The following is a 56424-nucleotide window of genomic DNA, read 5'->3' as shown; positions in this document are numbered from 1 at the left end:
CACCTGCGTGAGCGAGCTCATTTCCTCGACCGAGCCGCAGCTGACCAGCGCCACGTCGGCGATCTCGGTGCGGGCCAGCACGTCGGTCAGCTCGTCGATGAGCAGCAGCGCGTCGCGCGCATCGCGCGAGGCGCAGTAGATCGGCGCTGTCAGGTAGTGGCATTCGACCCCGAGCGTCTGCGCCGCCTCGGTCGCCACGTCGAAGGAATTCGACCCCGTCGCGCGGGTGATGCCGCCGATCAGACCGACCACCCAGCTGCCGTCGTTGGGCCGCGCCGTCATCCGCCGCACGACGCTCGACAGCGTCCGCCCCGAGCCGATCCCGATACCGAGGTCGAGCCCCTTGATCAGCGGGTTCACCATGTGGCCGGCGGCCTCGCCGATCATCTGCTTCTGCTGCAGGAAATCGTCGAGATCGGGCACCACGACCACCTCGTCGAGCCCGTATTTCACCGCCACCTTCTCGGCCGCCTCGCGGCACGAGATCAGCGGCATCTCGAGCTCGATGCGGACGCGGCCCTCGCTGCGCAGTTGCCCGATGATCCGGTTGACCTTGAGACGGGTGATCTGCAGCCGGTCGGCGATGTCCTTCTGGGTGAGCCCCGCCACGAAGTAGTACCAGCCCACGCGGGCGCGTTCGTCCTCGATCTCGAATTCGTCGCTGCGCATCTCGCTCCACCGTGCCGGGCGGGCGGCATGATGTCATGGCCCCACCCGCTCCTACAATGGCGCAAGCCATGGTTGCGGTGAAGCGGACAATGCCAGACCCTTCGTGTCGGCAAGGCCTAACATCTTCGCGCGCGGAAAACATGGCCAATCGCGCCGCCGGCTGACGGCGGGAGGGGCGCCGTTGCGTCGCAAAACCGCCGCGCGCCGCGCTCAGGCGGTCCGGTCGCGTCCAAGGATGAAGTCGGCGCCACGCTCGGCCAGCATGAAGACGGCGGCCTGCGCGTTGCCGGAAACCTGCGTCGGCATCACCGAGGCATCCACCACCCGCAGCCCCGCGACCCCGCGCAGCCGCAACTGCGGATCGACCACCGCGTCTGGGTCGCCGCCCATCCGGCAGGTGCCGGCGGCGTGGTAGATCGTCTGGCCGTTGCGCCGCGCGAACGACAGCCAGTCCGCGCGCGCGGTGCACTCCGGGCCCGGCGACATCTCGTGGTCGCGCCAGTCGTCCATCGGTGCCGCCTCGACGATGCGGCGGCCCGCGATCATGCCGTCGATCATCGCACGGCAGTCCTCCTCGGTGGCAAGGAAGTTCGGACGGATCGCCGGCTGGTCGTCGATCCGAGGCGAGACCGCGTGGATGCTGCCCCGGCTCTCGGGGCGCAGCTGCGTCACCCCGAGCGTCATGCCCGGCGCGCGTTCGAGCTTGCGCTCGGCGGCGTTGGCATAGCTCGCGTGCATGAAGAAGAACTGCACGTCGGGGCCGGCCAGCCCCGCGCGGGTGCGGATGAACCCGTGCGCGAGACCGGTGCCATAGGTCAGGATGCCCCGCCGCGACAGCGCGTAGCGCAGCACCTCGCGGACGAGGCGCGGCCCCCGGCTCAGTTCGTTGAGGGTATCGGGGCGGCGCACCCGCCAGTTCAGCCGCGTGCAGAAGTGGTCGGAATAGTTCTCGCCCACCTCGGGCGCCTCGACGCGGACCTCGATGCCGAGGTCGCGCAACCGCTCCGGGTCGCCGATGCCCGACAGCTCCAGCAGCTGCGGCGTCTGCACCGCGCCGGCGGCGAGGATCACCTCGCGGTCGGCGGCGATCACCGCATCCCCGCCCGGCCCCGCGACACGCACGCCGGTCGCCCGGCCCTCGGCGATCTCGACGCGGGTGACGCGCTGGCCGGTGCGGATCTCGAGGTTCTTCCGCCCCTGTACCGGCGCAAGATAGGCGGCGTAGGCGCTCGCGCGGCGGCCATTCTTCTGGTTGACCTGATACCAGCCGACGCCATCCTGCGCGCGGCCGTTGTAATCGGGGTTGCGCGGGTGGCCGGCGGCCTCGGCGGCGGCAAGGAAGGCCTCGCCGATGGCGGGGCGCTCCTGCACCTCGCAGAGATCGAGCGGGCCGTCGTGGCCGCGCAGCCCGTCGGGGTCGGGACCGGCGTAGCGTTCGAGGCGCCGGAACACCGGCTCGACGCGGTCCCAGCCCCAGCCGGTGCAGCCGCCCTGGGCCCAGCCGTCGTAATCCTGCGGCTGGCCGCGCACGTAGATCATGCCGTTGATGAGCGTCGAGCCGCCCAGCCCCTTGCCGCGCGGAATGGCGATCTCGCGGTTGCCGGTCGCGGGCTCGGGGTCCGAGGTGAAGCGCCAGTTGAAGCGCGGGTTGGTCAGCAGCTTGTAGAAACCCGCCGGGATCTGCACCCAAGGGCTGCGCGGGCGCGGCCCGGCCTCGAGCAGCAGCACCCGGGTCGACGGGTCCTCCGACAGCCGGCTCGCCAGCACGCAGCCGGCGGTGCCGCCGCCGACGATGATGTAGTCGAAACGCTCGGCCATGGCTCAGCCCCCCGGACCGGGGGCCGGCGCCGCCGCGCCGATGGCCCCCATGTGCCGCGCCATCAGCTCGATCTGGCAGCGCAGCATCGGCAGGCCCGGGTGGCAGCGCGCCCCGCGTGCCGCCGCGGCGGCGAGAAGCGGCGTCTCTTCCGGGTCCATGATCGCCTCGGCGACGACCTGGCCCGCGTGCAGCGCCTCGACCGGCAGCGGCAGCGGATCGCCCGCGCGCAGTCCCAGCGAGGTCGCGTTGACCACGATGTCGTAGCCGCCCACGTCCGCCGCATCACCCCGGCCCTCGGCCGCGCAGGACGGGTAGGCCTGCGCCACCCGCGCGGCGAGATCCTCGGCCTTTGCCGCCGTCCGGTTGAGGATGGTGAGCGCGCCCGCGCCGGCCTCGGCGAGCGCGAAGGCGATGGCCGAGGCCGCCCCGCCCGCACCCGCCAGCAGCACCCGTGCGCCGCCGGGATCGATGCCCGCCTGCCGCAGTCCCGCGACGAAGCCGATGCCGTCGAGCATCGCGCCGATCATCCGCCCGTCGTCGTCGCGGCGCACGCAGTTCACCGCGCCGATGCGCGCCGCGTCGCCCTCGACCGCGTCGCAGAGCCCCAGCATCGCGGGCTTGTGCGGCACGGTGGCGATGAAGCCGCCGAAATTGCGCATCATGCGCAGCCCGTCGAGCGCCTGCCGCAGCCCGTCGGGGGCGACATGCATGGGCACGAGCACCCCGTCGACGCCGTGGCGCGCGAAGACCTCGGCCATGACCTGCGGCGTCTTCACGTGGGCGATGGGGTCGGCGAGGATGCCGAATAGGCGGGTGTGTCCGGTGATCTGGGGCATGTCTCTCGGGAGTCGTGTTCGGGTGGGGACCGGGCGTGCGCCGCCCGGCGTCAGGTCATGCAGAGGCCGCCGGCCACGTCGATGGTCTGGCCGGTGACGAAGCTCGACTCGGGGCTGGTGAGCCAGAGCGCGGTGTCGGCTACCTCCGCCGGCTCGCCGAGGCGTCCGAGCGGGGTGCGGGCGACCTCGGCTTCGTTGAGCTCGGGCGCGACGCCGGCGACCATGGGGGTGGCGATGCGACCCGGCGCCAGCGCGTTGACACGGATACCGTGGGGGCCGAGCTCGCCCGCGATATGCTTGGTGAAGCCGATGATCGCCGATTTCGTGGCGGCGTAATGGCTGGCGACGATGGGAAAGAAGGTCTTGCCCGCCACCGACGAGGTGTTGACGATCCAGCCCTCGCCCGCCTCGACCATGGCCGGGCTCAGTGCCCGGATGCAGTTGAAGCTGCCGGTGAGGTTCACGTCGACCACGCGGCGCCATTCATCGGGGTCCATCTCCCAGACCTTCTGCGCCCGGCCCGCGTGCTTGGGCGAGATGCCGGCGTTGTTGACGAGCGTGTCGAAGGCGCCGCCCATCTCGGCCTCGGCGGCGGCGACGGCGGCGGTGAGACTGGCGTAGTCGCTCACGTCGCCGGTCATCGCGACGCCCCGGCCCGGCAGCCCCGAGACCGCGGCGGCGACCTCGCCCGCGTCGATGTCGAAGACGCCGACGATGGCGCCCCGGCGGGCAAAGGCCTCGGCCATGGCCAGCCCGATGCCCTTGGCCGCGCCGGTGACGAGCACCCGTCGGCCGGCGTGACTGTCGCGCGTGGCGTGGCGCTCGGCGGTGATTTCGCGTGTGGTCATGCTCAGATCCCCAGGTAGGCCTGCCGGACGTGGTCGTTCTGCAGCAGCGTCTCGGCGTCGTCGCTCAGCACCATGCGGCCGTTCTCAAGCACGTAGCCCCGGTCGGCGGCCTTGAGCGTGTGAAAGACGTTCTGCTCGACGATCAGCACCGTGGTGCCGGTGGCCGCCACCTGCGCGATGACCTCGAACACCTGCGAGACGATGATCGGCGCCAGCCCCAGCGAGGGCTCGTCGAACATCAGCAGCTTCGGCCGTGCCATCATGCCGCGCGCGATGGCGACCATCTGCTGCTCGCCGCCCGACAGCGACGAGGCGTGCTGGTCGAGCCGTTCGCGCAGCCGCGGGAACAGCTCGAGCACCTCGTGCAGCGTGTCGTCCTGGTAGTCGCGGGCGTGGCGGCTGTAGGCGCCCATCAGCAGGTTGTCGCGGACGGTCATGTCCGGGAACAGCTGCCGCCCCTCGGGGATCAGGGTCACGCCCCTGTCCACCGTCTCGTGGGCGGCGAGCTTGGTGATGTCGCGGCCCTCGAAGGTGATCGCCCCGGTGCGCGGCGTGACCAGCCCCGAGATCGTGCGCAGGAGGGTGGTCTTGCCGGCGCCGTTGGCGCCGACGATGGTGACCACCTCGCCCGGTTCGACGTGCAGCGACACGTCCTGCAGGATCACCGTCGAGCCGTAGCCCGCATCGACGTTGCTGACCTCAAGCATGGGTGAAATCCTTTCCCAGGTAGGCCTCGATCACGCGCTCGTCGCGCACCACCTCGTGCGGGTCGCCCTGCGCGATGATCTGGCCGGAGTTGATGACGATGACGCGGTCCGACAGCGACATGACCGCCTGCATCACGTGCTCGATGGCGATGATGCTGACGCCGGTGTCGCGGATCGACAGCATCAGGTCGACGGCGCGGCGCACGTCGGTCTGGTTGATGCCGGCCATGACCTCGTCGAGCAGCAGCACGCGCGGCTCCATCGCCATGACGCGGGCGACCTCGAGCCGCTTGAGCCCGCCGATGGTGAGGCTCGCGGCCTCGGCATCGAGGTAGGGGCCAAGGCCCATCCGGTGGGCGGTCTCGCGCGCCGCCTCGCGGGCGTCGCCCACGTGCGGGTGGCGGTGGAAGGCGCCGACCATGATGTTCTCTTCCACGGTCATCGCCGCGAAGGGTTGCACGATCTGGAAGGTCCGCCCGACGCCGAGGCTGGCGAAGTCGCCCGGCGTCACCGGCTCCTGCCATTCGCCCGAGGGCGACAGCACCGAGACCCGGCCCTGGTCGGGCTTGAGGAAGCCCGAGAGCATGTTGAAGACGGTGGTCTTGCCCGCGCCGTTCGGCCCGATCACGCCGAGGATCTCGCCCTCGCGCAGGGTGAAGCCCACGTCGTTGGTGACATGCAGCCCGCCGAAGTGCTTCTGCAGTCCCTCGACCCGCATCACCTCGCGGCCCGGCTCGTGCGGCACCGCCGAGCGCGGCGCGGCCGAGACGGGCGCCGCCTGTTCGCCCTCGGTCCGGCCGGAGCCGGCGGTGAAGCGGTGGACCACCCCCATGATGCCGTTCGGCAGGAACAGCACCACCAGCATCAGCACCACGCCGTAGACGAAGCCGTGCAGTCCGATGGCCTCGGAGCCAAGCGCGCCGCGGGCGAACTCGGTGATCGGCACGAGCAGCATGGCGCCCAGCAGCGGGCCCCAGACGGTGCCGATGCCGCCGATCAGCGCGAACATGGCGATCTGGATCGAGAACTGCAGCGAGAACATCGATTCCGGCTCGATGAAGGTCAGATACATCGCGTGGAAGGTGCCGACCATCGCCGACAGCGCCGCCGAGACCGATACCGCCATCAGCCGCACCTTGACGGTGCCGACGCCGGCGGCCTTGGCCGCGCTCTCGCGCTCGCGGGTGGCGACGAGGTAGAAGCCCAGCCGGTGCGAGCGGATCGCCCAGGCCACCGCGAGGCAGACCAGCAGCATCCCGAAGGCGATGAGCAGCGCCGGCAGGCGTTCGCGGAACACCATCCACTCCCAGCCGATCTTGAGCGGGATCATCAGGCCGGTGGCACCGCCGGTGAGCTCGCGGAAGTGCAGCGCGAGCACGCGGAACACCTCGAGGAAGGCGATGGTGGCCAGCGCGAAGAACGGCCCGTGCAGCCGGAAGCAGGGCCACGAGACGACGATGGCGGCGACCACCGCCACGGCGGCGCCGGCGAACATGCCGATCCAGGGCGAGACCCCGAGGTTCACGAGGATCACCCCGGCATAGCCGCCGATGCCGTAGAAGATGGCGTGCCCGAGCGAGAGCTGCCCGGCGTAGCCGCCGACGATGTTCCACGCGGTCGAGAGCGCCGCGAAGATGCAGATGGTGATGAAGATGTGGTAGACGAACTCGTCCCCGACGGCGACGGGCACCGCGATCAGCGCAGCCAGCAGCACCGCCACGGCGATCAGGCCCGTTTTCGGCGCGGTAAGCACGCCCGGGGTCTGGCGGGTCATGGTTGTCTCGGTCATGGCGATACGTGGCTCAGGTTCATGCGGGTGCCGAACAGGCCCGACGGTTTCAGGATGAGGATCAGCAGGAAGATCGTGAACACCACGGCCTCGCGCAGGTCCGAGCCGATGTAGAAGCCCGACAGCGCATCCACGAGCCCGATGACCAGCGCCCCGAAGAAGGCGCCGGGGATCGAGCCCAGCCCCCCGAGCACGACGCAGACGAAGGCGATCAGCACGAAGTAGGTGCCGATGGTCGGCGACGTCGGGTAGAGCGGCGCGATCAGCGACGAGCCGAGACCGACGCAGGCGGCGCCGAGCCCGAAGGTCAGGATGTAGATGAACTTGTCGTTGATCCCCATGAGACGCGCGGCGGCGCGGTTCTGCGCGGTGGCGCGGATGGCGCGGCCGGTGCGGGTCTTCTTCATGAAGAGCTGAAGGCCGATCACCAGCACGATGGCGGCGACGAAGACCCAGAGCTGCCCGGTCAGGATCCGCACCTCGCCGAGCATCACCTGGCTGCGCACGCCGTGCGCCGGGGTGTTGGCGATGTCGGCGCCGAAGATCAGCAGCGCGAGGTTCATCAGCGCCGTCGACAGGCCGACCGTGGCGAAGATCTGGACGTGTTCGTCGCGCGCCGTCATCAGCGGCTGGATCAGCAGCCGCTGGGTCAGCGCGCCCAGCACGAAGAGGGCGGGCGCCACGGCGGCGGCGGTCAGGTAGGGGTGCACGTCGAGCCCGGTGCTCAGCAGGAAGGTCAGGTACATGCCGACCATGAGGAACTCGCCGTGGGCGAAGTTGATCACCTTGACGATGCCGAAGATCAGGGTGAGCCCGACCGCCACGATGGCGAAGAGCCCGCCGAGCATCAGCCCGTTGGCGACAATCTGAAGAAAGGTGTCCATGTCTCGCGCGTCTCCGGTAAGGGGTCGCGCCGGGCCGCCCGGCAGGGATGGGGCGGCCCGGCCCGGTGGCGTCAGTCGCCGACCATGAAGTCGGCCACGGCGGCGTCACTGGGGTAGACGGTGACGAGCTTGCCGCCCTGCCACTGCATCCCCATCATCATCGCGCGTTCGTTCTGGTTCTGCTCGCCGAACTTCACGCCGTAACCGGCCGCCGTCTCGCCCGAGGGGATGTCGATCGCCTCGACCGCCGCGACGATCTGGTCGGGCTCGAAGCCCTCGCCCTCGCCGATGCCCTCGAGAATGGCCATGGCACCCACGTAGTTGTTCAGCGAGTGACCCGAGCGCGGATCCTCGCCGTACTTGTCCTGGTAGGCCGACAGGAAGTCCTCGAGACCGGGGGTGAACTCGGTGTTCACGGCGTATTGCGTGAAGTCCACGTCGAGCACGCCCTCCATCTTGTCGCCCACCGCCTCGGCGGTCGCGGTCAGCGAGTAGCCACCGCCGCCGCCGATGATGGCGTCGGGCTCGAAGCCGGCCTCGGCGGACTGGTTGAGGAACAGCACCGAGTCGTTCTGGTAGGAGGTCTGCAGCACCACGTCGACGTCGCGGTCCTTGAGGTCGAGCACGAGCGACGACATGTCCACGGTCGAGCTCGGGTAGCCCTGCACGGTGACGATGTTGAGCCCCTTCTCGGCGCCGTATTCCTCCTGGTGGCCGGCGACCGAAGTGCCATAGGCGCTGTCCTCGTGGATCACGCCGATCTTCAGCTCCGAGGGCTCGACCCCGAGGCCGGGCGCGATCTTGTCGACGATCATGTCGATGGTCATGATGCCCATCGTCTCGGCGGTCGGGTTGGTGCGGTAGAGATACTGCAGGTCGCGGCCAGTGACCTCGTCGGCGACGGCGCCGAGCTCGAAGTAGGGGATGCCCGACAGCTCGGCGACCTGGCTCGCCGCGATCGAGCGCGACGAGGAATAGGTGCCGAGGATCGCCTTGACGCCCTCGCGGCTGATCAGCCGGCGGGCCTCGCCGATGGCCTGGTTGTTGTCGACCGCGTCGCCGCGCACCAGCTCGATCTGCTCGCCCTGGATGCCGCCGGCGGCGTTGATCTCCTCCACCGCCAGCTCGACGCCGCGGAAGCTTTCCTCGCCCAGCAGCGCGAGCCCGCCCGAGAACGGGAACAGCGCGCCGAACTTGACGTCGGCCTGGGCCGCGCCCGCGACAAGCGCGGAGACGGCGGTGGCGGCAAGCAATGCCTTGAGTTTCATGTGGTAGTTCCTCCCTTTTGACGGGCCCTCCAGCCCGGTTGATGCGCTCAGTAGTCGAGCGCCTCCTTGCCTTGGAACGAGGTGATCGGCGGGTGTGCCCGCTCGTCGGTCACCACGTCGATGACGGTGACGTCGTCCTTGCCCATCGCCTCCTCCAGCGCGGGCAGGAACTGCTCCGGGCGCTCGACCCGGACACCGTGGCAGCCCACCGCGCGGGCGATGGCCGCGTGATCGACGGCGGTGAAATGCACCACGTCGGTATGGTCTCCGAAGAGGCTGAGCTCGGCGTGCTTCTGGTAGCCGAGGATCTGGTTGTTGAGCACCACGACCACCACCGGCAGCTTCATCCGCCGCGCGGTCTCGAGTTCGCCCCAGACGTGGCCGAAGCCGCCGTCGCCGGTGAGGCAGACCACCGGCGCATCCGGGCGCGCGGCCTTGGCGCCGATGGCGAAAGGCAGCCCCCAGCCGAGACCGGCAAGCCCGCGCGGCGTCAGGAAGCGCTGGCCGGCGCGGCGGGCCGTGAGCCCGTTGGCGATCCAGATCGAGGCATAGCTCGCGTCGGCCACGGCGATGCCGTCCTCGGGCAGCACGCTGTCGAGGTCGCGCATCAGACGCTCGGGGCGGATCGGCGCGGCCTCCCAGTCGATCAGCGTCTCCATGTCGCGCGCATGCGCCGCGCGGCCCTCGCCGATGCGCGTCTCGAGCGCCGGGCGCCGGGTGTGCATCGCCGACAGGTCGTGCTGGCCGAGCGCGTCCGCAAGCTGGTCGAGCGTCAGCCGGGCGTCGCCCTTGAGCCGCAGCGCCTCGTAGTTGCGCCCGATCTCGCCGCCGTCGATGTCGATATGGATGTAACGCGCGCCCTTGGGATAGAGCGACCAGCTGTCGGTGCCGTTCTGGTTGGTGCGGTTGCCCACCAGCAGCACCACGTCGGCATCGCTCACCAGCTCGCGCTGGTGCGAGGCCATCCCGCCCGGTGCCATGAAGTAGCCCACGACGCCCAGCGACAGCGGATGCGTCTCGGCAACCGCGCCCTTGCCCATCACGGTGGTCGCGACCGGCAGTCCCATCTCCTGCAGGCGCCCCAGCGCCTCGACCGCCTGCGAGCCGTGCACGCCGCCACCGGCGATCACCACCGGCCGCTCGGCCTCTGCCAGCAGCGCCGCGGCCTCGGCGACGCGGGCCGGATCGGCGCCCATGCGGTCGAGCGGCCATTGGCCGAGATCGGCCTGCCGGCGCGGCGCGTCGGGGGAAAGCTCGGGGCGCTCGTCGAGCACGTCGAGCGGCACCAGCAGCACCGCCGGCCCCGGCCGCCCCGAGGCGGCGGCGGTGAAGGCCATGTCGATGTAGTCGTCGATGCGCTCGACGTCGGCCACCCGGCGCACCCATTTCGACACGCCGTCGAACAGCGCGAAATGGTCGAGCTCCTGGAAGGCGTTCTTGTCGGTGAACTTGCGGTGCACGTCCTGCACGATGGCGACGGTCGGCACCGAGGCCTTGTAGGCCTCGGCCAGCCCCGGCACCAGCAGCGTGGCGGCGGGGCCGTTCTGCGCGGTGACGACCGGCACCCGGCCCGACAGCCGGGCATAGGCGTCGGCCATCGCGGCGCCGCCGTTCTCGGTGCGGTAGCCGACCTGCCGGATGCCGTAGTGCGGCGCGGCGAGGATCAGCGCCGAGGGCAGCGACTGGCCGAAGATCTCGGTCACGCCGTGGCGCGCGAGGGCGGCGGCCATGACATGGGCACCGGTGGTGTTGGCGGCGGGGCGGTCCATGACGGTCATGGCTCAGGTCTCCGATTTCATGAGAAGGACGATCTTTCCGACGTGCTCGCCGCCATCCATGCGGGCATGGGCGCTGGCGACATCCTCGAGCGGAAAGGTGGAATCGACCGGCGGCCGCACCTTGCCGCTGGCCAGCAGCGGCACGACGTGCTCGGTCAGCGCGCGGGCGAGCTTCGCCTTCATCTCCACGGGCCGCGCCCGCAGGGTCGAGGCGGTGAGCGTGCCGCGCTTCATCAGCAGCGGCAGGAAGTCGACCTCGGCCTTGCTGCCCTGCTGGAAGGCGATCTGCGAGATCCGCCCGTCAGGCGCCAAGAGGTCGATGTTGCGCTGCATGTAGGGACCGCCGATCATGTCGAGGATGACATCCGGGCCGGTGCCGCCGGTGAGTTCGCGGGCGACTTCGACAAAATCCTGCGTGCGGTAGTTGATGGCGTGATCGGCTCCGAGCTTCAGCGCCGCCTCGCATTTCGCGTCGCTGCCGGCGGTCACGATGACGGTGGAGCCGAGCGCCCTGGCAAGCTGGATCGCGGTGGTGCCGATGCCGGAGGTGCCGCCGTGGATCAGCAGCGTCTCGCCCGGCTGCAGCGCGGCGCGCTCGAAGACGTTCGACCAGACGGTGAAGAAGGTCTCGGGCACCGCGCCGGCCTCGGCCATGCTCAGCCCCTCGGGCACCGGAATGGCGATCGGCGCGTCGAGCACCGCCCAGTCGGCATAGGCGCCGGAATGCACGAGCCCCATCACCCGGTCGCCGATCTCGAAGCCGGTGACATCGGGCCCGAGCGCCGCGACGACGCCTGCCAGCTCCAGCCCGAACACGTCCGAGGCGCCCGGCGGCGGCGGGTAGTTGCCCTGCCGCTGCATCACGTCGGGCCGGTTGACCCCGGCGGCGTGAACCTCGATCAGCAGCTGGCCGGGACCGGGGTCGGGGCGCGCGGTCTCGACCACGCGCAGAACCTCGGGGCCGCCGGCCCCCTCCGCAATCACGGCGCGCGTCGTATCGGTCATGTCGTCTGTCCTTTGGTCTGGTCAGGAAGAAGAAGCACCTTCATCGCCCCGCCGCCGCGGGCGAGGTCGAAGGCCGCCTCGCCCTCGGCGAGCGGCAGGCGATGGGTGATGAGATGCGCGAGCGCGTCGCCGCGCCGCGCCAGCAGCGCGATGGCCTCGGCAAAGGCCCGCGCGGTGGTGTCGTGGACGCCGCGCAGCTGCTTCTTCTCGCGCACCAGCCGCGACAGGTCGAGTTCGCAGGGCTGCGCGTGGATGCCGGCGGCGACGAAGATCCCCTCGGGGCGAAGCACCGACAGCCCCTGCCCGACCGACGCCGCGGCGCCGGTCGCCTCGATCACCCGGTCGCAGCGGCCGCCGAAGGTCTCGCGAACGGCGGCGTCCAGCCCTTGCTCCGACAGGTCGCAGGTCACCGCGATGCCCATGCGCTCGGCGATGCGCAGCCGCGCGCCGTCGTTCAGCCCGACCAGCAGCACCCGCGCGCCGCGCTCCTGCGCGACGAAGGCACACGCGGCGCCGATCGGACCGGGGCCCAGCACCACCACGCGGTCGCCGGCGCCCACCTCGGCCACGTCGACGGCATTGACCGCGATCGACAGCGGCTCGGTCAGCGCGGCACGGTCGAAGGCCAGCGCGTCGGGAATGCGGTGCAGCACGCCCGCCGGCACCCGCACCCGCTCGGCGAAGCCGCCGTCGCGATGCAGCCCGACGATCCGCCGCGCCTCGCAGGCCGACGGCCGGCCGGCCCGGCATCCGTCGCAGTCGCCGCAGGGCACCGTCGGCCAGCAGACCACCCGGTCGCCGACTTCGAGACCCGCCACCCCGCTGCCCGTGGCGGTCACGGCGCCGGCGAACTCGTGGCCGATGGTCAGCGGCAGGAAGGGCTCCATGAAGCCGTAGCTCGGATCCCAGGCCGCGGCGTGCAGGTCGCTGCCGCAGATGCCCGCGGCACGGATCGCGACCTCGACCTCGCCGGGGCCGGGCTCGGGGCCGTCAAAGCCTGTCCGGACGAGGTCCACACCTCTCCCGGCACGTGTCTTGCGCAACGCAAGCATCGTTCGGATTCTCCTCCTCGGGGCCCCGCATTCTCCCGATACGGGGCAACCAGCACGCTGGACTGGATTTCGACTCAGTTATATTTTATTTGTTATAACAGTAAAGGCGGGATTTGTGCTAACCTGTCAAGCATCAGAGGTGGAGCGGATAAAATGTCAGAAATTTCAAACGACTGGGCCAAGCCCATCGAACGCGAAAACCTGAGCGACCGGGCCTACACCACGATTCGAAACGCCCTGATGCGCGGCCAGCTGAAGCCCGGAGAGCGGCTTCGCCTGCGCCCGCTGTCGGAACGCTTCGGCATCTCGCTGACCCCCATGCGCGAGGCGCTGTTGCGGCTGGTGTTCGAACGCGCGATGACCTTCGACGAGCGGGGAACCGTGGTGGTGCCCTCGCTGACGCTGGCCCAGTTGCAGGAAATCCGCAGCATCCGCATGGACCTCGAGGGCAAGGCGGCAGCCTCGGCCGCGGCCCACGTCACCCCCGAGGAGCTGCAGACGCTGCGCGACATCCAGGCGGGCATCGCCGACTGCCACGCCCGCCAGTCCTTTGCCGACGCGGTGCATCTGAACACCGAGTTCCACCTCGGGCTCTGCCGCGCCGGGCGGCTGCCGATCACCTACGACCTGGTCGAGAACCTCTGGGTGCGCTGCGGCCCGATCCTGTCGCATCTCTACGACGCGGGCGTGCCGCCGAACTGGGTGCCGCACCCGCACGAACGCATCCTCGACGCGCTCGAGGCCGGCGACGCCGAGGCCGCCGAGGCCGGCATCCGCTTCGACATCGAGATGGGCGGACAGGGCCTGCTGAAACACGTCTCCGCCGGGGGCTGAGGGCGCGACGGGGCTGGTCAGGACCGCGCGGGCGGCGCACACTGGCCCCGGTCGCGCGCATCGGGAGGGCGCGCGACCGGACCAGAGGAGGAGGACACCATGCTGAACCCCGTGCTGAAACCCGTTCTGACGGCGGCCCTCGTGCTCGCTGCAACCGCCGCCACGGCGGACCCGGTCGGCATCACCCGCGACATGATGAGCGTCACCGTCGACACCCCGCAGGGCCCCGTCGAGATCGCGCGGGTGCAGGACAACGACGCCGTGTTCGAGGGCGATTTCGCCCGCATCGCACGCCCCTGCCCCGATTTCTGCATCCAGCCGATGATCCCCGCCGAGGGCGTGACCCCGGTCGGCGAACTGGAAATGCTGGCGTTCCTGAACGATCCCGAGGTGGTGGTGATCGACGGCCGGGTGCGCCGCGACTTCGCCGGCGGCTCGATTCCCGGCGCGATCAACGTGCCCTACACCGAGGCGTCGGACCGGCTCGGAGAGCTCGGCTGCGAGCCGGATTTCGACGGCTGGATCTGCGACGGAGACGACGTGAAATCCGTGGCGCTCTACTGCAACGGCCCGTGGTGCGGCCAGTCTCCCACCGCCGCCCGCCGGATGATCGCGGCAGGCTTCCCGGCCGGGAAACTCTACTACTATCGCGCCGGCATGCAGGGCTGGCGGATGCTGGGCCTCACGGTCGCGATGCCGGAGTAAACCCCGCGCGCCTCGCCACCGGACACAACAGGATCGCCTCACCCCGGCGCCCACTGCTGCACGTGCCGCACCGCTCGCCTGCGTCGGTCACGGACGCACCGGCCGCAGCCGGAGAATGGCCTCCGCCCTTGATCAGACGCGTCCCCACCCGATCGACAGCCCCCCGACCCGCATCCTCCCGTGGTCCACGCGCCGGCGGCGGCCCGCCCCACGAAGACCCCCGCACGCCAACGGCCCCACCCCACGGCACCCCCGGCTTCTTCTGGCCAGAAATATTCCTGGGGGGAGGCTCGCCAGAGCCGGGGGGCAAAGCCCCCCCTGCCGCCCTCGCCACCCAGAACGCCCTCGGACCCCGAAGCGCCTCAGAGCCAGCCGCGGATCTGCTCGGCGACCTTCTCGACCGACAGGCCGTACATGTCGTGCAGCGTCGGCAGGGCGCCGGCCTCGAGGAACGCGTCCGGCAGGCCGATCATGCGGAACTCCGGCGTCACCCCCGCGCGCAGCAGCGTGCCCGCCACCGCCTCGCCGAGGCCGCCGTTCACCGTGTGGTTCTCGGCGGTGACGACCAGCCGCCCCGACCGGCCCGCCTCGGCGAGGATCGTCCCGGTGTCGAGCGGCTTGATGGTCGGCACGTGCAGCACCGCCACGTCGACGTTGTCGCCGGCGAGCTTCTCCGCCGCGTCGAGTGCCCGCATGGTCATGATCCCCGACGAGATCACCAGCACGTCGTGCCCCTCGCGGATCATCTGGGCGCGACCCAGCTCGAAGCGGTAGTCGGGCTTGTGGCGGGTCAGCACCGTGGGCACCTTGCCGCGCAGCAGGCGGGCGTAGACCGGCCCGTCGTGGGCGATCATCGCGGGCACCATGCCGGCCACGTCGCAGGCGTCGCAGGGGTCGATCAGCACCATGTTCGGCAGGCCACGGAAGATCGCAAGGTCCTCGGTCGCCTGGTGGCTGGGGCCGTAGCCGGTGGTCAGGCCGGGCAGCGCGCAGGCGATCTTGACCGGCAGGTTCTCCTCGGCGATGGCCATGGCAATGAAGTCATAGGCCCGCCGCGCGGCGAAGACCGCGTAGGTGGTGGCGAAGGGGACGAAGCCCTCGCGCGCCATCCCGGCGGCGGCCGACATCAGCAGCTGCTCGGCCATGCCCATCTGGTAGAAGCGGTCGGGCATCGCGTTGGCGAAGACGTGCAGGTCGGTATATTTCGACAGGTCCGCCGACAGCCCCACGATGCGCTCGTCGGCCCTGGCCGCCTCGACCAGCGCGTGCCCGAAGGGCGCGGGGGTGGCGTCATACCCTTCGGCGGCAAGCGAGGCGATCATCGCGGACGTGGCGACGTTGCCGCCCTTCGGCACCTGCCGGGGTTCGTACTTCCGGGCCATGGAATCATGGGTCATTGCGGTTTCCCCTCGTCCAGCTTCGCAAGCGCCTGCGCCCATTCGTCGGCCTCGACGCGGACGAAGTGGTTCGACTCGCGCGCCTCGAGGAAATCGACGCCCTTGCACATGGTGGTGTTGCAGATGATCACCCGCGGCTTCGGCTCCGCGAGGTTGCGCGCGGCATCGAAGGCCGCGACCAGCGCGCCGAGATCGTTGCCGTCGACCTCCTGCGCGTGCCAGCCGAAGGCCTCCCACTTGGGCGCCTCGGGACCGACCGCCAGCGCATCGCGCGACGGGCCGTCGGCCTGCTGGTTGTTGAAGTCGACGATGCAGATCAGGTTGTCGAGCTTCCATTGCACGGCGGACATCACCGCCTCCCAGGTCGAGCCCTCGCCGAGCTCGCCGTCGGACATCAGGTTGTAGACGACGCTGTCGCTGCGCTTGCGCTTGAGTCCCAGCGCCGCGCCCACGGCGATGCCGAGCCCGTGGCCGAGCGAGCCGCCGGTGATCTCCATCCCCGGCGTGTACGAGGCCATGCCCGACATCGGCATCCGGCTGTCATCCATGCCGTAGGTCTCGAGCTCTTCCTCGGGCAGGATGCCCGCCTCCATCAGCGCCGAGTAGAGCGCGATCGCGTAGTGGCCTATGGACAGGTAGAAGCGGTCGCGCCCCTCCCACTCGGGGTCGTCGGGGCGCAGGCGCATCGCGTGGAAATAGGACGTGGCGAGCACGTCGGCGACGCCGAGCGCCTGCCCGATGTAGCCCTGTCCCTGCACCTCGCCCATGCGCAGCGCCTTGCGGCGGATGTTCCAGGCGCGCATCTCGAGCGACATGTTCGAGCCCGCGCCGGGCTGTGGGGTGTCGGTCATGTGGTCCTCCCTCGGGGTGGTCGTTGGCCCCTGCCCGCACCGGCGCCCCCGCAGGTCGGAGGCCGTCATCGGGCGCGCAGCGGGCGGGCCGCGCGTCGCGTGACGCGCGCGGCAAATGGTCTCCGGCGGACCACGGCCCGCCGGAGGTCAGGTCTTCGGCTCAGGCCGACAGCGCCCTGTGCATGGCGACGAGCATCACGTGGGCCGAGGCCGCGCCCGGGTCCACGTGGCCGAGCGAGCGCTGCCCGAGCTTCGCCGAACGGCCCCGGCGGCTCTCGATCTCGGCGGTGTAGTCGCGACCGTTCCGCGCGCCGGCGCAGGCTGCCTCGAGGCAGGCCGACACGTCTCCGCCCGACTGCAGCGCTTCCTTGGCCTTGGCCACGGCGGGCACCCAGGCGTCGATCATCGTCTTGTCGCCGACCTGCGCGCCGCCGCGCGACTGGATGCCGGCGCAGATGCCCTCGACCCAGGCGACCACGGCCCCGGCATCGAGGTTTAGCCGGTCCGACACCGCTTCGCCCGCCTTGCGGAAGGCCGAGGCGTAAAGCGGCCCCGAGGACGCGCCGACGGCGTCGAGAAACGCCTTGGCCATGCGGGTGCTGGTCTGCGTGATGGTCTCGTCGACCGGCGCGGCGAGTTCCTTGCGCACGGCGGACCAGCCGATGTCCATGGTGACGCCGTGGTCGCCGTCGCCGATCACCCCGTCGAGCTCGGAGAGCCAGTCGCGGTTGTCGTGGATCGCCTCGCCCACGGCGAGCATCATCCGGCGGAAGGTCTCGGGCGTGACCGGGCCGTCCTTGGCAAGCGTGCTGCGGTCGACCTCGGCCGCGCCGGCGGTGCCGTCGTGGCTGCGCTTGGTCAGCGTCCCGGCGGGCGCGAGGGTGCCCGCGACCGTGAGCGCCGGGGTGCGGCAGGGCATGTCGAGCAGGGTCTTGAGGTCCGCGTCGAGCTTCAGCAGCGTGATCGAGGCCCCCGCCATCTCGAGCGAGGTGCAGTATTCGCCGACCCAGCTGTAATGGATCTTCACGCCGCGCCCGCCGAGGATCTGCGTCACCCGGCGGTGCAGGATGTAAAGCTCCAGCAGCCCGGTCGCGCCAAGGCCGTTGACCAGCACCGCGACCTCGTCGCCCTGCCCCAGCTCCATGTCGGCGAGGATCGCGTCCATCAGCTCGTCGCTGACCTCGTCGGCGGTCTCGAGCGCGCCGCGCCGCATCCCGGGCTCGCCGTGGATGCCCATGCCGATCTCCATGTCCCGCGCGCCGAGCTCGAAGTTCGGCTTGCCGGTCTGCGGCAGCGAGCAGGCGCTGAGCGCCACGCCCATCGAGCGGCAGTTGGCGTTGGCATGCACCGCCGCCGCGTGGCAGGCGGCAAGGTCGCGGCCCTGCTCGGCCGCCGCACCGGCGATCTTGAACACGAAGAAATCGCCCGCGATGCCGCGCCGCTCGCCTTCGCGCCCCTTGGGGGCCGAGGCGACATCGTCGGTCACCGCGACCGAGCGGGCGGGGATGCCGATGGAGTCGCATTCCTCGGCGGCCATGTCGAAGTTCATCACGTCGCCGGTGTAATTGCCGTAGAGGAACATCACGCCGGCGCCGCCCTCGACGGCGCGGGCCGCGTCCATGATGTGCTCGGGCGAGGGCGAGGCGAAGACGTTGCCCACCGCCGCCGCGTCGGCAAGGCCGCGCCCGACGTAGCCCGCAAAGGCGGGCTCGTGGCCCGAGCCGCCGCCGATCACGATACCCACCTTGCCGTCGCGCGGGCCGTCGCGCGCGATCAGCGCGCGGCGCGTGGCGCCTTCGACCCGCAGCAGGTCGGGATGCGCCGAAAGCATCCCCTCGATCGCCTCGGGGATGATGTCCTCGGGCGCGTTCATCAGTTTCTTGGTGCGGATGTCGTCGGTCATGTCGTCCCCCCTCACTTCACGAATCCCTTCGCCGCCGCCACGGTGCGTTCGATCCACGGCTGTTCCCTGGCAATGGCGTCGTCGAGCGTGCCGCCCTCGATCATCAGCCAGTGCTCGAGGATCACGCTCATGTCGGCCGGGCAGTGCGCGAGCTGCTCCAGCGTCCAGGCGAGCGGCGCACGCCCGTCGCCGAGCGGCACCCCGTGGATGCGGAAGCCGACGCCATACTTGTCCGGCGTGATCTCGTAATCCTTGAGGTGCAGGTTGATCGTGTAGGGCGCGAGCAGCTTGATCGTCTCTTCCGGCCACTCGTTCGCACAGATCGAGTTCGCCACGTCGAGGCAGACGCCGAGATGGTCGTCGTTCACCGCGTCGAGCAGCTCGACCATGCGCGGGCTGGGGTAGTTGAAGTGATTCTCGATGGCGATCTTCATGCCGGCAGCGCGGGCCGCGTCGACACGCGGGCGCAGCTGTTCGGCGAGCTCGGCAACCGGGATGTGACCGTCGGCCTCGTCGAGCGCGACGCGCAGGATCTTCGCGTGCAGACGCTTGCCGATCTCGATGTAGCGGTCGACCTCGTCGGCGTCGAAGCACTGGGTGCCAAGCTCGAGCACCAGCCCCTTTTCCTGCGCGGTCTCGTAGAGCCGATGGTGGTCGGCCTCGTCGAGACGGTCGAGCGGCATGTTGTCGGCGTATTGCACGACCTCGAGCCCGAGCGCCTCGGCGCGATCCAGAAGATCGAATGCGGTCAAGGGCCTGGCGGGCACCTGGTCCTTGATGCCGATGGACCAGCGATAGGCGTAACTGCCCAGTCCGAGTTTCATGGTGTCCTCCCGTGTCTGCATCCCGGGCGCGGCCTGCGCGGCCGCCTGTCATGGCACCGCCATGGGCATTTGCCGGGTCCGGGACATCAGAGCACCAAAGCGGCGCGGAATCTGTGAAGAAATCCTAAACAGGAATTTAAGTTTCCTTTCTTGTTTGAAAGCCCGCCAACCTGCCATGCTCAGCGTCAGCCGCGGCCTGAGGAGAGCCGCACGGGAGGATCAGACACACCGCCGCCGCCAGCGGGCCCAGTGAGGCCCTGCCGTCGTCGGCCCGCACGTCGCCCCATCCCGTACACATGATACGGACCGCGCCCGGCAACCCAAGGCCGGCGCGCGGGCCCAGACCCCACGGTGCGCAGAGCCGTGCCGAAGAAGGAAAGGACGAAAATGGGACTTCTCGACGGTAAATTCGCCATCGTCACCGGTGCGGCCAGCCCGCGCGGACTTGGCAAGGCCACGGCCATGATGTTCGCCGAGCACGGCGCGACGGTCGCGATCCTCGACCTCGACGCGGCGCAGGCACAGGCCGCAGCGGCCGACCTTCCGGGCGAAGGCCACATCGGTCTGGCCTGCAACGTCACCGACAAGGCCGCCTGCCAGGCCGCCGCCGACGCCTGCGTCGAGAAGTGGGGCGCGGTCGACATCCTCGTGAACAACGCCGGCATCACCCAGCCGCTCAAGATCATGGAGATCGAGCCGGGCAACTACGACGCGGTCACCGACGTGAACCTGCGCGGCACCCTCTACATGACGCAGGCGCTGATCCCGCACTTCCGCGAGCGCAAGACCGGCGCGGTGGTCAACCTGTCGTCGGTCTCGGCGCAGCGCGGCGGCGGCATCTTCGGCGGCCCGCACTACTCGGCAGCCAAGGCCGGCGTTCTGGGCCTGACCAAGGCGATGGCCCGCGAGCTGGCGCCCGACGGCGTGCGCGTCAACGCGCTCTGCCCCGGCTTCATCGCCACCGACATCACCGCCGGCAAGCTCACCGAGGAAATGCGCGCCTCCGTGCTCGCGGGCATCCCCATGGGCCGCGCCGGCACCGCCGAGGACGTCGCCGGCTGCGCGCTGTTCCTCGCCTCCGACCTGTCGAGCTACTGCACCGGCACCGAGGTCGACGTGAACGGCGGTTCGCTCATCCACTGAGCCACCAATTTTCGCCTTCCCCCTGTTGCACGCAGGGGGCGGGCATCTACTCTCCGGGCCGCGTGTTCAGGCGGTCCGGGGCGCAAGGCCGGACACTCCGGCGAGACGGCAAGGAGACCGTCACACTTTACGGGAGAGAGACTATGAAGAACATGATGACCATCGCACTGCTCGGCGCCACCGCGCTGACCACGGCCGCCCCTGCCTTCGCAGACGAGATCATCTTCGCCCACGGCGCGAACCCCGGCAACCCGCGCTTCGACGCCGCCGAGATGTTCGCCGACCTCGTCCCCGCCTGCACCGGCGGCGAGACGACCGTGAACGTGGCGCCCTCCGCGACCATGGGCAACGACGTCGAGATGCTGACCTCGGTCTCCGCCGGCGTCATCCAGATGTCGGCCAACAGCCAGGGCCCGCTCGCCCAGATCGTCCCCGAGGTCGGCATGCTCGGCCTGCCGTTCCTCTTCGAGGACCTGCCCTCGGTCTGGGAAGTGCTCGACGGCGAAGTCGGCGAGATGATCGACCAGAAGGCGCAGAACGCCGGTCTCAAGGTCCTGACCTTCTGGGACAACGGCATCCGCCACGTCAGCCACGTGTCGAAGAACGTGCCCACCCCCGCCGACCTCGAGGGCATGCAGATCCGCACGCCGTCGGACGAGGTGACCATCGCCACCTTCGAGGCGCTCGGCGCATCGCCCGCGCCGCTGGCGTGGTCCGAGCTGCCCACCGCGCTGCAGTCGGGCGTCTTCGAGGGGCAGGAAAACCCGCTCACGAACATCTACTCGGCCAAGCTGCACGAGATCACCCCCTACATCACGCTGACCGGCCACAAGTATGAATCCACCCCGGTCGTCGCCTCGATGGCATGGTGGTCGGGTCTCGACGAAGATACCCAGGGCTGCATCGAGAACGCCGCCAAGTCCGCCGGCTGGTACCAGCGCGGCCTGTCGCTGAGCCAGGGCAAGAACCTGCGCGAGACGATGGAAGCCGAGGGCGCGACCTTTGCCGAGGTCGAGGACCGTCAGGCCTTCATCGACGCCACCGCCTCGGTCTACGAGCAGTACGAAGGCGAATTCGGCGAGCTGATCTCGGCCCTGCGCGAGGCAACCCAGTGACCGGCGACACCCGCCACACCAAGGGGAGCGGCCGCGGCCGCTCCCTCATGCGTCCGCTCCGCATCCTCGAGCGCACCCTCGAGGCGTCGGGCGCCGCGGTGATCTTCGTCACCCTGACCTTCACCTTCTTCGCGCTGCTGGTGAACGTCGTTCTGCGCTACGCCTTCGGCAGCGGGCTTGCCTGGGCCTACGAGATCCACGCCGTGCTGTTTCCCTGGCTGGTCGCCGGCGGCATCGGCATCGCCTCGCTGCGCGGCTGGCACATCTCGGTCGACGTGCTGATCGGTATCATGCCCGACCCATTGAAGCGGCTCGTGGCGATCCTCGTGTCGGTCGCCGTGCTGGTCATCGCGGTGACGGTCATCCAGACCAGCGCCCCGATCATCCGTGCCTCGAAATTCCAGCGCCTGTCCGAGATCCCGGTCTCGCAATACTGGGGCTACATCAGCCTCTACTATGCCTTCGGCGTCATGGCGGTCGCGGCGGTGATCGAGATCCTGCGCCAGCTCTTCGCGGGTCCGCAGGACGACTCCACCGACCCCGCGCAGCAGAGCTACAGCTGAGAAAGGGCACCAAATGGTCAAGCTCCTGATTATCGTCTTCCCGGTGCTGCTGCTGGTGTCGGTCCCGGTGGCCCATGCCATGCTGGGCGCCACGGCCTTTGCGCTCTGGATGGAAGGCAAGCCGATGGCGGTGATCGCGCAGCGGCTCTACTCGCCGACGCAGAGCTTCCCGATGCTCGCGATCCCCTTCTTCATCCTCGCCGGCAGCCTGATGATGTCGGGCAAGTTCGGCGACCACCTCGTCAACATCGCGAAACTGCTGGTGGGGCGCTTCAAGGGCGGGCTCGCGCAGGTCTCGATCATCGGCTCGGTGATGTTCGGCGGCGTCTCGGGCTCGGCGGTGGCCGACGCCTCGGCGCTCGGCAACGCGCTGATCCCGGTGCAGAAGAAAGAGGGCTACCCGGCCGGCTTCGCCGCCGCGGTCAACGCCTCCTCCTCGACGGTCTCGGTGCTGATCCCGCCGTCGATCCCGCTCATCCTCTACGGTCTGGTGTCGAACACCTCGATCATCGACCTCTTCGTCGCCGGCATCCTGCCGGGGGTCATGCTCGGCCTCGGCATGTTCACCGCCGTCTGGTGGGTGTCGAAGCGTCTCGGGCTGCCGACCGCCGAGATGCCGGGCGGCTTCCGCGCCTACAAGTCCGAGCTGCTGCATGCCATTCCCGCGCTGCTGATGCCGGTCTTCGTCATCGGCACCTTGCGCTTCGGCATCGCGACCCCGACCGAGGTCTCGGTGATGGCGGTGGCCTACGCGCTGCTGGTCTCGGGCGGAATCTACCGCGATCTCACGCTGAAGGACATCTGGAAGTCGATGATCGACACCGGCGTGATGACCGGCGCGGTGCTCATCATCATCATGGCCTCCTCGGCGATCCAGTGGATGCTGACCGCCGAACGCACGCCGCAGACGCTGGCGATCTGGGTGACCGAGACCCTGCAAGAGCCGTGGATGGTGATCCTCGCGCTGAACATCGTGATGATCATCGTCGGCACCTTCCTCGACCTGCCGGCGGCGGTGCTGCTGCTCGGGCCGCTGTTCGTGACCATCGCCAACGCGATCGGCCTCGACCTCGTGCAGCTCGGCCTGATGATGGTGGTGAACCTCGCGGTGGGGCTCTACACGCCGCCGGTGGGCACGACGCTGTTCATATCCGCGGCCATCGCCCAGACCGGGATCGGCTCGGTGGTGAAATCGCTGCTGCCCTTCTACGCGGTGTCGGTGATCGTGCTGCTGCTGATTTCCTACGTGCCGTTCCTGACGATCTACTGATCTCCCCGCGCCTCCGCTCCGGCAGAGGCGTGACGGCCCCCGCGCCCGCCCACCGGGCCCGGGGGCCTTTTTGCGCGGTAGCCGGCCGGCCTCACTCGCCGACGTATTCCTCGCCCGGCAGCTGCCGCCCGCTCTGCTCGCGGATGCGGCAGCCGAGGCCGGTGATCAGCTCCGCCGCGCGTGCGTCATGCACCCGGCCCGCCTCGCGCATCCAGTCCGAGAAGATCCGCACGATCCGCCGGCTGGTGTGCCGCGACGGGCAGACCAGCCAGTAGGCCGGGAAGCGGATCGCCTCGAAGGCCGTCGACAGCGGCACCAGCGCGCCGCTCTCCAGCTGGTCGAGCGCCAGCGTCGAGCTCTCCAGCACCACCCCGGCGCCGTCGGCCGCGAGCTGCAGCGCCATCGACGAGCGGTCGAAACGCAGCGGGTAGACCATGCGCTCGCCCATGACACCATGCCGCGCCAGCCAGAAATCCCAGCGGTAGTGCGTCTTCACCGAGTCGATCAGACGCGCCTGCCGCAGCTGTCCGATGGGGTCGTCCGACAGCGCGCGCAGCTCCTCGAGGTAGCCCGGCGAGCACATCGGCAGCACCAGGTCATGCACCACCGCCTCCTCGTGCAGCCCGGTCCAGCCGCCCTCGCCGTAGCGCAGGTCGAGATCGACCACCTCGGTCTCGAAGTCCGAGAAATCCGGCGCCGCGTCGATGCGCACCGCCCAGTTGGGCGCAAGGTCGAGGAACTCCTTCAGCCGCGGCGACAGCCAGCGCACCGCGAAGGAGGGCGACACCCGCAGGTTGAAATGGCGGTTCTCGCGCTGCCGCTGGATCGCCGAGCGCACGTCGCGCATCATCCGGAAGGCCTGCGTGGTGGTCTGGAACAGCCGTTCGCCGTCGAGCGTCAGCGTCAGCTTGCGCTTGTCGCGCTTGAACAGCCGCACCCCGAACTGCTGCTCGAACTGGCGGATCTGCTGACTCACCGCCGAAGGCGACACGCCGAGTTCCTCCGCCGCCTTCGAGATCCCGCCCAGCCGGGCGACCGCCTCGAAGTAGTTCATCGCGTTGAGGTTGATGTCCTTGAGCATCGCGCGGCCTTCCCTGGTCGGTCCCGGCCTGCACCATGACCCGCCCGCCCCGCCTGCGCAAACGCCCCGGGCTTCTTCTGGCCAGAAATATTCCTGGGGGGAGGCTCGCCAGAGCCGGGGGGCAAAGCCCCCCACTGCCGCCCGCGCCGTCAGCCGCGGAGGCCGGGCACCCCGAGCAGGTCTTCCACCGCGCCCAGCACCCGCTCGGCCCCGGCCTCGCGCAGCACCTCGGCGTGTTGCGCGCGCATGCCGTCGAGATGGCTGCCCCCGATGAATCCCACCGCGCGCATGCCGGCCGCCCGCGCCCCGCGGACGCCATGCGGCGAATCCTCGACCACGAGGCAGTGCTCCGGCGGCTGACCCAGCCGCGCGGCGGCGAGCAGGAAGATGTCGGGCGCGGGCTTGCCGTTCGCCACGAGGTCGGCGCTGTAGGTATGTCCGTCAAAGGCCGCCTCCAGCCCCGACAGCGCCAGCGTCCGACCCATGCGGTTGACCGAGCTGCCGGTCGCCACGGCCAGCGGCAGCCGCGCCGCCCGCAGTCGTTCCAGAAGCTCGGGCGCGCCGGGGATCGGACGCAGCTCGGTTTCGTAGCGCGCCAGCAGCCGGGTCTCGACCGCTTCCGCGAACCGAGGGCCGCAGGGCCGCCCGGTCTCGGCGGCGACATCGGCCTGCACCGTCGAGATCGACACCCCGAGGTAGCGGTCGCGCAGCGCCCGCCAGTCGTGGTCGAGCCCGAGCACCGCCATTTCCTCGGCGATGGTGGCCAGCGACAGCGGCTCGCTGTCCACGAGGCAGCCGTCGAGGTCGAAGATCACCGCGCCCACCGCTGCGTCCGGCCCCGGGGGCCCGGACGGATGGCTGTCATCGAGGGTCCGCATCAGACCGCGAGGAAGCCGCCGTCGACCGGCAGCACCGCGCCGGTGACCATCTTGGCGTCGTCCGACAGCAGCATGGCGATGCTCTCGGCCACCTCCTCGGCCTCGGCGAAGCGGTTCACCGGGTGGCGCACCATCATCGGCTCGGATTTCACCGGGTCCGCCCAGGCGGCGGCGGCAAGCTCGGTGAGCGTGATCGTCGGCGCGATGCAGTTCACCCGGATGCCGTGCGGTCCGAATTCCTTGGCCATGACCCGGCTCGCCCCCTCGAGCCCCGCCTTCGAGGCGGCGTAGCACAGGTGCTCGGGGAAGCCCCGGTGTCCGGCGATCGAGGTGATGTTGACGATGGCGCCGCCGCCGCCCGCCTCGACCCGGGCCCGGCCGAACGCCTGGCAGGCCACGAGCGCACCGCGCAGGTTGATGTCCATCACCCGGTCGTAGCCCTCGTCGGTCATGTCGAAGGTGCTCTCGAGCACGTTCGTCCCCGCCGAGTTGATGAGGAAATCCGCCGGGCCCGCCTCGGCCATGGCGGCGCGGGTGGCGGCCGGGTCGCTCAGGTCCACGCGGATCGAGCGGCAGCCGATCTCGGCTTCGAGGCTGTCGAGGTCGGCCTGCGTGCGCGTCATCGCGATGACCTGCGCGCCGCGTGCGGCCATGACCTGCGCGCAGGCGCGGCCGATGCCCTTGCCGGCGCCGGTGATGATGACGGTCTTGCCCGAGAATTGCATGGGTGTGTGTCCTTTGTTGTCTGGCGCGGGCCGCGCGGCCCGCTTCGTCAGTCGGTGAGCCCCGCCATGATCCCGCGCGTCTCGCGGGAGAGGCGCTGGAAGGCGAGGAAGGCGTCGTAGCGCGCCGCGTGTCGGGCCTGCGTCGCCCCGCCCGCCGGGGTGCAACGGGTGGCGACCCGCGACATCGCCGGCATCGCCGCCTGCAGGTCGGCGTAGCCGCCCGAGGCCACCGCCCCCAGCATCGCCGAGCCCAGCAGCACCGGCTCGGCGCATTCGGTGATCTCGATCTCGCGGCCGGTGGCATCGGCCAGCATGGCGCGGGTCAGCGGGTGCGCCCCGGCGCCGCCCGACACCGAGATGGTGCGCGACGGCGCGCCGGCGGCGTCCTGCGTCTCGATGATCTGGCGCAGCCCGTAGCCCAGTCCGCAGACGCCCGCGACGTAGAGCGCCACGAGGCTGTCGACGCCCTGCTCCATTCCCTGCCCGGCGATCACCGCGCGGGCCTCGGGGTCGGCGAAGGGGGCGCGGTTGCCGAGGAACTCGGGGATGACGTGCAGGTCGTCGGCAAGCCGCAGCGCCCCCGCCGCGTCGCCGCCGAGCTCGAGCGCCCGGTCGGCGAGGTATTGCACGAGGCCCTTGCCCTCGGCGCTTGCCAGCCGCTCCGCCTCGGCGGTGGCGGGATGCAGGGTCACGAGATGCGCGATGGCCGCGCCGGCGGCGCTTTGCCCGCCCTCGTTGAGCCACATCCCCGGCACCATGGCCGAGTAGTAGGGCCCCCAGACGCCGGGCACGAAGGCCGGCTCCCGGGTGGTGGTCATGGTGCACGACGAGGTGCCGAAGACATAGCCGAGGCAGTCGGTCGCATCCCCAGCCCCGCCCGAGGCGGCGACGGTGCCGACGCCACCAGCGTGGGCGTCGATCAGCCCGGCGGCGACGGCGGTGCCGGGCACGAGGCCCATCGCCTCGGCGGCCTCCGCGGTAAGCCCCTGCCCCAGCGCGGTGCCGGGGTGAACGACGCTCGCGCCGATCCGTGCGAAGTCCTCGTCGGCAAGGTCGCCGAGGCCGATGGCGTGGAAGTAGTCGGGGTCGAAGCGCTCTTCGTGGGCGAGGTAGGTCCACTTGCAGGTGAGCGTGCAGGACGACCGGTCGAGCGCGCCGGTGGCCTTCCACGTCAGGAAATCGGTGAGGTCGAAGAACTGCGCCGCGGCGGCATAGACCTCGGGGCGGTTCTCCTTGAGCCAGAGCAGCTTCGGCGTTTCCATCTCGGGCGAGATCCGGCCGCCGACGTATTTCAGAACGTCGTGGTCGCCTTCGTTGATGCGCGCCGCCTGGCCCGTGGCCCGGTGGTCCATCCAGACGATGATGTCGCGCTCGGGGGCTGCGTCGTCGCCCACAGGCAGGCCGCCCATCGGCCCCATCACCACGAGCGAGCAGGTCGCGTCGACGCCGATGCCCTTCACCTGCGCCGGGTCCGCGCCCGAGGCGGCGACGGCTTCGCGCACCGAGGTGGTGACCGCGTCCCAGACCTGCGCCGAGCTCTGCTCGACCCGGCCCGCGTCGTCGCGGTGGATCTCGATGTCGTGCTTGGCGGTGGCCAGCAGCGTGCCCTGCGCGTCGAAGACGCCCGCGCGGGCCGAGCCGGTGCCGACGTCCACGCCGATGAAGAGGTTCGACATGATGTTCTCCTTCCTTCCTGTCCGGTTGACCGGACCCTATCGCGGCGGCGCCCCCGGAGGGAGGAGAAAACGGGGCGCCGCCGCGAGGCTCACATCCGCTCGAAGGCGGTCGGCATGATGATGACGTCGCGCACCGTCACGCCCCGCTTGCGGGTGAGCATGAATTCCAGCGCCTCGGCGACCTCTTCGGGGTCCATGAGCGCGCCGGCCTCCTTGGCCTTGCGGAGGTTCTCTTCCGGCCAGTCGGCGAGCAGTGCCGAGATCACCGGCCCGGGCGAGACCTGCGCGACCTTCACGCCGTAGGGGATCATCTGGCGGCGGATGCCCTGCATGAAGCTGGTGATCGCCCATTTCGAGGCGGAATAGACCGGCTCCCAGTAGGCGGGGTAATGCCCGGCGATGGAGTTGGTGACGATGATGTCGCCGCTCTTGCGCTCCATCATGTGCGGCACGACGGCGTTGATGTTCTTCATCACCGCGTTGATGTTGAGGTTGACCATGCGGTCGATCGAGGCCGGGTCGGTCTCCCAGATGTCGCCGCCGATGTAGGCACCGGCGTTGCAGTAGAGGATGTCGATCTGGCCGACCTTCTCGAGGATCTCGGGGACCATGGCGTTGCAGCTGTCGAAGTCGAGCAGGTCGGTGACCTGCGGCACGGCCTTCTCGCCGAGCTTCGCGGTCAGCTCCTCGAGCGCATCGGCGTTGCGGTCGACCATGACCACGGTGCACTCGTTCTTCAGCAGCATCTCGACGGCGGCGAGGCCGATGCCCGAGGCGGCGCCGGTGACGACGGCGACCTTGCCCTTCAGCTGTTCAGACATGCGCTATTCTCCTGTGGTGTTCTTTGCGGGGAGGGTCTTGGGGGAGAGGGTTTTGGGGGGAGAGGGAAAGAGACGGGCGGCCGCGCCGGGCCGCCCGGTCGGGGATCACCATTCGCGGCCGATGTAGATGGCCAGCAGGATGATGAGACCCTTGATGACGTCCTGCAGGTAGGGGTTGATCCCCATCAGGTTCAGGCCGTTGTTGAGGATGCCGAGCAGCACCGCGCCGATCAGCGTGCCGAGGATCAGGCCCCGGCCCCCGGCGATGGCGGTGCCGCCGAGCACGACCGCCGCGATGGCGTCGAGTTCGAAGCCCACGCCGGCGTTCGGCTGGCCCGACATCAGGCGCCCGGTGAGCACGATGGCCGCGAAGGAGGAGGTCAGGCCAGAGATCGCGTAGACCGCGAGCTTGACCATCTGCGTCTTCACGCCCGACAGCTTCGCCGCCAGCTCGTTGCCGCCGATGGCGTAGACGTGGCGGCCGAAGGGCGTGCGCTGCAGCAGCACCCAGGCCAGCGCGTAGATCACCACCATCGCGATGACCGGGACCGGCACGATGCCGATGCGGCCGATGCCGAACCACGAGATCCACGACGGGATGCCCGAGATCGGGTAGCCGCCCGAGTAGAGCAGGCCGAAGCCGCGGGCGATGCCCATGGTGGCCAGCGTCACGATGATCGCGGGCATCCGGCCCCAGGCCACCATGATGCCGTTGAAGATCCCGAGACCGACGCCGACGCCGAGGCCGGCCAGCAGGCCGATCCAGCCCGGCAGCTCCATGTTGACCATGATGCCGGCGGCGATGGTGCCCGACAGCGCCATGACCGCGCCGACCGACAGGTCGATGCCGCCGGTGAGGATCACGAAGGTCATGCCGACGGCGAGGATGCCGACGATCGAGACCTGCCGCAGCACGTTCATGATGTTCGAGACCGAGAAGAAGTTCTCGGAGGCGAAGCCCATCAGGACCGAGACCACGATGAGCCCGATCAGTGGCAGGGCGAGCGGCGAGTGCAGGATCCAGCCCAGGCTGAACCCGCCCCCGCTCTTTTTCGTCTCGGCGGTGTTGGCGTTATGCGACATGTCGGTCTCTCCCGGTCGTGGCGTAGGTCATGATCTCTTCGGAATTGATGGCGTCGCCCTCGACGGTCGCGGCGATGCCGCCCGAGTTGAAGACGCAGACCCGGTCGGACATGCCGATGACCTCGGGCAGCTCCGACGAAATCATGATGATGGCGTAGCCCTGCGCGGTGAACTCGCGCATGAGCTGGTAGATCTCGGCCTTGGCGCCGACGTCGATGCCGCGCGTCGGCTCGTCGAAGATCAGCACCTTCATCTGGTGGTTCAGCCAGCGGGCGATGACCACCTTCTGCTGGTTGCCGCCCGACAGCGTATCGACACGCGCCATCGGCCCCTGCGCCTTGACCCGGACCTGCCCCATGGCGGTCTCGGTGGCCTCGCGCTCCTTCTTGAGGTCGATGAACCAGTGGCCCCGGCGATACTTGCCGTAGTTGTTCAGCGAGATGTTCTGCAGGATCGAGAAGCTGGTGATCAGCCCCTGCTCCTTGCGGCTTTCCGGCAGCAGGCCGATGCCGTGCGCCAGCGCCTCGGCGGGCTCCTTGAAGCGGGTCTCCTCGCCGTCGACCATGACCTTGCATTTCGCCGCTGGCCAGGCGCCGAGCATGGCAAGCGCGGTCTCGGTGCGCCCCGAGCCCACGAGCCCGGCAAAGCCGAGGATCTCGCCCTCGCGCAGCTCGAAGCTCGAGACCGGCCCGCCCTTGCGCAGCTGCACCTCTTCGCATTCCAGCATCACCTTGGCGCCGGGGCGCGGCCCCGGTTTCGGCGGGAAGCTGTTCTCGATCCGGCGCCCGACCATCATCTCGACCAGCCGGTCGTTGTCGGTCTCGGACACCAGGCAGTTGCCGACGAATTCGCCGTCGCGCAGCACGGTGATGCGGTCGCAGATCTCGAAGATCTCCTCGAGGTGGTGCGAGATGAAGACGATGGCCACGCCCTGCTTGCGCAGCTCGCGCATGACCTTGAACAGATGCGCGACCTCGGAGGGGGTCAGCGTCGCGGTGGGCTCGTCGAGCACGAGGATGCGCGCGTTGAGCGACAGCGCCTTGGCGATCTCGACGAACTGCTGCTCGGCCACCGACAGCTTGGCGATGGGCACGTCGAGCGGCACGTCGACCTCGAGCCGGGCGAGGATCTCGCGGGCCCGCTTGCGCATGGCGCGCCGGTCGAGCAGCCCGAGCCGGTTGCGCATCTCGCGGGCGAGGAACATGTTCTCGACCGCGGTGAGATAGGGGATGAGGCTGAATTCCTGGAAGACGATGCCGATGCCGGCCTCGATCGCCTCGTCGTAGTTGGCAAAGCTGTGGTCCTTGCCCTCGATGGTGATCCGGCCCTCGGTGGGCTGGAGGATCCCGGTGAGGATCTTCATCAGCGTCGACTTGCCGGCGCCGTTCTCGCCGAGCAGCGCGTGGACCTCGCCGGCCTTCACGTCCAGGTCGACCCCGTGCAGGACCTGGATGTTTCCGAACTTCTTCTTGATTCCGGTCAGTTGCAGCATGGGGCACCGTTGGTTGGCGTAAGTGGGGGAGCCGCCCCCGCCGAAGCGCGGGAGCGGCAGAGTGTCTGGCTTACCAGCTGAAGTCGGCCGCGTTCTCGGCATCGACGACGCGCACGTCGATCGGCACCTCGGAGGGGACCACGCGGGCGCCCCACTTCTGCGCCAGCGCCATGGCAAGACCGACGCGGACCTGGTCGCGCGGGAACTGCGCGGTGGTCTCGATGAAGGGCGTGCCGTTGGCGATGGCCTCGACCGCCTCGGGGGCGCCGTCGACAGAGGTCAGCTTGATGTCGCGGCCCGAGCCCTGGATCGCGGCCAGCGCGCCCATGGCGCCGCCGTCGTTCACCGAGAAGATGCCTTTGAGGTTCTGGTGCGACTGGATCATGTTCTCGACCACGCCGAGCGCGACCGAACGGTCCTGGCGGCCGTTCTGGGTGTCGACCAGCTCGATGCCCTCGTATTCCTCGAATGCCGCCTTGCAGCCTTCGACGCGCTGCAGGATCGGAACGACCGGGATACCGTCGAGGATGGCGACTTCGCCCTCGCCGCCGAGCGCGTCGGCGAGATACTTGCAGGACTGGTAGCCGGCGTCACGGTTCTTGGAGCCGACGAAGGTGTCGACCGGGCCGTTGGCGTTGGCGTCGACCGCGACGACGATCACGTCCTGCTGCTTGGCCATGCGCACGGCGGCCTCGATGCCGGCGCTGTCGGTCGGGTTCAGGAGCAGGATGTCGATGTCCTGCTGCAGCATGTCCTCGACGTCCGAGATCTGCTTGGCCACGTCGTGGCCCGCGTCGGTGATGACCACCTCGGCGCCGAGATCCTCGGCCGCCTCCATCAGCGCCTCCTGCATGGAGACGAAGTAGGGGTTGTTCATTTCCTGGAACGTCATGCCGATCTTCAGCCCGTCGTCCTGCGCCGAAGCCGGCGCGGCGAAGGAAAGGGCCATTGCTGCGGCGGACGCTGCGCCAAGAAGATGTTTCATGTGGGTATCCTCCCAAGTTTTTGCGGCAGGCAAGCCCTGCCTGTTTCCGGACGGCACCCCGCCGCCCGAATTCGAGAAAGTCGTTCGTGGTCGTTGATTCAGCCGGTCTCCGAAAACACCCCGTTCGCGGCAAATGTCGCCCTGAACTGCGAGGGCGACATGCCCTTCAGCCTCAGGAAGTGACGGTTGAAATTGGACAGGTTCGAAAAGCCGACCTCGTAGCAGATCTCGGCCACCTTCGCCTCGGGGCGGGTGAGCAGCATCTGGCAGGCCAGGTCGACCCGAAGCTGGTTCTTGTAGCGCACCAGCGTCGAGCCGGTGTGGCGCTTGAAGGCACGGGAAAAGGCGCTCTGGCTCTGGTTCACCAGCTCCGCGAGGTCCTTTTCGTCGATGTTCTCGGTCAGGTTCTCGCGCAGGTAGGCGATGGCGCGGTTGACGCCGCTTTCGCTCAGCGCCTCAAGGTCGAGCTCGTAGCTGAGGCTTGCCAGCACCTCGGGCTCGGGGGCATTCGCGAGCACGTCGAGCACTTCCCAGAACAGCGACAGCCGGCGCAGGCCGGTGGCCTCGAAGAGCTCGCGCATGAGCGGCTTCACCGCCTCGCCGGTCGCGTCGTCGAAGAGCAGGCCGCGGTGGCTGCGCTCGAGCAGCGGGCGGATGGCCTCCATCTCGGGCATCGACGCCGCCGCGTCCTCGATGAAGCTTTCGGGGAACTGGATGACGTAGGAGCGCGCCGCGACGACCTCGTCGGGGCCGATGTGCGAAATCCAGTTCTGCGGCAGGTTCGGGCCGGTCATGATGAGCTGCCCGGGGCCGAAGTCGCCGATGTGGTCGCCGATGTAGAAGGTGCCGTGGGTGTCGACGACGAGGTGGATCTCGTACTCGGGATGGTAATGCCAGCGCACCGTCCGGAACGGATAACCGTGCATCCACGCGGCGAAGCTTTCGCCCTTGCGGATGTGCACGAGTTCCAGATCGGGTTGCATTCCATTCCTCCCTTGGCGCGCCGTCCCGGCTCCTCCCGGATCGACCGCGTTGTGGGAGAAGGTATCGCCCGGGACGAGGCCGCTCTACATCAGAACGAAATTTTGGCCGATACTTTTTTGACCGGGTATCATTTGAAGATGCACATATGTGCGAACCCTGAACGCCGCAGCGCGGCGCACAGGGCGCCGCGCTGCAGAGATTTGCGCGTTGTATATTTGGCTGGAGGCCGGATCGGCCCCCCTGCCGACCATGTCAGGCGAGGTCGCGGGTCGCGGGATAACCGCGCATGTAGGCCTCATACTTTTTCGCATAGAGATCAGCGAGTTTCGCATCGGGCGCAATCTCGGCACCAACCTCGGGCTGGGCGAAGACCTCGGGGCCCGTGGCGCCCGTCGCGGCCGCCGCCGCGAGCTTCGCCGCACCGAAGGCCGCGCCGAAATCGCCCTCGGCGGGGACCAGCAGCCGCAGGCCGGTGGCCGCCGCCATGATCTCGAGCCAGGCGCGCGAGCGCGCGCCGCCACCCACCGCATAGGCGGCCTCGACCTCGGTGCCCGCCTTGCGCAGCACCCGGACGCAGTCGGCAAAGGCGAAGGCCACGCCCTCCATCACCGCCTGCACCATCTCGGGCAGCGCCACGTCGCGGCGCAATCCGACAAAGGCCCCGGCGGCGTCGGGATCGTTGAGCGGCGTGCGCTCGCCCGACAGATACGGCAGGAAGCCGACCCGCGCCGGCGCCTCGGGGCGCTCGGGCACGAGACCCGCCAGTTCCGGCACCTCGCGACCGGTGATCTCGGACAGCCAGGTCATCGAGTCGGTGGCCGAGAGGATCACGCCCATCTGGTGCCAGGTCTCGGGGACCGCGTGGCAGAAGGTGTGCACCGCGTCGCCGGTGTTGGGCTGGTACTGGTCGGAAGCCGCGAAAAGCACACCGGAGGTGCCCAGCGACAGGAAGCCGGTGCCGGGGCGCATCACGCCCATGCCGCAGGCGGTGGCGGCGTTGTCCCCTGCCCCGCCGGCGACCGGCACCTGCGGCACGCCCCAGCGCTCGGCCAGCTCGCGGCGCAGGCGGCCCGACACGTCCGAGCCCTCGACCAGCGCCGGCATCTGCGACCGCGTGAAGCCGGTGGCCTCGAGCAGCGTGTCGGACCAGTCGCGCTTGCCGGTGTCGAGCCACAGCGTGCCCGCGGCGTCCGACATCTCGGAGACATGCTCGCCGGTGAGCCAGAGCCGCAGGTAGTCTTTGGGCAGAAGCACCTTGGCGGTCTTTTCGAACACCTCGGGCTCGTTCTCGGCGACCCAGAGCAGCTTGGGCGCGGTGAAGCCCGCCATCACGAGGTTGCCGGCGATGCCGTGGAAATCCGCGCGCCCGGTGAGGGTGTCGCATTGCGCGCCCGACCGACCGTCGTTCCACAGGATGCAGGGCCGCAGCACCGCGTCCGAGGCATCGAGCAGCGTGCCGCCGTGCATGTGCCCCGAAAGCCCGATGCCCTGCAGCCGCGCCAGCGCCTCGCCGTGCGAGGCGCGCAGCTGGTCGAGCGCGCTTTCGGTGGCGGTGATCCAGTCGGCGGGCGCCTGCTCGGACCAGCCCGGATGCGGGCGCTGAACGGTCAGCCCGGCGTGAGCCACGGCGACGGTTGCGAAGGTCTCGTCCACCAGCATCGCCTTGACGCTGGAGGTGCCCAGATCGATTCCGAGATACATGGCGCTTACTCCGGCATCCGGATCTGCAGCTTGACGTCGGTGTCGCGCGCCTCGACCGCGCGGTCGAAGCCGGCGATGCTGTCCTCGAAGGGGATGGTGCCCGAGATCAGCGGCTTGAGATCCACCTTGCCCGAGGCCATCAGCGCGATGGCGCGGTCGTAGACGTTGGCATAGCGGAACACCGTCTCGAGCCGCAGCTCCTTGGCCTGCAGGCCCACGATGTCGACCGGCACCGGGTCGACCGGCATGCCGACAAGCACGATGGCGCCGCCCGGGCGGGCCAGCGCGTGCATCCCGATGATCGCGGGCGCGGCGCCCGAGCATTCGAAGACCACGTCGGCGCCCCAGCCGTCGGTGGCCTCGGCCACCGCGTCGGCGGCGCTCTTGTCCTTGATGTTGACCGTCTCGATGCCGTCGTAGGCCGCGATGATGTCGAGCTTCGGCTGGGCGAGGTCGGCGACGATCACCTTGGCGCAGCCGCCCGCCAGCGCGGCGAGCGCCACCATCATGCCGATCGGGCCGGCGCCGGTGACGACGGCGATGTCGCCCGGCTGGATGCGGGCGCGCAGCGCCGCCTGCATGCCGATGGCGAAGGGCTCGACCATCGCACCCTCGGCAAAGCTCACGCTTTCCGGCAGCTTGTAGGTAAAGGCGGCGGGGTGGATCACCTCGGGCGTCAGGCAGCCATGCACCGGCGGCGTCGCCCAGAAGCGCACCGCGGGGTCGACGTTGTAGATGCCGAGCTTGCTGGCGCGGCTGTCGGGGTCGGGAATGCCGGGCTCCATGCAGACGCGGTCACCGGGCTTGAGGTCCGTCACCTCGTCACCGCAGGCGATGACCGTGCCCGAGGCCTCGTGCCCCAGCACCATCGGCTCGTTGACGACGAAATGACCGATCTTGCCGTGGGTGTAATAGTGCACGTCCGAGCCGCAGATGCCGACGGTGTGCGTCTTGATGCGCACGTCACGCGGGCCCAGTTCGCCCGGAATGTCGAAATCGCGCAGGGCGAGCTTGCCCTTCTCTTCCAGAACCAGCGCTTCCATCTCTCTTCCTCCCGTCAAGATCACGTCAGGCGGAAGGAGCGCCCTTCCGCGCCTCTGTGCTGAAGCGCCGGCAGGGCGTTGTAAATGCAAATCGAAATGCTGCTCAGGATTTTGCACTGCGGCGGAAAAATCGTATCAGTCCCGCGTCCGGAACTGCCCGAAAGCAGGAGAACACGCGCCGCTCCCGGGCGGATTGGGTCAGCGGCACTGATATGATTTCGGCGCGATTCGCCGTGCCGTCACGATCAGCGCCGCGAGGTGCGCAGCAGGTCGCGGTAGCGCTCGAGACTGCCCTCGAGATGTGCCTTCATCGCCGCCTCGGCGGCGTCGGGGTCGCCGGTCACGATGGCGTCGATGATGCGGTCGTGCTCGGCCACCAGGTCGGGGTTCGGCACGTAGGCACGCGGCGGGCGGCTACGCGATTCCAGCTCGACCCGCGGCACCAGCCCCGAGCGGATCAGCGACAGGAACTCGGGGAACCGCTTGTTCTGCGAGGCCTCGGCGATGGCGTAGTGAAAGGCGAAATCCGCCTCGCGGGTCGAGGTGCCGGTCTCGAAGCACTTGGCCACCTCGGCGTTGGCGGCGACGATCTTGTCGATCTGCGCGCCCGAGCGGCGCGTGGCAGCCAGCGCGGCGGCCCGGATCTCGAAGGCGGAGCGCAGCTCGAACAGCTCGATCACGCCCGACAGCCGCTCGGTGTCGAGGTCCGAGAACGGCCGCTGCCGCGCCTTCGCCGGGTCGAGCGCGTAGACCCCCGAGCCCTTGCGCGCCTCGACCAGCCCGTCCGACCGAAGCTGCGACAGCGCCTCGCGCACCACCGTGCGGCTCACCGAGTGGCGACGGGTCAGCTCGGCCTCGCTGGGAAGGCGGTCGCCGGGCGCAAAACTGCCGGTCTCGATCTCGCGGCGCAGGTCCTCGGCGATGAGCGCGGCCCGCGTGCGGGCCGGGGCGCTCTCGGGGGATGTCGTCTCGGTCACGCGGCAACCCTTCTTTCTGTAACACAGATTTAAGTGATAACGGAAAGCACGATCCCCCGTCCAGTGCTGCGTTTTCCTCCGATCGCCTCGATACCGGCAATTGCCCTGTTGACGCGGCCCGAAAACCTGTAATACATCTTGTCATACAGATTTTGACGACCGGCGCCGCGCAACCGGCCCCGGAAGGGAGGACCAGGACGTGATCATCACCGATGTCTCGGCGTGCGTGTTCAAGCATACCACCCGCCGCCATTCCGACACCGCGGGCCACGCCCATCCGGGCCCGGCGCACGAGGTTCAGCAGGGCATCCTGACGATCCGCACCGAGGACGGCCACGAGGGACACAGCTTCGCCCCGCCCGAGGTCATGCGCCCGCATGTACTCGACAAGTTCGTGCGCAAGGTGCTGATCGGGCAGGATCACCGCGACCGCGAGCGGCTCTGGCAGGAGCTGGCGCACTGGCAGCGCGGCTCGGCGGCGCAGCTCACCGACCGCACGCTCGCGGTGGTCGACTGCGCGCTCTGGGATCTTGCCGGGCGCACGGTCGGCCAGCCGGTCTACAAGCTGATCGGCGGTTACCGCGACAAGGTGCTGGCCTACGGCTCGACCATGTGCGGCGACGAGATCGAGGGCGGGCTTGCCACGCCCGACGACTACGGCCGCTTTGCCGAGAAGCTGGTGGCGCGCGGCTACAAGGGCATCAAGCTGCACACCTGGATGCCGCCGGTCAGCTGGGCGCCCGACGTGAAGATGGACCTCAGGGCCTGTGCCGCCGTGCGCGAGGCGGTGGGGCCCGACATCCGGCTGATGATCGACGCGTTCCACTGGTATACACGCACCGACGCGCTGGCGCTGGGGCGCGGTCTTGAAAAGCTCGGATTCGACTGGATCGAGGAGCCGATGGACGAGCAGTCGATGTCCTCCTACAAGTGGATGGCCGACCAGCTCGACATCCCGGTGCTCGGCCCGGAAAGCGCCGCCGGCAAGCACTGGCAGCGCGCCGAATGGGTCAAGGCCGGCGCCTGCGACATCCTGCGGACCGGCGTGAACGACGTCGGCGGCATCACCCCGGCGCTGAAGACCATGCACATGGCCGAGGCCTTCGGGATGAACTGCGAGGTGCACGGCAACACCGCCATGAACCTGCAGGTGGTCGCCGCGACGAAGAACTGCCGCTGGTACGAGCGCGGCCTGCTGCACCCGTTCCTCGAATACGACGACGGGCTCGACTACCTGAAATCGCTGTCCGACCCGATGGACGCCGAGGGCTACGTGCATGTGCCCGACCGGCCCGGTCTCGGCGAGGACATCGACTTCGACCACATCGAGAACAACCGCGTGGCCTGACGCTGGCCGCGCACGACGGGATGTCACCAGAACTCAGGGAGGAGACATGAGACATCTGCTAGCAAGCGCCGCGGTGGCGGTGCTGATGGCGGGGACCGCACCGGCCCTTGCCGAAACGCCCGACGACCAGCTCATCGTGGCGTTCAACATGAACAACGTGCTGACGATGGACCCGGCGGCGATCACCGGCGGCGAAGCGGTCCAGATCCTCAACAACATCTACGACAGCCTGATCTCGCTCGACCCCGAGGACAAGACGCTGATCCCGCGGCTGGCGGAAAGCTGGGAGATTTCCGACGACAACCGCTCGGTCACCTTCCACCTGCGCCCCGATGCCACCTTCGCCTCGGGCAACCCGGTCACCGCCGAAGACGTGGCGTGGTCGTTCGAGCGCAACCTCGAGCTGAACCTCGCGCAGTCGTCGGGGCTCAAGAGCCGCGGCTTCACCGCCGAGGCCGCCGACGAGCTGTTCGTGGCCGAGGACGAGCACACCTTCGTGCTGAACCTGCCGCAGGCCGACGATCCGAAGCTGATCCTGATGTATCTCAGCCAGGCGGGCGTGGGCTCGGTGCTTGACCGCGCGCTGGTCGAGGAGCACGCCGGCGACGACATGGGGCAGGCGTGGCTGACCAACAACTCCGCCGGCTCCGGGGCCTTCACGCTGAACCAGTGGCGGGCGAACGAATACGTCATCCTCACGGCGAACCAGAACTACTGGGAGGACGTGCCCGAGATGAGCCGCGTGCTCATGCGCCACCTGCCGGAAAGCCAGACCCAGCGGCTGGGGCTCGAGCAGGGCGACATCGACGTGGGCTTCACCCTCGCCGCGCCGGACCTCAAGGCGCTCGAGCAGAACGAGGACATCACCGTCACCACGGTGCCGTCGTCGGGCTTTTACTACCTTGCCGCCTCTATGGAGAACGAGCAGTTCGCCGATCCGAAGGTGCGCGAGGCGCTGCGGTATCTCATCGACTACGACGGCATCAATACCGCGATCATGCCCTATTTCGGGGTCGAGCGGCAGCGGCCGGTGAACACCTCGGCCTTCGCCGCGCTCGACGATCCGGGCTATGCGCTCGACGTCGAGAAGGCCAAGGCGCTGCTCGCCGAGGCGGGCTATCCCGACGGCTTCGACACGACGATCCGGGTGATCTCGACCCAGCAGTTCCTCGACAGCGCGACCGCGATCCAGGGCACGCTGGCGCAGGCCGGGATCGACGCCGAGATCATCACCGGCGACGGCGGGCAGATCTACGGCGCCATGCGCGACCGCAACTTCGACCTGCTCGTCGGCCGTGGCGGCGGCGGACAGCAGCCGCACCCCGACAGCAACCTGCGGGCGCTGATCTACAACCCCGACAACGCCAAGGATGCCGGGCTCACCAACTACCAGGGCTGGCGCACCTCCTACCAGGACGAGGAGCTGAACGCGAAGATCGAGGCCGCGCTGGTGGAACGCGACGCCGACACGCAGGCCGCCATGTACGAGGAGATCCAACAGATGATCGACGACAAGGTGACCTCGATCCAGCCGTTCTCGGAGCGGGTGGTGACGGCCGCCTACCAGGACGACGTGAGCGGCATCGTGATCGACCCCTGGGTCTCGCGTTTCGAGGATGTGACCAAGGACCGCTGAGTGCCCTGACAGGCTCACGGTCCGACAGGGCGCGGGTGCTCCGGCATCCGCGCCTTTTGTCGTGGGCAGGGCAAGGGCATCAGGTAGATCGGGGGCGTGCGATCCTGTCAGTCGAGCTCCAGCACCTGCCAGGCGGCAAGCGGCACGCCATGCTGTGCGATCCACGCACGGCGCTGCACGACGGCCGCGTCGTTCTCGCGCGCCCAGGCCCGTGCCTTGGTGGATGGATCGGTCTCTTGTCGGGGGGGGGGGGGGGGGGGGGGGGGGGGGGGGGGGGGGGGAGTTGGTCATGCCCGGCAGGCAGCATCATCAGCAGCCTGCCGGGCAATATCGACGGCGTTACACCGCCTTCTCGTACTCGAGGCTCGCCGCGATGAGCTCCTGCGCGTAGGGCTGCGTCGCGCCGCCCTGGGTGATCGCCTCGCGCGGGAGCACCTCGACGATGCGGCCGTGCTGCATGATCGCGAAACGGTCGCACATGTGATCCACCACCGCGAGATCGTGGCTGACCATCAGGTAGGTGAAGCCCTTCTCGGCCTGCAGCCGCACCAGCAGGTTCAGCACCTCGGCCTGAACCGACACATCGAGCGCCGAGGTCGGCTCGTCGAGGAACAGCACGTCGGGCTCGAGGATCAGCGCCCGCGCGATGGCGACGCGCTGCCGCTGTCCGCCCGAAAGCTGGTGCGGGTAGCGGTCGAGGAACTCCACCGGCAGCCCGACGTCGCGCATCGCGGCAGCCATGCGGTCCTCGCGGTCGCCGATGCGGTTGACCCGCAGCCCCTCTTCCAGCGCGGTCCGGATGGAATGGCGCGGATGCAGCGAGCCGTAAGGATCCTGGAACACCATCTGCAGCGTGCGGCAGCGGTCGCGCAGGCTCATGTCGCGGACGCTGTCCTCGCCGATGCGCACCTCGCCCTCCCATTTGCCGTTGAGCAGCGAGCCGCAGCGCAGGATCGTCGACTTGCCCGAGCCGGACTCGCCCACGAGGCCGAAGCATTCGCCCGGCCGGACATCGAAGCAGACGTCGTGCAGCACCTTCACGGCGCCGAAGCTGACGGAAAGATCGCGGATGGAAACCGTCTTCATGCCATGTCCTCCTGCGGCTCGAGCCAGCTGTCGCGCCGTTGCAGCACCGGCAGCGGATCGCGGGTGCCGCCGATGCGGGGCTGTGCGGCCAGGAGGCCACGGGTGTAGGGATGGCGCGCGGCGTCGAGGTCGCGCGCGTCGAGCGTCTCGACCAGCCGGCCGGCATACATGATGAGCACCCGGTCGCAGAACGCCCGCACGAGGTTGAGGTCGTGGCTGATCATCACCAGCCCGATGCCCTTGTCGCGCACCAGCCCGTCGAGGATTCGCAGCACCTGCAGCCGCACCGTGACGTCGAGCGCCGAGGTCGGCTCGTCCGCGATCACCAGGTCCGGCGAGGTGAGCAGCATCATCGCGATCATCACGCGCTGCCCCATGCCGCCCGAAACCTCGTGCGGATAGAGATCGAAGACCCGCTCGGGGTCGCGGATGTGGACCTGCCGCAGCATCTCGACCGCCTTGGCACGGGCCTCGGACTTCGAGCAGCGCACGTGGGTCCGGTAGGCCTCGGCGATCTGGTCGCCGCAGCGCCGGATCGGGTTCAGCGAGAACTTCGGGTCCTGCAGGATCATCGACATGCGCCGGCCGCGCACCTTGAGCATCTCGCTTTCCGGCGCGGTCAGCAGGTCGACATCCTCGAAGCGCATCCGGTCGGCGGTGACCTCGGCGGTGTCGAGCAGGCGCATGATCGCGCGGCCCACCGTCGACTTCCCCGAGCCGCTTTCGCCGACGATGCCAAGCCGCTCGCGGCCGAGGGTGAAGCTGACGTCGCGCACCGCCGGCTCGGCGGCGCCGCCGTAGCGGATCGTGAGGTTCTGAACGTCGAGAACGGGGTCCATGGTCACCTCCGGTTCATCTGTTTCGGATCGAGCGCGTCGCGCAGCCCGTCACCCAGCAGGTTGAAGGCAAGGCTCACGCTCAGGATGGCGAGACCGGGGAAGGTCACCAGCCACCAGCTGTCGATCATGTAGCGCCGGCCGGTGGCGATCATCGCGCCCCACTCCGGCAGCGGCGGCTGCGCGCCCAGCCCGAGAAAGCCGAGGCCGGCGGCGGTCAGGATCACCGTCGCCATGTTCAGCGTCAGCCGGATCAGCACCGAGGGCAGGCACATCGGCACGATCGAGCGCCAGATGATCCGTCCGCTCGACGCGCCCTGCAGCCGCGCCGCGGCGATGTAGTCGGCCTGGCGGAAGGTCATGGTCTCGGCCCGCGCCAGCCGCGCGATCGGCGGCCAGGCGGTGAGCGAGATCGCGATGATGGCGTTGTTCAGGCTCGGCCCGAGCGCCGCCACGAAGGCCAGCGACAGGATCAGCGAGGGGAACGACAGGAAGATGTCGGTGATCCGCATCAGCACCGTGTCGACCTTGCCGCCGAAGTAGCCCGCGACGGTGCCGAAGAAAAGCCCCATCGGGCCGACCACGATGGTCACGAGGAAGATGATCGTCAGCGTGATGCGCGAGCCGTGCACGAGCCGCGAGTAGATGTCGCGCCCCAGCTCGTCGGTGCCGAAGAGATGCGCCGCCGAGGGCGGCTGCAGCGTGTTCTGAAGATCCTGCATGTAGGGGTCGTGCGTGGCCAGCAGCGGCGCGAAGAGCGCGACCGCGATCAGCAGGCCCAGCACGATCAGCCCGAACAGCGAGGTCGGCGTCTTGGCCAGAAAGGTCAGGATGTTGCGCGCCGCGATCAGCCCCTGGGGCATCCGGCGGCGGCGGGAGGGGGCGGGAATGTCGCGGGTCATGCTCATCTCGTCCTCGGGTCGAATACGCGGTAAAGGATGTCGGACAGGATGTTCAGCCCGATGAAGATCACGCCGACGATCAGCACGCAGGTCATCACCGCGTTCATGTCGCCGATCAGCAGGTTCGAGGTCAGGTACTGTCCGAACCCCGGCCATGCGAAGACCGTCTCGATCAACACCGCCCCTTCGAGCAGCGCACCGTAGGCCAGCGCGACGATGGTCACGAGCTGCACCCGGATGTTGCCGAAGGCATGGCGCCAGACCGTCTTGCGGCGGCTCAGCCCCTTCACCCGCGCGGTGGTGATGTATTCCTGGTTGAGCTGGTCGAGCATGAAGCTGCGGGTCATCCGCGTGATGTAGGCGGACGACGAATAGCCCAGCAGCGCGGCCGGCAGGATGATGTGGTTCAGCGCCGAGCGGAACACGTCCCACTGGCCGGCAAGCACGCTGTCGATCAGCAGGAAATTGGTCCGTTCCGGCACCATGCCGATGTAGAACTGGCTCATCCGGCCCGAGCCGCCGACCCAGCCGAGGTTGGCGTAGAAGATCAGCAGCGCGATCATGCCGGTCCAGAAGATCGGCATCGAATGCCCCATGAGGCTGATGACCCGGATCACCTGGTCCTGCCACTTGTCCTTGTTCACCGCCGCGATCACGCCCATCGGCGCGCCGAGGCCGGCGCCGATCAGGATCGCGAAGGTGGCAAGCTCGATGGTCGCCGGCAGCACGCGGGCGATGTCGCTCAGCACCGGCTGGCCGGTGCGGATCGAGGTGCCGAAATCGAGGGTCAGCACGTCGCGCAGGTAGAGCAGGAACTGCTCCCACACCGGCTTGTCGAGCCCGAGCTGCCGGTAGACGTTTTCATAGACCTCGCGGGTGGCGTCCTCGCCCACGATGGCGCGGACCGGGTCGGTCGGCATGATGCGCCCGATCACGAAGGTCAGTATCAAGAGGCCGAACAGGGTGACCGCGATGGATACCCCCTGCTCGGCGAAGCCATTCAGGCGACGTCGGTCGAGCCGCATGTTCCTCCTCCCGGGCAACCGAATCCGGCCGCCCCTTCCAGTCATACACATCCCCATACTTGTTATACAGGTTGATCTTGTCAATGCCCTCGCTGCGGAATCGCCGGAATGCCGCGTACGGCGGGTCCTGCGACATCGCGCCAACCATGACACGGCGTTGCGCATGGACAATGACAGGCTGCGCTGTCATACTTCATCTTCAGCATCTGTATGAGGACTCGACAAGACCGACATGGACATGCCAGCCAAATCACGCCGCGCCGAACGCTCCGAGACCGGACGCACCCTCGTGGAGACGGTGCGCGACGCGTTGCGCCAGCAGATCGCCGCGGGCACCTATCCGCCCGGAAGCCGCCTGCCGAGCGAGGCGCAGATGACGCGCGACTTCGAGGTCAGCCGCACCGTCGTCCGCGAGGCCGTCGCCTCGCTTCGGGCCGACGGCCTCGTCGAGCCGCGACAGGGCGCCGGGGTGTTCGTGCTGGCCCCGCCCGCCCCGGTGGACCTGCCCTTCCAGAACATCGACTTCGTGCGGATCTCCTCGATGATCGAGCTGCTGGAACTGCGCACCGCCGTCGAGTCCGAGGCCGCCGCGCTGGCCGCGCAACGCCGGTCTCCGGCGCAGGAAGAGAAGATCATCGGCTGCCTGCGCGAGGTCGACCGCGCCGCCGCTGCCGGCGAGCCGACGATGGAGGCCGATTTCGCCCTGCATCTCGCCATCGCCGAGGCCACCAACAACCCGCGTTTCGGCGACTTCCTGTCGATGATCGGCGCCAACCTGATCCCGCGCAAGGCGCTCACCGACAGCAACGCCGAGCCCGCGCCGAAGGAATACCTCGACGTGATCTCGAAAGAGCACGAGGTCATCGTGAACGCCATTCTCGACGGCGACGAGGAGGCCGCGCGCGAGGCGATGCGCCACCACCTCAAGAGCAGCCAGGCCCGCTATCGGGCGCTGCTGCGGGCGGGGCGCGACGGGCAATCTTGACACCCGGAAACCTGTCATACACATTCACTCAAAATGTCTGACATCCCGCCTCGCGGGTTTTCCAGGAGGATTGCAGTATGACCGACCACGTCCGGACGTTTCCCGCCGTTTCGCCCGATCCCGGTGTCACCCGACAGGTGCTGGCCGACGCCCCCGAGCTGATGGTCGTCTCCTTCCGCTTCGAGAAGGATGCGAAAGGCGCGCTGCACAACCATCCGCACGTGCAGTCGACCTATGTCGAAAGCGGCCGTTTCCGGTTCACGCTCTCGGGCGAGGACTTCGAGGTCGGCCCCGGCGACAGTTTCGTCATCCCGTCCGGCGCCGAGCACGGTTGCGTCTGCCTCGAGCCGGGGCAGCTGGTGGACTGCTTCACCCCCCGTCGCGACGACTTCCTGTAAGCGCGGCTTCCTGCTCGGGCTCGTCGAGCCCCATGAGCTGCCCGTCGCGCGACAGCGCCACCCGGCGCAGGTGCGCGCGCGGGCTCACCCCCATCACCCGCTTGAAACAGCGCGAGAAGTAGTAGGGGTCGGCATAGCCCACCTCGGCCGCCGCCGCGCCCACGGCAAGCCCCGACTCAAGAAGATGGGCGGCGCGCTCGATGCGGCAGAACTCGTGATACTGCCGCGGCGTACGGCCGATCCGCTCGCGAAAGGCGCGGTGGAAGTAATCGGGGTTGTAGGGCGCATCCTCGACCACGCGGGCGCCGATGTCGTCTTCGAGCGGCGCCGCCGCGATGCGCGAGGCCGCCTTCATCACCGCGAGATCGATCCCCTCCCCCGCCTCGACCGGCGCGGCGGCATCCTGCCGCCAGCCGACAAAGGCGTCGTCGATGAAAGACAGCAGCATCACCATGAAGAGGTGATGCTGCGCCAGCGTGATCGAGGCCGGCGGCGCGCTCTGCCGGTAGTGCCGGATCATCGGCTCGAGCACGTCCCAGCGGGACAGGCGCACTTTCCGACGCAGCTCCATCTGCCCGATCAGGTCGTGCGCGCCATGCGCAGACAGGGTGAAATGCTGGGCCACGCCAAGGTAGGTGCCCGGCCCCTCGTTCCAGCCGACGAATCGCGTGCCGCGTGGCAGCAGCATCGCCTCGCCCGCAGCCAGGGTCAGCGGCGCGCCATCGACCATGTAATGCCCACACCCCTCGAGAGCGACCACGAGATCCTCGACCGGATTCTCCTTTTCGATGCGCCAGCTTGTCGAATGCTGCATCCTGATCGCCGCGCGCGTCAGCGTGAGCGTCAGCGATCCCGGCGGAAAGCGTGACAGGACACCACCTTCGATTTCGTCCATCTTTTTCGCCATGATCGTCAATTTCTTCCGGTGGCCCGATCTGTCACTAATTCATCATACAACTGCACATGGCGCAACGTTGCGGGCCGGAGGAGGCCCCGGGGCGCCACCTGACCCACCGCCGGGAAAGCGACCCAAACCGCAGTTTCGGGAGGAAACATTGAGAGTTACACGAACAAACCGCCCTGCCGGGGGAGGCACGGGATGACTCGCAGCCGCACGCTCGGGCTGGTCTACCTCAGCCCCTACATCGTCGGGCTTCTGGTGTTCACGGCGATTCCCTTCCTGGCGTCGCTGTATCTCAGCTTCACCGACTACAACCTGATGAGCAGCCCGAAATGGACGGGGCTGGAGAACTACATCGACCTGTTCTTCAACGACCGCACCTTCCGCCGGTCGCTGTCGGTGACGCTGCTCTACGTGTTCATCACGGTGCCGCTGAAGCTCGCCTTCGCGCTCTTCATCGCCTACATCCTCAACTACAAGTTGCGGTTCATCAACGTCTTCCGGACGGCCTTCTACGTGCCCTCGATCCTTGGCGGCTCGATCGCCATCGCGGTGCTGTGGCGCTACATCTTCGCCACCGAGGGGCTGGTGAACATGGTGATCGTCTGGTTCGGCGGCGAGCCGGTCAACTGGTTCGGCGACCCGGGCAACGCGCTCTTCACCATCACGCTGCTGCGCTGCTGGCAGTTCGGCTCGGCCATGGTGATCTTTCTCGCCGCCCTCCAGAGCATCGACAAGTCGCTCTACGAGGCCGCCGCCATCGACGGCGCGAGCAAGGCGCGCAGCTTCGTCTTCATCACCATCCCGCTCATCACGCCGGTGATCTTCTTCAACCTGATCATGCAGATGGTCCAGGCCTTCCAGGAGTTCAACGGCCCCTACATCATCACCCAGGGCGGGCCGCTCAAGTCCACCTACCTGCTGCCGCTCTACATCTACGACGAGGCCTTCAAGCGTTTCGACATGGGCTATGCCTCGGCCATCGCGTGGGTGCTTTTCCTCATCATCATGGCGCTGACCCTCGTGGCCTTCTGGTCCTCGAAGAAGTGGGTCTTCTACGCCGGCGACAAGCGGAGCTGAGACCATGACGGACATCTCCAACGCATCAGACGTATTGACCGCGGGCAGCGACGCGCTTGCCGAGGCCCGCCGTCACAACCGGGCGCAGGTCCGCCGGGCCCGCATCTCGGCCGCCGCCCGCTACGCCATCCTCGTGAGCGTGGGGCTGGTGATGCTCTACCCGCTGATCTGGCTGGTGGGCGCGTCGTTCAAGACCAACGCCGAGATCTTCGCGAACCCCGGCTTCCTGCCGCGCAACCCGACGGTGGACGGCTACGCCCAGGGCTGGGAGACCTCGACGCCCTACACCTTCGGGCGGTTCTTCTGGAACTCGTTCCTCATCATCCTGCCCAAGACCATCGGCACGGCGATTTCCTGCACCATGGTGGCCTACGGCTTCGCCCGCTTCGAGTTCCCGCTGAAGAAGGTGCTCTTCACCTCGGTCATCGCGATCCTGCTGCTGCCGAACGTGGTCACGCGCATTCCGCAATACCTTCTGTTCCGCGACCTTGGCTGGCTCGACAGCTTCCTGCCGCTCTGGGTGCCCTCGGCGCTCGCAGGCGACGCCTTCTTCGTCTTCATGCTGGTGCAGTTCCTCCGGGCGATCCCGGACGACATGGAGCAGGCCGCCCGCGTCGATGGCTGCAACTCGTGGCAGACGCTGGTCTTCGTGGTCGTGCCGATGCTGGCGCCGGCGCTGATCTCGGTCTGCCTGTTCCAGTTCATGTGGACGATGAACGACTTCCTCGGGCCGCTCATCTACATCAGCTCGGTCGACAAGTACCCGGTGAGCCTTGCGCTGAAACTGTCGATCGACACCACCGAAGCCTTCGAGTGGAACCGCATCCTGGCCATGTCGGTGCTGACCATCACGCCCGCACTCGTCGTGTTCTTCATGGCCCAGAAATACTTCATCGAGGGCATTTCCGCAGGGGGGATCAAGGGATAATGGCACGTCTTCAACTGAACAATCTCGAAAAGGTCTACGGCGGCGCCTTCAAGGCCGTCCACGGGATCAACCTCGACGTCGAAGAGGGCGAGTTCATGGTCCTCGTGGGGCCCTCGGGCTGCGCCAAGTCGACGACGCTGCGGATGATCGCGGGGCTCGAGGACATCACGGCGGGCGAGATCCGCATCGGCGACCGCATCGTCAACACGCTCGAGCCGGGCAAGCGCGGCATCGCCATGGTGTTCCAGAACTACGCGCTCTACCCGCACATGAAGGTGCGCACCAACCTCGCCTTCGGGCTGCGCATCGGCGGGGCCTCGAAGCAGGAAGCGGCGGTCGCGGTCGAGGAGGTCGCGAAGATCCTCGAGATCGAGCCGTTGCTCGACCGACTGCCGAAGCAGCTTTCCGGCGGCCAGGCCCAGCGGGTGGCGCTGGGGCGCGCGCTCATCAAGAAGCCGGACGTGTTCCTCTTCGACGAGCCGCTGTCGAACCTCGACGCCAAGCTGCGCGCCTCCATGCGGGTGCGGATCACCGAGCTGCACAAGCGGCTCAAGGCCGAGGGCATGGCCTCGACGGTGGTCTACGTCACCCACGACCAGACCGAGGCGATGACCATGGGCGACCGCATCTGCGTGATGAAGGACGGCCACATCATGCAGGTCGCTACCCCCAAGGAGCTCTATGACCGGCCCGCGAACCTCTTCGTGGCGGGCTTCATCGGCAGCCCCGAGATGAACGTGATCGACGGCCATGTCGACGGCGGCATGTTCCGCACCGGCGGGCAGGTCATCGCCCTCGACGAGGCGCTGACCCAACGGTTGACGGCCCGGCCCGACAACGCCGCGCTCGGCATCCGGCCGCAGCACCTGAAGCTTGCGAACGGCGTCAACGGGGCGCTCAGCGCGCAGCTGCGCTCGGTCGAGTTCATGGGCCACGAGGTCTACCTGCACGCCCGCCTCGACGGGCGCGAGATCACCAGCGTCGCCAGCGCCGCCGACTACGACGCGATGGACCGCTCGATGGACACCATCCGGCTGCTGCCGGAGGCGGCGAACATCCACATCTTCGACCGCGACAGCGGCCACAACGTCTCCCTGCGGGCGCAGGGCTGACGCGAGACATTCGGGACATTCAGAGGAGGAGACCCCGACATGAAACTGCATCTGACCACCGCGCTCACCGCCACGCTGGCGCTCACCGCGCAGGCCCAGGCCGCCGATCTGCGGATGTCCTGGTGGGGCGGCGAAAGCCGGCACGAGGCGACGCAGGCCGCGCTGAAGGCCTGCGGCGAGACCTACGGCCACACGATTTCGCCCGAGTTCACCGGCTTCGACGGCTACCTCGAGAAGCTCACCACGCAGATGGCCGGGGGGACCGAGGCGGACATCGTGCAGGTCAACTGGCCGTGGCTGCCGCTGTTCTCGCAGGATGGCGAAGGGTTCCACGACCTGAATACATTGTCGGACACCATCGACCTCGACCAGTGGAGCGATGACCAGCTCGCCCCCGTGACGGTCAACGGCAAGCTCAACGGGCTGCCGCTGTCGACCACCGGCCGGGTGTTCTTCTTCAACACCACCACGCTCGAAGAGGCCGGCATCCCGGTGCCCACGACCTGGGAGGAGTTCTTTTCCTCGGCCGAGGTGCTGCGCGAGAAGATGGGCGAGGACCACAACCTCTTCAACTCGGTCAAGGAGACCGCGCAGCTTCTGGTGACGCTCGCGGTTGTGCAGAAGACCGGCAAGGATCTCGTCGACCCCGAAACCAACCGCGTCGCCTGGACACCCGAGGAGCTGGCCGCCGGCATCGCCTTCTACGGCCGCATGATCGAGACCGGCGCCGTGCGCTCGCAGCAGGAAGAGGCCGGCGAGGGCAACGTGAACCTCTACGAGAAACAGGACTGGGCGCAGGGCAAGATCGCCGGCTCCTACGAGTGGGACACGACCTACTTCAAGTATTCCGACCCGCTGAACGAGGGCGAGATGCTCGACAGCACGCAGCCGGTGCGCTTCGAGGACGCGGTGACCGACGGCGCCTACCGCAAGCCGTCGATGCTGTTCGCCATCTCGAAGAACTCCGACAACCCCGAGGCCGCGGCCGAGATCGTCAACTGCATGCTGACCGAGCCCGAGGGCATCGACGCGCTCAAGGACACCCGTGGCCTGCCCGCCGCCAAGGTCGCCGCCGACCGGCTGATCGAGGCGGGCATGATCAAGCCCGAGATCGTCAAGGCGCATGAGATCGCCATGGAGGCGAGCGGTCCGGCCATCTCGCCATTCAACGAGCACCCGGAGCTGCGTGGCGCCTTCATCGACACGCTCGAGGAGTATTCCTACGACATGATCAGCGCCGAGGAAGCCGCCGAGGTCATCATCGACGCGGCCAACGACGTGCTCGAGGACTTCGACAGCTAAGCCCCCTGGCCCCTGGCCCCTGCCCCTGCCCCGCCGGCGGGGGCCGCGATCCGACCGACACAGGAAAGACCGACCCATGCATCGCATCCGTCTTGCCGCGCGTTCCGCGCGGTCGGTGGCCCTTTGCCTGCCGAAACCCGGCGCGCGCTACGCCCTGGCCCCTGCCCTTCCCTGGCAGCTGAGCCGCGCCGGGCAGGTGGTGGCGCGCGGCACCGCCGACCGCGTGGTGCTGCCGCTGCACGATCTTGCCCCCGCCACCGCCTACCGCTTCGAGGCCGAGGGGTTTGCCCCCTTCGACTTCGAGACCCCCGCCTGCGCGGGGCTGGTGGACATCCGCGACCACGACGCGCGGGCCGATCTGCCCGACACGCCCGAGAGCGCCGCGGCCAATGCCGCCGCGATTTCCCGAGCGATTTCTGCGGTGCCGCAAAATGGCACTTTGCTCATCCCGGAGGGGCACTACGTCGCCTTCCCGGTGGCGTTGCGCGGGCAGATGACCGTGCAACTCGCTGCCGGTGCCGCCCTTGCGGCGCCGCGCTCGCGGGCGGGTTGGCCCACCCTGCCCGCCCGCGACGCAACCGGCCGGATGCTCGGCTCGTGGGAGGGGCTCCCCGAGACCTGCTTCGCCGCCCCCCTGCACGCCGTCGGCGCCGAGGCGCTGACCATCGCCGGGCCGGGCGTGCTCGACGGCGGCGGCGACCGGGGCGACTGGTGGTCCTGGCCGAAGGAAACCCGCGACGGCGCCCGCCGCCCGCGCGGGTTGCACCTGATCGACTGCACCGACGTGACGCTGCTGGGCTTCACCATCCGCAACGCGCCGTCCTGGACGATCCACCCGCAGGGCTGCGCCCGGCTGACCGCCGCCGCGCTGACCATCGAGGCGCCGCACGACAGCCCCAACACCGATGGCTTCAACCCGGAGATGTGCGAGGACGTCGAGATCCTCGGCACCGCCTTCTCGGTCGGTGACGACTGCATCGCGATCAAGGCCGGCAAGCGCGGCCCGGACGGCGCCGCCGGCCACCTGCGCCCCACCGCCCGCATCGGCGTCCGCCACTGCCTGATGGCGCGCGGTCACGGCGGCGTGGTGATCGGCTCGGAGATGTCGGGCGGCGTCCGCGACGTCACGGTCGAGGCCTGCGAGATGCGCGGCACCGACCGGGGCCTGCGGATCAAGACCCGCCGGGGACGCGGCGGCGCGGTCGAGCGGATCGCGATGCGCAACGTCTCGATGGACGGCGTCGGCACCGCCTTTTCCGCCAACGGGCACTACTTCTGCGATCCCGACGGCCATGCGCCTTGGGTGCAGGACCGCCGCCCCGCGCCGGTCACCGAGACCACCCCGCATGTCGGAGAAATCACCGTCGACGACGTGGATATCCACGGCCTTGCCCATGCGCTCGGGGCGTTTCTCGGGCTGGCCGAGGCGCCCTTCGGCCCGATCCGCCTGCACGACGTGCGGGTGCACAGCCATGCCCCCGACACCATGCCCGAACCGCCGCTCATGGCCGCCGACGTCGCTCCCCTGCGCCACGCCGGCCTGCTGGCCGAGAACGCCCGCGTCGAGGCCCCCGGCCATCCCGTAACCGAGGGCGGGCTCACCCGTCCCTCCCCCGCCATCGCCACGGAGACCCCATGACCGCATTCGACTATTTCGACGCCTTCGCCGCGCGCTACCGCCACTACAAGGGCGGCAGCTGGTGCTACGAGGACGGCTGCATCTACCGGGGCCTCGTGCTGCTGCACCGCGCCACCGGCGAGCGGCGCTGGTTCGACCACCTGCGGCGGCTCACCGACGCGCAGGTCGGCCCCGACGGCGCGCTCGCGGGCTACGATCCGGGGGAGTTCAACATCGACCACATCCTTGCCGGGCGGTGCCTGTTCCACCTTGCCGACGAGACCGGAGAGCCGCGCTACATGGCCGCCGCCGGGCGGCTCGCCGGGCAGCTCGCCGAGCACCCGAGGACGGACACCGGCAACTACTGGCACAAGAAGCGCTACCCCGAGCAGGTCTGGCTCGACGGGCTCTACATGGGGCTGCCGTTCCAGATCGAATACGGCCAGCGCAGCGGCGATGACGCGCTCGTCGACGACGCGCTGGCGCAGCTTTCGCGCGCGCTCGACCTGACGGCGGGGCCGGCGGGGCTTTACGTCCACGGCCACGACGCGGCGCGGGCGCAAGGCTGGGCCGATGCCGAGACCGGGCAATCCCCGGCGGTCTGGGCCCGGGCGGTCGGCTGGCTGGCAATGGCGCTGGTGGATATCGCGGAGCTGCTGCCCGGTCGCGCGCCGCTGCCCGAAACCCGCGCCCTGCTCGACGCGGTGATCGCGCAGCAGGGAGCCTCGGGGCTCTGGCCGCAGGTGCTCGCGGCCCCGGACCTTGCGGGCAACTACGACGAAAGCTCGGCCTCGGCGATGTTCGCCTACGCGCTCATGGCCGCCGACCGGCTGGGGCTTGCGCCCTCTGGCAGACCCGGGCGACGGGCCTGGGATGCGCTGGTGTCCTCGCGGTTGCAGACGGTCGAGGGGCGGGTGCAGCTGACCCGCATCTGCCATGTCGCGGGCCTTGGCGGCTTCGAGGGCAACTACCGCGACGGGACGCCCGGCTACTACCTGTCCGAGGACATCGTGACCGACGATGCCAAGGGCGTCGGCCCGCTGATGATGGCCGGGGCCGAGGTGGTCCGGGCGCGCGCGGCGGCCGAGACCGCCTGAGCCGCGCGACCGCAGGATGGCGGGCCAGGCAGAGACGCGAGCGGGCGGCGCATTTCACGCCGCCCGCTGGACTCGTGGCTCAGCCGACCGGCGGGAAGCCGTAGAGCTGCTGCGGACTGTCGACCAGCGTCGCCACGCGGGCCGCCTCGTCGGGCAGCCAGGACATCGCGAGATCGAGCAACGCCGCGTCGTCGGGGTAGTCGGCGGTCTCGCGCGCGGCATTGTGCGGCCAGTTGGTCCCCCAGACGATCCGCTCGGGTGCATGCGCGCCGATCTCGCGGGCGACGCTGGCGATGTCGGGGAAGTCGGGCCCACCATCGCGCGAGCTCTCGTAGCAGCCGGCGAACTTGAACCAGACGTTGCCACGGTCGAGCAGCCGCTTGATCACCGCCACATGCGCGGGCGTCGCGCCGTCGAAGATCTTGGCGTGATGATCGAGCACCCAGCGCGATTTCAGCGCCGCCAGCCGTGGCTCGAGCTCGGGCAGCGCCGAGCCGTCGAACTGCACCGCCATCATCCAGCCGGCGTCGGCAGCGATGGCGTCGATCGCCTCGAGGTCATCGAGCCCGACCGCGCCGCCGGGCAGGTTCATGATCCGCGCGCCCACGATGCCGCCCTCGGAGAGCCGGGCGATCTCGGCGTCGGGCGTGTCGGGACGGATCACCGCCACGCCACGCGCGCAATCGCCCATCTCGGCCACGCAGGCCAGCAGGCTGGCGTTGTCGTCGCCATGGGCGTTGCCCTGCGTGATGACCACACGGTCGAGACCGAGCCAGCCCATCACCCGGCGATACATCGCCGGGTCGGGCAGCGGATCGGCCGGCGCGCCAACGCCGTCCGGGCGCATCTCGAAGCCCGGAAGATACATGTGCATCTGCGTGTCGGTCGCGCCCTTCGGCATCGCCGTGCGCGGCGCGGGCCCGTCAAGCTTGCGGTCGATCATGCCGGGGCCTCCGGTGCGAAGCGCAGCAGCGCGTCACGGTCGATCTCGATCCCGAGGCCGGGCGCATCGGGGATGCGCACCACGCCGCTGTCGTGCTCGAGCGGAGTGGTGACCACCGCCTGCCGGAACGGGTTGTGGGTGCGGTCGAATTCCATGATCGGCTCGACCGGGTTCACCCGCACCGGGTTCGGCACCATGGCCGCCATGAACTGCAGCGCGGCCGCGATCTGCACCGCCGTGCCCCAGACATGCGGCACGAGGCGCACGCCGTGCAGGGTGCACATGTCCGCCACGCGCTTCGCCTCGGTGAAACCGCCGACCCCGCAGAGATCCGGCTGGGCGATGTCGACGCAGCCGGTCGAGAGCGGCTCGGCAAAGCCCCAGCGGGTGTGCCAGGTCTCGCCGCCCGCCACCGGGATCGGCTGCTCGGCGCGGACCCGGCGGTAGGCCGACAGCTGTTCGGGCACCACCGGCTCCTCGAACCAGTCGATGCCGTATTTCGCCGCCCGCTGGCCGAGACGGATCGCCTCGATGGTGTCATAGCCGTGGTTGGCGTCGATCATCAGGCGGGTGTCGGGGCCGATGGCGTCGCGCACGGCCTCGATGACGCGCAGGTCTTCCTCGACGCCGAAACCGATCTTGATCTTCACCGCGTGAAAGCCCGCCCGGACGTGGCCGGCGCATTCCTCGGCGTTGTCGGCGACGCGGTCCACCCCGTCACGCTTGAACGAACCGGTGGCATAGGCGCGCACGCTGTCGCGCCAGCGCCCGCCCAGCAGGACCGACACCGGCTGGCCAAGCGCCTTGCCCTTGATGTCCCAGAGCGCGATGTCGATGCCCGACAGCGCCGTCGCCGTCACCCCGCGCTGGCCCTGGTCGCGCAGGGCGTTGTAGAGCGTCGCCCAGATCTTTTCGGTCTCGAGCGGGTTCATGCCCTTCAGCCAGTTGGCATAGGCCGCGACGGCGGCGGCATTGGGCCCGGCGGGGCCGAGGCACTCGCCCCAGCCCGTCGTGCCGTCTTCGCAGATGACCTCGACCAGCAGGTGCACGCGCTTGTCGAACCGCATCGAGGCGCTCTCGAAGGCGGTGTCGAGCCGGTGCTCGAGCAGGTGGGTGCGAACCTCGGCGATCCTCATTTATGCGCCTCGATGAGGTCCTTGAGGATCTCCTCCTCCGCGCCGGTCAGGTCGTCGAGCGGCGACCGCACGGGACCGGCGTCGAAGCCCACCAGCCGCACGCCGGCCTTGATCGCCGACACGGCATAGCCCTTGCGCCGGGCCCGCAGCTCCATGAACGGGTAGAAGAAGCTCTTGAGGATGTCCTCGCAGGTCGTCCGGTCGCCGGCGCGCAGCGCCGCGTAGAACTTGTTGGCGAGCGCCGGGACGAAGTTGAACACCGCCGAGCTGTAGGTGGTGAAGCCCGCGCCGAGATAGGCCTCGGCGAAAAGCTCGGCCGTCGGCATGCCGCCGAGGTAGGTCAGCCGGTCGCCCATCTTGGCGGTCACCTGCCGCACGAGCCCGATGTCGCCGGTGCCGTCCTTGAAACCCACGAGGTTGGGGCAGGCATCGCAGAGCCGCGCCAGCGTATCGGGTTGCAGCACCGCGTTGTCGCGGTTGTAGACCATGACCCCCATTCCCGTCGCGTCGCAGACCGCCTTGACGTGATTGTAGAGCCCCTCCTGCGGCGCGTCGATGAGGTAGTGCGGCAGCAGCAGGATGCCGTCGCCGCCGGCCTTCTCGACCGAGCGCGCGATGCCGGTGGCGATCTCGGTGCCGTAGCCGCAACCCGAGACGATGGCGGTGTTGCCCGCCGCCTCCTTGGCCGCCGAAACGATGGCCGGGATCTCGTCCGGGGTCAGCGAGAAGAACTCGCCGGTGCCGCCGGCGGCGAAGAGCACCGGGGCGTCGAAGCCCGAAAGCCACTCGACGTGAGCCTTGTAGGGCTCGGGCGCGAAGCGGTTGTCGGCGTCGAACGGGGTGACGGGGAACGACAGCAGGCCGGAGCCGAGGGCGGTCTTGATCTGGGAAGGGTCCATTGGGCAGTCCTCTATTGGCAGGGTGCCGGGGGCGCTGCCCCTCTTGGCGCAGAGCGCCAATTCACCCCGGGATATTTCTGGCCAGAAGAAGCTCGGGCCGGTGGACGGGGCGGCGCGGGGCCGCCCCCATGTCGGGCTTATTGCAGGTCTTCGGGGAGCAGCGCGTCGGGCATGTTCTGGTAGCAGACCGGGCGCAGGAAGCGGCGGATGGCCAGCGTGCCGACCGAAGTGGCGCCGAAGTTGGTCGAGGCCGGGAACGGCCCGCCGTGGACCATGCTGTCGCAGACCTCGACGCCGGTGGGGAAGCCGTTGACGAGGATCCGGCCGGCCTTGCGCTCGAGCACCGGCATCAGCCGCTGCGCCTGCGCCGTGTCGCCCTCGTCCATGTGCAGCGTCACGGTCAGCTGGCCCTCGAAGCCGCGCGCCAGGCGCTCCATGTCGTCGGGGTCCTCGACCCGCACCACGAGCCCCAGCGGTCCGAAGACC

Annotated in this window: 51 protein-coding genes and 1 pseudogene (1 of these 52 only partly in view); 16 read left to right on the top strand and 36 right to left on the bottom strand. The window is 69.1% G+C overall.

The window, feature by feature from the left end; all coding sequences use genetic code 11:
* The 11 genes from D6860_RS13285 to D6860_RS13235 all read right to left on the bottom strand — a co-directional run.
* Positions 1-669, bottom strand: the 5' portion of a protein-coding gene (locus D6860_RS13285) for a sugar-binding transcriptional regulator (protein ID WP_076625532.1). 276 nt of this gene lie to the left of the window's left edge; 669 of the gene's 945 nt are visible here — the first part of the coding sequence; the start codon lies at positions 667-669; its stop codon lies beyond the left edge, outside the window.
* Between the two features lie 210 nt (positions 670-879).
* On the bottom strand, positions 880-2487 hold the full coding sequence (locus tag D6860_RS13280; RefSeq protein WP_076625533.1) for a GMC family oxidoreductase: 1608 nt from the start codon (positions 2485-2487) through the stop codon (positions 880-882).
* Between the two features lie 3 nt (positions 2488-2490).
* Entirely contained in the window at positions 2491-3324 is an 834-nt protein-coding gene (locus tag D6860_RS13275) for a shikimate dehydrogenase family protein (protein WP_076625535.1), read from the bottom strand.
* Positions 3325-3374: 50 nt separating this feature from the next.
* A complete protein-coding gene (gene fabG, locus D6860_RS13270; RefSeq protein ID WP_076625536.1) occupies positions 3375-4172 on the bottom strand; it encodes a 3-oxoacyl-ACP reductase FabG in 798 nt (265 codons plus the stop codon).
* 2 nt (positions 4173-4174) lie between these two features.
* Positions 4175-4879: an ABC transporter ATP-binding protein gene (locus tag D6860_RS13265; RefSeq protein WP_076625538.1), complete on the bottom strand. Its 705-nt coding sequence runs from the start codon at positions 4877-4879 to the stop codon at positions 4175-4177.
* Positions 4872-6653, bottom strand: coding sequence for a branched-chain amino acid ABC transporter ATP-binding protein/permease (locus D6860_RS13260; protein WP_237218914.1), 1782 nt, complete (start codon positions 6651-6653; stop codon positions 4872-4874). The genes D6860_RS13265 and D6860_RS13260 overlap by 8 nt, the downstream gene beginning before the upstream one ends.
* An 11-nt stretch (positions 6654-6664) precedes the next feature.
* Complete coding sequence (locus tag D6860_RS13255; protein WP_076625540.1) at positions 6665-7552, bottom strand: branched-chain amino acid ABC transporter permease; 888 nt, start codon at positions 7550-7552, stop codon at positions 6665-6667.
* 71 nt (positions 7553-7623) lie between these two features.
* The gene (locus D6860_RS13250; protein WP_076625542.1) at positions 7624-8820 is read right to left on the bottom strand and encodes an ABC transporter substrate-binding protein; all 1197 of its coding nucleotides are present in this window, start codon (positions 8818-8820) and stop codon (positions 7624-7626) included.
* A 47-nt stretch (positions 8821-8867) separates the two neighbouring features.
* On the bottom strand, positions 8868-10598 hold the full coding sequence (locus D6860_RS13245) for an acetolactate synthase catalytic subunit (protein ID WP_076625544.1): 1731 nt from the start codon (positions 10596-10598) through the stop codon (positions 8868-8870).
* 3 nt (positions 10599-10601) lie between these two features.
* Complete coding sequence (locus D6860_RS13240; RefSeq protein WP_076625545.1) at positions 10602-11603, bottom strand: NAD(P)H-quinone oxidoreductase; 1002 nt, start codon at positions 11601-11603, stop codon at positions 10602-10604.
* Positions 11600-12655, bottom strand: a complete 1056-nt coding sequence (locus D6860_RS13235; RefSeq protein ID WP_076625547.1) for a zinc-dependent alcohol dehydrogenase — start codon at positions 12653-12655, stop codon at positions 11600-11602. Before D6860_RS13235 ends, D6860_RS13240 begins: the two co-directional genes overlap by 4 nt.
* A gap of 153 nt (positions 12656-12808) precedes the next feature.
* On the opposite strand from D6860_RS13235, the gene D6860_RS13230 reads away from it, so the two are divergent.
* Positions 12809-13489, top strand: a complete 681-nt coding sequence (locus D6860_RS13230; protein WP_076625548.1) for a GntR family transcriptional regulator — start codon at positions 12809-12811, stop codon at positions 13487-13489.
* Positions 13490-13588: 99 nt separating this feature from the next.
* Positions 13589-14194: a rhodanese-like domain-containing protein gene (locus tag D6860_RS13225; protein WP_076625549.1), complete on the top strand. Its 606-nt coding sequence runs from the start codon at positions 13589-13591 to the stop codon at positions 14192-14194.
* Positions 14195-14556: 362 nt separating this feature from the next.
* On the opposite strand, the gene D6860_RS13220 is transcribed toward D6860_RS13225, so the two are convergent.
* The 4 genes from D6860_RS13220 to D6860_RS13205 form a co-directional block, all read right to left on the bottom strand.
* Positions 14557-15591 carry a transketolase family protein gene (locus D6860_RS13220; protein WP_179949498.1) on the bottom strand — a complete coding sequence of 345 codons (1035 nt, stop codon included), beginning with the start codon at positions 15589-15591 and terminating at the stop codon, positions 14557-14559.
* The gene (locus D6860_RS13215) at positions 15588-16442 is read right to left on the bottom strand and encodes a transketolase (RefSeq protein ID WP_076625551.1); all 855 of its coding nucleotides are present in this window, start codon (positions 16440-16442) and stop codon (positions 15588-15590) included. Before D6860_RS13215 ends, D6860_RS13220 begins: the two co-directional genes overlap by 4 nt.
* Before the next feature lie 160 nt (positions 16443-16602).
* Positions 16603-18345 (bottom strand): dihydroxyacetone kinase subunit DhaL, encoded by a 1743-nt coding sequence (gene dhaL / locus D6860_RS13210; RefSeq protein WP_076625552.1) that lies wholly within the window; start codon positions 18343-18345, stop codon positions 16603-16605.
* Between the two features lie 11 nt (positions 18346-18356).
* Complete coding sequence (locus D6860_RS13205) at positions 18357-19169, bottom strand: sugar phosphate isomerase/epimerase family protein (RefSeq protein WP_076625553.1); 813 nt, start codon at positions 19167-19169, stop codon at positions 18357-18359.
* Between the two features lie 387 nt (positions 19170-19556).
* Between D6860_RS13205 and D6860_RS13200 the strand changes: the two genes are divergently transcribed.
* The 4 genes from D6860_RS13200 (at position 19557) to D6860_RS13185 (ending at position 23260) form a co-directional block, all read left to right on the top strand.
* Positions 19557-20312, top strand: coding sequence for an SDR family NAD(P)-dependent oxidoreductase (locus D6860_RS13200; protein WP_017468295.1), 756 nt, complete (start codon positions 19557-19559; stop codon positions 20310-20312).
* A 143-nt stretch (positions 20313-20455) separates the two neighbouring features.
* Positions 20456-21427 (top strand): TRAP transporter substrate-binding protein, encoded by a 972-nt coding sequence (locus D6860_RS13195; RefSeq protein WP_083697966.1) that lies wholly within the window; start codon positions 20456-20458, stop codon positions 21425-21427.
* Positions 21428-21474: 47 nt separating this feature from the next.
* On the top strand, positions 21475-21990 hold the full coding sequence (locus D6860_RS13190) for a TRAP transporter small permease (protein WP_076625711.1): 516 nt from the start codon (positions 21475-21477) through the stop codon (positions 21988-21990).
* A gap of 13 nt (positions 21991-22003) precedes the next feature.
* Entirely contained in the window at positions 22004-23260 is a 1257-nt protein-coding gene (locus D6860_RS13185) for a TRAP transporter large permease (protein ID WP_076625555.1), read from the top strand.
* 91 nt (positions 23261-23351) lie between these two features.
* On the opposite strand, the gene D6860_RS13180 is transcribed toward D6860_RS13185, so the two are convergent.
* From D6860_RS13180 to D6860_RS13125, 12 genes are all read right to left on the bottom strand, one after another.
* Complete coding sequence (locus D6860_RS13180) at positions 23352-24341, bottom strand: LysR family transcriptional regulator (protein ID WP_076625556.1); 990 nt, start codon at positions 24339-24341, stop codon at positions 23352-23354.
* A gap of 149 nt (positions 24342-24490) precedes the next feature.
* Positions 24491-25219 (bottom strand): HAD family hydrolase, encoded by a 729-nt coding sequence (locus D6860_RS13175; RefSeq protein WP_076625558.1) that lies wholly within the window; start codon positions 25217-25219, stop codon positions 24491-24493.
* On the bottom strand, positions 25219-25944 hold the full coding sequence (locus D6860_RS13170; RefSeq protein WP_076625559.1) for an SDR family oxidoreductase: 726 nt from the start codon (positions 25942-25944) through the stop codon (positions 25219-25221). Before D6860_RS13170 ends, D6860_RS13175 begins: the two co-directional genes overlap by 1 nt.
* 47 nt (positions 25945-25991) lie before the next feature.
* The gene (locus tag D6860_RS13165; RefSeq protein ID WP_076625560.1) at positions 25992-27620 is read right to left on the bottom strand and encodes an FGGY-family carbohydrate kinase; all 1629 of its coding nucleotides are present in this window, start codon (positions 27618-27620) and stop codon (positions 25992-25994) included.
* Between the two features lie 89 nt (positions 27621-27709).
* On the bottom strand, positions 27710-28441 hold the full coding sequence (locus D6860_RS13160; RefSeq protein WP_076625562.1) for an SDR family oxidoreductase: 732 nt from the start codon (positions 28439-28441) through the stop codon (positions 27710-27712).
* A 105-nt stretch (positions 28442-28546) separates the two neighbouring features.
* Entirely contained in the window at positions 28547-29524 is a 978-nt protein-coding gene (locus D6860_RS13155) for an ABC transporter permease (protein ID WP_076625563.1), read from the bottom strand.
* A complete protein-coding gene (locus D6860_RS13150) occupies positions 29514-31016 on the bottom strand; it encodes a sugar ABC transporter ATP-binding protein (RefSeq protein WP_076625565.1) in 1503 nt (500 codons plus the stop codon). The genes D6860_RS13155 and D6860_RS13150 overlap by 11 nt, the downstream gene beginning before the upstream one ends.
* Before the next feature lie 70 nt (positions 31017-31086).
* The gene (locus tag D6860_RS13145; RefSeq protein WP_076625566.1) at positions 31087-32001 is read right to left on the bottom strand and encodes an ABC transporter substrate-binding protein; all 915 of its coding nucleotides are present in this window, start codon (positions 31999-32001) and stop codon (positions 31087-31089) included.
* A gap of 98 nt (positions 32002-32099) precedes the next feature.
* Positions 32100-32984 carry an AraC family transcriptional regulator gene (locus tag D6860_RS13140; RefSeq protein WP_017469515.1) on the bottom strand — a complete coding sequence of 295 codons (885 nt, stop codon included), beginning with the start codon at positions 32982-32984 and terminating at the stop codon, positions 32100-32102.
* Positions 32985-33237: 253 nt separating this feature from the next.
* The gene (gene xylB / locus D6860_RS13135; protein WP_076625568.1) at positions 33238-34686 is read right to left on the bottom strand and encodes a xylulokinase; all 1449 of its coding nucleotides are present in this window, start codon (positions 34684-34686) and stop codon (positions 33238-33240) included.
* 5 nt (positions 34687-34691) lie between these two features.
* Positions 34692-35729 carry an NAD(P)-dependent alcohol dehydrogenase gene (locus tag D6860_RS13130; RefSeq protein ID WP_076625569.1) on the bottom strand — a complete coding sequence of 346 codons (1038 nt, stop codon included), beginning with the start codon at positions 35727-35729 and terminating at the stop codon, positions 34692-34694.
* 245 nt (positions 35730-35974) lie between these two features.
* The gene (locus D6860_RS13125; RefSeq protein ID WP_076625570.1) at positions 35975-36706 is read right to left on the bottom strand and encodes a FadR/GntR family transcriptional regulator; all 732 of its coding nucleotides are present in this window, start codon (positions 36704-36706) and stop codon (positions 35975-35977) included.
* A 199-nt stretch (positions 36707-36905) separates the two neighbouring features.
* Here D6860_RS13125 and D6860_RS13120 point away from each other — a divergent pair, with 199 nt between their 5' ends.
* Together D6860_RS13120 and D6860_RS13115 are read left to right on the top strand one after the other, a co-directional pair.
* On the top strand, positions 36906-38054 hold the full coding sequence (locus tag D6860_RS13120) for a mandelate racemase family protein (RefSeq protein WP_076625571.1): 1149 nt from the start codon (positions 36906-36908) through the stop codon (positions 38052-38054).
* Between the two features lie 46 nt (positions 38055-38100).
* Positions 38101-39690 (top strand): ABC transporter substrate-binding protein, encoded by a 1590-nt coding sequence (locus D6860_RS13115; RefSeq protein ID WP_076625573.1) that lies wholly within the window; start codon positions 38101-38103, stop codon positions 39688-39690.
* A gap of 339 nt (positions 39691-40029) precedes the next feature.
* On the opposite strand, the gene D6860_RS13110 is transcribed toward D6860_RS13115, so the two are convergent.
* Genes D6860_RS13110 through D6860_RS13095 form a run of 4 tightly spaced genes read right to left on the bottom strand, consistent with a single transcriptional unit; the run spans position 40030 to position 43539 of the window.
* Positions 40030-40776, bottom strand: a complete 747-nt coding sequence (locus tag D6860_RS13110; RefSeq protein WP_076625576.1) for an ABC transporter ATP-binding protein — start codon at positions 40774-40776, stop codon at positions 40030-40032.
* The gene (locus D6860_RS13105) at positions 40773-41615 is read right to left on the bottom strand and encodes an ABC transporter ATP-binding protein (protein WP_076625577.1); all 843 of its coding nucleotides are present in this window, start codon (positions 41613-41615) and stop codon (positions 40773-40775) included. The genes D6860_RS13110 and D6860_RS13105 overlap by 4 nt, the downstream gene beginning before the upstream one ends.
* 2 nt (positions 41616-41617) lie before the next feature.
* Positions 41618-42520 (bottom strand): ABC transporter permease, encoded by a 903-nt coding sequence (locus D6860_RS13100; protein WP_076625579.1) that lies wholly within the window; start codon positions 42518-42520, stop codon positions 41618-41620.
* Positions 42517-43539, bottom strand: coding sequence for an ABC transporter permease (locus tag D6860_RS13095; RefSeq protein ID WP_017467896.1), 1023 nt, complete (start codon positions 43537-43539; stop codon positions 42517-42519). Before D6860_RS13095 ends, D6860_RS13100 begins: the two co-directional genes overlap by 4 nt.
* A gap of 238 nt (positions 43540-43777) precedes the next feature.
* On the opposite strand from D6860_RS13095, the gene D6860_RS13090 reads away from it, so the two are divergent.
* The gene (locus D6860_RS13090) at positions 43778-44524 is read left to right on the top strand and encodes a FadR/GntR family transcriptional regulator (RefSeq protein ID WP_076625712.1); all 747 of its coding nucleotides are present in this window, start codon (positions 43778-43780) and stop codon (positions 44522-44524) included.
* A gap of 77 nt (positions 44525-44601) precedes the next feature.
* Complete coding sequence (locus tag D6860_RS13085; RefSeq protein WP_076625580.1) at positions 44602-44922, top strand: cupin domain-containing protein; 321 nt, start codon at positions 44602-44604, stop codon at positions 44920-44922.
* Here D6860_RS13085 and D6860_RS13080 read toward each other — a convergent pair.
* Positions 44894-45817 (bottom strand): helix-turn-helix domain-containing protein, encoded by a 924-nt coding sequence (locus D6860_RS13080; RefSeq protein WP_076625713.1) that lies wholly within the window; start codon positions 45815-45817, stop codon positions 44894-44896. The two genes, D6860_RS13085 and D6860_RS13080, sit on opposite strands and share 29 nt — an antisense overlap.
* 204 nt (positions 45818-46021) lie before the next feature.
* Between D6860_RS13080 and D6860_RS13075 the strand changes: the two genes are divergently transcribed.
* The 6 genes from D6860_RS13075 (at position 46022) to D6860_RS13050 (ending at position 52960) form a co-directional block, all read left to right on the top strand.
* Positions 46022-46903, top strand: a complete 882-nt coding sequence (locus tag D6860_RS13075) for a carbohydrate ABC transporter permease (protein WP_076625582.1) — start codon at positions 46022-46024, stop codon at positions 46901-46903.
* 4 nt (positions 46904-46907) lie between these two features.
* Complete coding sequence (locus tag D6860_RS13070) at positions 46908-47831, top strand: carbohydrate ABC transporter permease (RefSeq protein ID WP_076625584.1); 924 nt, start codon at positions 46908-46910, stop codon at positions 47829-47831.
* Positions 47831-48943, top strand: coding sequence for an ABC transporter ATP-binding protein (locus D6860_RS13065; protein WP_076625585.1), 1113 nt, complete (start codon positions 47831-47833; stop codon positions 48941-48943). The genes D6860_RS13070 and D6860_RS13065 overlap by 1 nt, the downstream gene beginning before the upstream one ends.
* Before the next feature lie 39 nt (positions 48944-48982).
* Positions 48983-50245: an ABC transporter substrate-binding protein gene (locus D6860_RS13060; protein WP_076625587.1), complete on the top strand. Its 1263-nt coding sequence runs from the start codon at positions 48983-48985 to the stop codon at positions 50243-50245.
* Positions 50246-50321: 76 nt separating this feature from the next.
* Positions 50322-51884, top strand: a complete 1563-nt coding sequence (locus D6860_RS13055; RefSeq protein ID WP_076625588.1) for a polygalacturonase PglA — start codon at positions 50322-50324, stop codon at positions 51882-51884.
* The gene (locus tag D6860_RS13050) at positions 51881-52960 is read left to right on the top strand and encodes a glycoside hydrolase family 88/105 protein (protein ID WP_076625589.1); all 1080 of its coding nucleotides are present in this window, start codon (positions 51881-51883) and stop codon (positions 52958-52960) included. The genes D6860_RS13055 and D6860_RS13050 overlap by 4 nt, the downstream gene beginning before the upstream one ends.
* A gap of 79 nt (positions 52961-53039) precedes the next feature.
* Here D6860_RS13050 and D6860_RS13045 read toward each other — a convergent pair whose 3' ends face one another.
* The 4 genes and pseudogenes from D6860_RS13045 to D6860_RS13030 form a co-directional block, all read right to left on the bottom strand.
* Positions 53040-53903 carry an amidohydrolase family protein gene (locus D6860_RS13045; RefSeq protein ID WP_076625591.1) on the bottom strand — a complete coding sequence of 288 codons (864 nt, stop codon included), beginning with the start codon at positions 53901-53903 and terminating at the stop codon, positions 53040-53042.
* The gene (locus D6860_RS13040) at positions 53900-55039 is read right to left on the bottom strand and encodes a mandelate racemase/muconate lactonizing enzyme family protein (RefSeq protein WP_076625592.1); all 1140 of its coding nucleotides are present in this window, start codon (positions 55037-55039) and stop codon (positions 53900-53902) included. The genes D6860_RS13045 and D6860_RS13040 overlap by 4 nt, the downstream gene beginning before the upstream one ends.
* A complete protein-coding gene (gene kdgD, locus D6860_RS13035; RefSeq protein WP_017468927.1) occupies positions 55036-55938 on the bottom strand; it encodes a 5-dehydro-4-deoxyglucarate dehydratase in 903 nt (300 codons plus the stop codon). The genes D6860_RS13040 and kdgD overlap by 4 nt, the downstream gene beginning before the upstream one ends.
* A 137-nt stretch (positions 55939-56075) precedes the next feature.
* Positions 56076-56424, bottom strand: a pseudogene (locus tag D6860_RS13030) (aldehyde dehydrogenase (NADP(+))); the annotation flags it as partial.

It is taken from the genome of Salipiger sp. D13 (assembly GCF_003703915.1).
In the GTDB taxonomy this organism is placed as follows: Bacteria; Pseudomonadota; Alphaproteobacteria; order Rhodobacterales; family Rhodobacteraceae; genus Salipiger; species Salipiger profundus.
The sequence above is the reverse complement of the archived record's forward strand: the minus strand, read 5'-3'. Positions and strand labels throughout refer to the sequence as shown.

What these genes read in the sequence shown, in the direction of transcription:
- D6860_RS13110 (WP_076625576.1), bottom strand. Translation starts at nt 40,776, where the DNA reads ATGAAGACGGTTTCCATCCGCGATCTTTCCGTCAGCTTCGGCGCCGTG.
- D6860_RS13105 (WP_076625577.1), bottom strand. Translation starts at nt 41,615, where the DNA reads ATGGACCCCGTTCTCGACGTTCAGAACCTCACGATCCGCTACGGCGGC.
- D6860_RS13260 (WP_237218914.1), bottom strand. Translation starts at nt 6,653, where the DNA reads ATGACCCGCCAGACCCCGGGCGTGCTTACCGCGCCGAAAACGGGCCTG.
- D6860_RS13040 (WP_076625592.1), bottom strand. Translation starts at nt 55,039, where the DNA reads ATGAGGATCGCCGAGGTTCGCACCCACCTGCTCGAGCACCGGCTCGAC.
- D6860_RS13185 (WP_076625555.1), top strand. Translation starts at nt 22,004, where the DNA reads ATGGTCAAGCTCCTGATTATCGTCTTCCCGGTGCTGCTGCTGGTGTCG.
- D6860_RS13220 (WP_179949498.1), bottom strand. Translation starts at nt 15,591, where the DNA reads ATGACCCATGATTCCATGGCCCGGAAGTACGAACCCCGGCAGGTGCCG.
- D6860_RS13100 (WP_076625579.1), bottom strand. Translation starts at nt 42,520, where the DNA reads ATGAGCATGACCCGCGACATTCCCGCCCCCTCCCGCCGCCGCCGGATG.
- D6860_RS13145 (WP_076625566.1), bottom strand. Translation starts at nt 32,001, where the DNA reads ATGAAACATCTTCTTGGCGCAGCGTCCGCCGCAGCAATGGCCCTTTCC.
- D6860_RS13190 (WP_076625711.1), top strand. Translation starts at nt 21,475, where the DNA reads ATGCGTCCGCTCCGCATCCTCGAGCGCACCCTCGAGGCGTCGGGCGCC.
- D6860_RS13095 (WP_017467896.1), bottom strand. Translation starts at nt 43,539, where the DNA reads ATGCGGCTCGACCGACGTCGCCTGAATGGCTTCGCCGAGCAGGGGGTA.
- D6860_RS13180 (WP_076625556.1), bottom strand. Translation starts at nt 24,341, where the DNA reads ATGCTCAAGGACATCAACCTCAACGCGATGAACTACTTCGAGGCGGTC.
- D6860_RS13155 (WP_076625563.1), bottom strand. Translation starts at nt 29,524, where the DNA reads ATGTCGCATAACGCCAACACCGCCGAGACGAAAAAGAGCGGGGGCGGG.
- D6860_RS13055 (WP_076625588.1), top strand. Translation starts at nt 50,322, where the DNA reads ATGCATCGCATCCGTCTTGCCGCGCGTTCCGCGCGGTCGGTGGCCCTT.
- D6860_RS13170 (WP_076625559.1), bottom strand. Translation starts at nt 25,944, where the DNA reads ATGCAATTCTCGGGCAAGACCGTCATCATCACCGGCGCCGGCAAGGGC.
- D6860_RS13250 (WP_076625542.1), bottom strand. Translation starts at nt 8,820, where the DNA reads ATGAAACTCAAGGCATTGCTTGCCGCCACCGCCGTCTCCGCGCTTGTC.
- D6860_RS13150 (WP_076625565.1), bottom strand. Translation starts at nt 31,016, where the DNA reads ATGCTGCAACTGACCGGAATCAAGAAGAAGTTCGGAAACATCCAGGTC.
- D6860_RS13215 (WP_076625551.1), bottom strand. Translation starts at nt 16,442, where the DNA reads ATGACCGACACCCCACAGCCCGGCGCGGGCTCGAACATGTCGCTCGAG.
- fabG (WP_076625536.1), bottom strand. Translation starts at nt 4,172, where the DNA reads ATGACCACACGCGAAATCACCGCCGAGCGCCACGCCACGCGCGACAGT.
- D6860_RS13230 (WP_076625548.1), top strand. Translation starts at nt 12,809, where the DNA reads ATGTCAGAAATTTCAAACGACTGGGCCAAGCCCATCGAACGCGAAAAC.
- D6860_RS13070 (WP_076625584.1), top strand. Translation starts at nt 46,908, where the DNA reads ATGACGGACATCTCCAACGCATCAGACGTATTGACCGCGGGCAGCGAC.
- D6860_RS13075 (WP_076625582.1), top strand. Translation starts at nt 46,022, where the DNA reads ATGACTCGCAGCCGCACGCTCGGGCTGGTCTACCTCAGCCCCTACATC.
- D6860_RS13175 (WP_076625558.1), bottom strand. Translation starts at nt 25,219, where the DNA reads ATGCGGACCCTCGATGACAGCCATCCGTCCGGGCCCCCGGGGCCGGAC.
- D6860_RS13280 (WP_076625533.1), bottom strand. Translation starts at nt 2,487, where the DNA reads ATGGCCGAGCGTTTCGACTACATCATCGTCGGCGGCGGCACCGCCGGC.
- D6860_RS13065 (WP_076625585.1), top strand. Translation starts at nt 47,831, where the DNA reads ATGGCACGTCTTCAACTGAACAATCTCGAAAAGGTCTACGGCGGCGCC.
- D6860_RS13195 (WP_083697966.1), top strand. Translation starts at nt 20,456, where the DNA reads ATGAAGAACATGATGACCATCGCACTGCTCGGCGCCACCGCGCTGACC.
- D6860_RS13255 (WP_076625540.1), bottom strand. Translation starts at nt 7,552, where the DNA reads ATGGACACCTTTCTTCAGATTGTCGCCAACGGGCTGATGCTCGGCGGG.
- D6860_RS13045 (WP_076625591.1), bottom strand. Translation starts at nt 53,903, where the DNA reads ATGATCGACCGCAAGCTTGACGGGCCCGCGCCGCGCACGGCGATGCCG.
- D6860_RS13245 (WP_076625544.1), bottom strand. Translation starts at nt 10,598, where the DNA reads ATGACCGTCATGGACCGCCCCGCCGCCAACACCACCGGTGCCCATGTC.
- D6860_RS13140 (WP_017469515.1), bottom strand. Translation starts at nt 32,984, where the DNA reads ATGCAACCCGATCTGGAACTCGTGCACATCCGCAAGGGCGAAAGCTTC.
- D6860_RS13130 (WP_076625569.1), bottom strand. Translation starts at nt 35,729, where the DNA reads ATGGAAGCGCTGGTTCTGGAAGAGAAGGGCAAGCTCGCCCTGCGCGAT.
- D6860_RS13115 (WP_076625573.1), top strand. Translation starts at nt 38,101, where the DNA reads ATGAGACATCTGCTAGCAAGCGCCGCGGTGGCGGTGCTGATGGCGGGG.
- D6860_RS13080 (WP_076625713.1), bottom strand. Translation starts at nt 45,817, where the DNA reads ATGGACGAAATCGAAGGTGGTGTCCTGTCACGCTTTCCGCCGGGATCG.
- D6860_RS13200 (WP_017468295.1), top strand. Translation starts at nt 19,557, where the DNA reads ATGGGACTTCTCGACGGTAAATTCGCCATCGTCACCGGTGCGGCCAGC.
- D6860_RS13225 (WP_076625549.1), top strand. Translation starts at nt 13,589, where the DNA reads ATGCTGAACCCCGTGCTGAAACCCGTTCTGACGGCGGCCCTCGTGCTC.
- D6860_RS13205 (WP_076625553.1), bottom strand. Translation starts at nt 19,169, where the DNA reads ATGAAACTCGGACTGGGCAGTTACGCCTATCGCTGGTCCATCGGCATC.
- D6860_RS13160 (WP_076625562.1), bottom strand. Translation starts at nt 28,441, where the DNA reads ATGTCTGAACAGCTGAAGGGCAAGGTCGCCGTCGTCACCGGCGCCGCC.
- D6860_RS13275 (WP_076625535.1), bottom strand. Translation starts at nt 3,324, where the DNA reads ATGCCCCAGATCACCGGACACACCCGCCTATTCGGCATCCTCGCCGAC.
- kdgD (WP_017468927.1), bottom strand. Translation starts at nt 55,938, where the DNA reads ATGGACCCTTCCCAGATCAAGACCGCCCTCGGCTCCGGCCTGCTGTCG.
- D6860_RS13085 (WP_076625580.1), top strand. Translation starts at nt 44,602, where the DNA reads ATGACCGACCACGTCCGGACGTTTCCCGCCGTTTCGCCCGATCCCGGT.
- D6860_RS13060 (WP_076625587.1), top strand. Translation starts at nt 48,983, where the DNA reads ATGAAACTGCATCTGACCACCGCGCTCACCGCCACGCTGGCGCTCACC.
- xylB (WP_076625568.1), bottom strand. Translation starts at nt 34,686, where the DNA reads ATGTATCTCGGAATCGATCTGGGCACCTCCAGCGTCAAGGCGATGCTG.
- D6860_RS13240 (WP_076625545.1), bottom strand. Translation starts at nt 11,603, where the DNA reads ATGACCGATACGACGCGCGCCGTGATTGCGGAGGGGGCCGGCGGCCCC.
- dhaL (WP_076625552.1), bottom strand. Translation starts at nt 18,345, where the DNA reads ATGACCGACGACATCCGCACCAAGAAACTGATGAACGCGCCCGAGGAC.
- D6860_RS13050 (WP_076625589.1), top strand. Translation starts at nt 51,881, where the DNA reads ATGACCGCATTCGACTATTTCGACGCCTTCGCCGCGCGCTACCGCCAC.
- D6860_RS13235 (WP_076625547.1), bottom strand. Translation starts at nt 12,655, where the DNA reads ATGCTTGCGTTGCGCAAGACACGTGCCGGGAGAGGTGTGGACCTCGTC.
- D6860_RS13265 (WP_076625538.1), bottom strand. Translation starts at nt 4,879, where the DNA reads ATGCTTGAGGTCAGCAACGTCGATGCGGGCTACGGCTCGACGGTGATC.
- D6860_RS13165 (WP_076625560.1), bottom strand. Translation starts at nt 27,620, where the DNA reads ATGTCGAACCTCTTCATCGGCGTGGACGTCGGCACCGGCTCGGCCCGC.
- D6860_RS13090 (WP_076625712.1), top strand. Translation starts at nt 43,778, where the DNA reads ATGCCAGCCAAATCACGCCGCGCCGAACGCTCCGAGACCGGACGCACC.